Source organism: Actinospineispora eucalypti (assembly GCF_039543365.1).
Taxonomy (GTDB): domain Bacteria; phylum Actinomycetota; class Actinomycetes; order Mycobacteriales; family Pseudonocardiaceae; genus Pseudonocardia; species Pseudonocardia eucalypti.
Genome location: NZ_BAABJP010000029.1, coordinates 113,796 through 171,466, shown reverse-complemented (window position 1 = coordinate 171,466; position 57,671 = coordinate 113,796). Strand labels below are relative to the sequence as shown.

Annotated in this window: 46 protein-coding genes and 3 pseudogenes (2 of these 49 cut by a window edge); 26 read left to right on the top strand and 23 right to left on the bottom strand. The window is 66.7% G+C overall.

Translation table 11 applies throughout. The annotated features are described in order from the left end of the window. The 5 genes and pseudogenes from ABEB12_RS24900 to ABEB12_RS42235 form a co-directional block, all read left to right on the top strand. Nucleotides 1-349, top strand: partial view of a BTAD domain-containing putative transcriptional regulator gene (locus ABEB12_RS24900; RefSeq protein WP_185060782.1) — the final stretch only. 2,816 nt of this gene lie to the left of the window's left edge; 349 of the gene's 3,165 nt are visible here — the last part of the coding sequence; its start codon lies beyond the left edge, outside the window; it ends in the stop codon at nucleotides 347-349. 22 nt (nucleotides 350-371) lie between these two features. After that, the gene (locus tag ABEB12_RS24895) at nucleotides 372-3,533 is read left to right on the top strand and encodes a BTAD domain-containing putative transcriptional regulator (RefSeq protein ID WP_185060783.1); all 3,162 of its coding nucleotides are present in this window, start codon (nucleotides 372-374) and stop codon (nucleotides 3,531-3,533) included. Between the two features lie 715 nt (nucleotides 3,534-4,248). Then, nucleotides 4,249-5,995 (top strand): annotated as a pseudogene (istA, locus tag ABEB12_RS24890) (IS21 family transposase). Further along, complete coding sequence (gene istB / locus ABEB12_RS24885) at nucleotides 5,992-6,762, top strand: IS21-like element helper ATPase IstB (protein ID WP_185060784.1); 771 nt, start codon at nucleotides 5,992-5,994, stop codon at nucleotides 6,760-6,762. The pseudogene istA and the gene istB overlap by 4 nt, the downstream one beginning before the upstream one ends. An 873-nt stretch (nucleotides 6,763-7,635) precedes the next feature. Beyond that, entirely contained in the window at nucleotides 7,636-8,445 is an 810-nt protein-coding gene (locus ABEB12_RS42235) for a response regulator transcription factor (protein WP_425572272.1), read from the top strand. 976 nt (nucleotides 8,446-9,421) lie between these two features. Here the strand turns inward: ABEB12_RS42235 and ABEB12_RS24880 are convergent. The 4 genes from ABEB12_RS24880 to ABEB12_RS24865 form a co-directional block, all read right to left on the bottom strand. Next, nucleotides 9,422-9,553: a hypothetical protein gene (locus tag ABEB12_RS24880; RefSeq protein ID WP_345703119.1), complete on the bottom strand. Its 132-nt coding sequence runs from the start codon at nucleotides 9,551-9,553 to the stop codon at nucleotides 9,422-9,424. Between the two features lie 35 nt (nucleotides 9,554-9,588). Then, the gene (locus ABEB12_RS24875) at nucleotides 9,589-10,251 is read right to left on the bottom strand and encodes a response regulator transcription factor (protein WP_221497689.1); all 663 of its coding nucleotides are present in this window, start codon (nucleotides 10,249-10,251) and stop codon (nucleotides 9,589-9,591) included. Nucleotides 10,252-10,608: 357 nt separating this feature from the next. Then, nucleotides 10,609-11,007 carry a transposase gene (locus tag ABEB12_RS24870; protein WP_345703118.1) on the bottom strand — a complete coding sequence of 133 codons (399 nt, stop codon included), beginning with the start codon at nucleotides 11,005-11,007 and terminating at the stop codon, nucleotides 10,609-10,611. An 801-nt stretch (nucleotides 11,008-11,808) separates the two neighbouring features. Beyond that, nucleotides 11,809-12,237 (bottom strand): hypothetical protein, encoded by a 429-nt coding sequence (locus ABEB12_RS24865; protein WP_185060788.1) that lies wholly within the window; start codon nucleotides 12,235-12,237, stop codon nucleotides 11,809-11,811. 430 nt (nucleotides 12,238-12,667) lie between these two features. On the opposite strand from ABEB12_RS24865, the gene ABEB12_RS24860 reads away from it, so the two are divergent. Together ABEB12_RS24860 and ABEB12_RS24855 are read left to right on the top strand one after the other, a co-directional pair. Next, nucleotides 12,668-13,204: a hypothetical protein gene (locus ABEB12_RS24860; RefSeq protein ID WP_185060789.1), complete on the top strand. Its 537-nt coding sequence runs from the start codon at nucleotides 12,668-12,670 to the stop codon at nucleotides 13,202-13,204. A 539-nt stretch (nucleotides 13,205-13,743) separates the two neighbouring features. Further along, nucleotides 13,744-14,223, top strand: a complete 480-nt coding sequence (locus ABEB12_RS24855; RefSeq protein WP_185060790.1) for a thioesterase, FlK family — start codon at nucleotides 13,744-13,746, stop codon at nucleotides 14,221-14,223. Here the strand turns inward: ABEB12_RS24855 and ABEB12_RS24850 are convergent. Together ABEB12_RS24850 and ABEB12_RS24845 are read right to left on the bottom strand one after the other, a co-directional pair. Beyond that, a complete protein-coding gene (locus ABEB12_RS24850) occupies nucleotides 14,181-14,867 on the bottom strand; it encodes a winged helix-turn-helix domain-containing protein (RefSeq protein ID WP_185060791.1) in 687 nt (228 codons plus the stop codon). The genes ABEB12_RS24855 and ABEB12_RS24850 overlap by 43 nt on opposite strands. A 1,146-nt stretch (nucleotides 14,868-16,013) precedes the next feature. After that, on the bottom strand, nucleotides 16,014-17,387 hold the full coding sequence (locus ABEB12_RS24845) for a BTAD domain-containing putative transcriptional regulator (RefSeq protein ID WP_185060792.1): 1,374 nt from the start codon (nucleotides 17,385-17,387) through the stop codon (nucleotides 16,014-16,016). A 459-nt stretch (nucleotides 17,388-17,846) separates the two neighbouring features. Here ABEB12_RS24845 and ABEB12_RS24840 point away from each other — a divergent pair, with 459 nt between their 5' ends. Further along, the gene (locus ABEB12_RS24840) at nucleotides 17,847-19,001 is read left to right on the top strand and encodes a serine hydrolase (protein ID WP_185060793.1); all 1,155 of its coding nucleotides are present in this window, start codon (nucleotides 17,847-17,849) and stop codon (nucleotides 18,999-19,001) included. Nucleotides 19,002-19,009: 8 nt separating this feature from the next. Here ABEB12_RS24840 and ABEB12_RS24835 read toward each other — a convergent pair whose 3' ends face one another. Both ABEB12_RS24835 and ABEB12_RS24830 read right to left on the bottom strand, forming a co-directional pair. Further along, on the bottom strand, nucleotides 19,010-19,330 hold the full coding sequence (locus ABEB12_RS24835; protein ID WP_345703117.1) for a GTP cyclohydrolase II: 321 nt from the start codon (nucleotides 19,328-19,330) through the stop codon (nucleotides 19,010-19,012). Between the two features lie 332 nt (nucleotides 19,331-19,662). Further along, entirely contained in the window at nucleotides 19,663-20,370 is a 708-nt protein-coding gene (locus ABEB12_RS24830) for an alpha/beta fold hydrolase (protein ID WP_185060795.1), read from the bottom strand. Between the two features lie 852 nt (nucleotides 20,371-21,222). On the opposite strand from ABEB12_RS24830, the gene ABEB12_RS42230 reads away from it, so the two are divergent. The 3 genes from ABEB12_RS42230 to ABEB12_RS24815 all read left to right on the top strand — a co-directional run bounded on the left by ABEB12_RS42230 (nucleotide 21,223) and on the right by ABEB12_RS24815 (nucleotide 23,023). Next, complete coding sequence (locus ABEB12_RS42230) at nucleotides 21,223-22,053, top strand: response regulator transcription factor (protein WP_425572270.1); 831 nt, start codon at nucleotides 21,223-21,225, stop codon at nucleotides 22,051-22,053. Further along, a complete protein-coding gene (locus ABEB12_RS24820) occupies nucleotides 22,050-22,394 on the top strand; it encodes a hypothetical protein (RefSeq protein ID WP_185060797.1) in 345 nt (114 codons plus the stop codon). The genes ABEB12_RS42230 and ABEB12_RS24820 overlap by 4 nt, the downstream gene beginning before the upstream one ends. An 86-nt stretch (nucleotides 22,395-22,480) precedes the next feature. Next, nucleotides 22,481-23,023: a TetR family transcriptional regulator gene (locus ABEB12_RS24815; RefSeq protein ID WP_221497690.1), complete on the top strand. Its 543-nt coding sequence runs from the start codon at nucleotides 22,481-22,483 to the stop codon at nucleotides 23,021-23,023. A 73-nt stretch (nucleotides 23,024-23,096) separates the two neighbouring features. Here ABEB12_RS24815 and ABEB12_RS24810 read toward each other — a convergent pair whose 3' ends face one another. After that, nucleotides 23,097-23,843, bottom strand: coding sequence for an SDR family oxidoreductase (locus ABEB12_RS24810; RefSeq protein WP_185060799.1), 747 nt, complete (start codon nucleotides 23,841-23,843; stop codon nucleotides 23,097-23,099). An 800-nt stretch (nucleotides 23,844-24,643) separates the two neighbouring features. Between ABEB12_RS24810 and ABEB12_RS42225 the strand changes: the two genes are divergently transcribed. After that, nucleotides 24,644-25,279: a cytochrome P450 family protein gene (locus tag ABEB12_RS42225; protein ID WP_185060800.1), complete on the top strand. Its 636-nt coding sequence runs from the start codon at nucleotides 24,644-24,646 to the stop codon at nucleotides 25,277-25,279. On the opposite strand, the gene ABEB12_RS24800 is transcribed toward ABEB12_RS42225, so the two are convergent. From ABEB12_RS24800 to ABEB12_RS24775, 6 genes are all read right to left on the bottom strand, one after another. Continuing rightward, entirely contained in the window at nucleotides 25,266-26,573 is a 1,308-nt protein-coding gene (locus ABEB12_RS24800; protein WP_185060801.1) for a cytochrome P450, read from the bottom strand. The genes ABEB12_RS42225 and ABEB12_RS24800 overlap by 14 nt on opposite strands. Nucleotides 26,574-26,692: 119 nt before the next feature. Continuing rightward, a complete protein-coding gene (locus tag ABEB12_RS24795; protein WP_185060802.1) occupies nucleotides 26,693-27,220 on the bottom strand; it encodes a MarR family transcriptional regulator in 528 nt (175 codons plus the stop codon). Continuing rightward, on the bottom strand, nucleotides 27,217-28,137 hold the full coding sequence (locus ABEB12_RS24790; RefSeq protein WP_185060803.1) for a DUF7064 domain-containing protein: 921 nt from the start codon (nucleotides 28,135-28,137) through the stop codon (nucleotides 27,217-27,219). Before ABEB12_RS24790 ends, ABEB12_RS24795 begins: the two co-directional genes overlap by 4 nt. After that, nucleotides 28,134-29,087, bottom strand: a complete 954-nt coding sequence (locus ABEB12_RS24785; RefSeq protein ID WP_185060804.1) for a metallophosphoesterase — start codon at nucleotides 29,085-29,087, stop codon at nucleotides 28,134-28,136. Before ABEB12_RS24785 ends, ABEB12_RS24790 begins: the two co-directional genes overlap by 4 nt. Before the next feature lie 69 nt (nucleotides 29,088-29,156). Further along, entirely contained in the window at nucleotides 29,157-31,982 is a 2,826-nt protein-coding gene (locus tag ABEB12_RS24780) for a PEP/pyruvate-binding domain-containing protein (protein ID WP_185060805.1), read from the bottom strand. A gap of 119 nt (nucleotides 31,983-32,101) precedes the next feature. Beyond that, nucleotides 32,102-32,557: a hypothetical protein gene (locus ABEB12_RS24775; protein WP_185060806.1), complete on the bottom strand. Its 456-nt coding sequence runs from the start codon at nucleotides 32,555-32,557 to the stop codon at nucleotides 32,102-32,104. Nucleotides 32,558-32,810: 253 nt separating this feature from the next. Between ABEB12_RS24775 and ABEB12_RS24770 the strand changes: the two genes are divergently transcribed. Next, nucleotides 32,811-33,422 (top strand): flavin reductase, encoded by a 612-nt coding sequence (locus ABEB12_RS24770; protein WP_185060807.1) that lies wholly within the window; start codon nucleotides 32,811-32,813, stop codon nucleotides 33,420-33,422. Nucleotides 33,423-33,441: 19 nt separating this feature from the next. Continuing rightward, nucleotides 33,442-36,219 carry a LuxR C-terminal-related transcriptional regulator gene (locus ABEB12_RS24765; protein WP_185060808.1) on the top strand — a complete coding sequence of 926 codons (2,778 nt, stop codon included), beginning with the start codon at nucleotides 33,442-33,444 and terminating at the stop codon, nucleotides 36,217-36,219. Nucleotides 36,220-36,299: 80 nt separating this feature from the next. On the opposite strand, the pseudogene ABEB12_RS24760 reads toward ABEB12_RS24765, so the two are convergent. Next, nucleotides 36,300-36,554: pseudogene (locus ABEB12_RS24760) on the bottom strand (glyoxalase/bleomycin resistance/dioxygenase family protein); the annotation flags it as partial. Further along, nucleotides 36,547-36,675: pseudogene (locus tag ABEB12_RS24755) on the bottom strand (transposase); the annotation flags it as partial. The pseudogenes ABEB12_RS24755 and ABEB12_RS24760, both read right to left, overlap by 8 nt. Before the next feature lie 528 nt (nucleotides 36,676-37,203). On the opposite strand from ABEB12_RS24755, the gene ABEB12_RS24750 reads away from it, so the two are divergent. The 10 genes from ABEB12_RS24750 (at nucleotide 37,204) to ABEB12_RS24705 (ending at nucleotide 50,164) form a co-directional block, all read left to right on the top strand. Next, nucleotides 37,204-38,082: an ABC transporter permease gene (locus tag ABEB12_RS24750; RefSeq protein ID WP_185060809.1), complete on the top strand. Its 879-nt coding sequence runs from the start codon at nucleotides 37,204-37,206 to the stop codon at nucleotides 38,080-38,082. 13 nt (nucleotides 38,083-38,095) lie between these two features. Further along, nucleotides 38,096-38,941 (top strand): ABC transporter permease, encoded by an 846-nt coding sequence (locus tag ABEB12_RS24745; RefSeq protein ID WP_185060810.1) that lies wholly within the window; start codon nucleotides 38,096-38,098, stop codon nucleotides 38,939-38,941. Between the two features lie 62 nt (nucleotides 38,942-39,003). Further along, nucleotides 39,004-39,810 (top strand): ABC transporter ATP-binding protein, encoded by an 807-nt coding sequence (locus ABEB12_RS24740; RefSeq protein ID WP_185060811.1) that lies wholly within the window; start codon nucleotides 39,004-39,006, stop codon nucleotides 39,808-39,810. A gap of 2 nt (nucleotides 39,811-39,812) precedes the next feature. Next, nucleotides 39,813-41,048, top strand: a complete 1,236-nt coding sequence (locus ABEB12_RS24735; RefSeq protein ID WP_221497691.1) for an MlaD family protein — start codon at nucleotides 39,813-39,815, stop codon at nucleotides 41,046-41,048. A 7-nt stretch (nucleotides 41,049-41,055) separates the two neighbouring features. After that, complete coding sequence (locus tag ABEB12_RS24730) at nucleotides 41,056-42,429, top strand: MlaD family protein (RefSeq protein WP_185060812.1); 1,374 nt, start codon at nucleotides 41,056-41,058, stop codon at nucleotides 42,427-42,429. A 2-nt stretch (nucleotides 42,430-42,431) separates the two neighbouring features. Next, nucleotides 42,432-43,697, top strand: coding sequence for an MlaD family protein (locus ABEB12_RS24725; protein ID WP_185060813.1), 1,266 nt, complete (start codon nucleotides 42,432-42,434; stop codon nucleotides 43,695-43,697). Further along, nucleotides 43,697-45,241 carry an MlaD family protein gene (locus tag ABEB12_RS24720; protein ID WP_185060814.1) on the top strand — a complete coding sequence of 515 codons (1,545 nt, stop codon included), beginning with the start codon at nucleotides 43,697-43,699 and terminating at the stop codon, nucleotides 45,239-45,241. The genes ABEB12_RS24725 and ABEB12_RS24720 overlap by 1 nt, the downstream gene beginning before the upstream one ends. Further along, nucleotides 45,241-46,530, top strand: coding sequence for an MlaD family protein (locus ABEB12_RS24715; RefSeq protein WP_185060815.1), 1,290 nt, complete (start codon nucleotides 45,241-45,243; stop codon nucleotides 46,528-46,530). Before ABEB12_RS24720 ends, ABEB12_RS24715 begins: the two co-directional genes overlap by 1 nt. An 11-nt stretch (nucleotides 46,531-46,541) precedes the next feature. Further along, the gene (locus ABEB12_RS24710; RefSeq protein WP_185060816.1) at nucleotides 46,542-47,822 is read left to right on the top strand and encodes an MlaD family protein; all 1,281 of its coding nucleotides are present in this window, start codon (nucleotides 46,542-46,544) and stop codon (nucleotides 47,820-47,822) included. A 50-nt stretch (nucleotides 47,823-47,872) separates the two neighbouring features. Beyond that, nucleotides 47,873-50,164 carry an RND transporter family protein gene (locus ABEB12_RS24705; RefSeq protein ID WP_185060817.1) on the top strand — a complete coding sequence of 764 codons (2,292 nt, stop codon included), beginning with the start codon at nucleotides 47,873-47,875 and terminating at the stop codon, nucleotides 50,162-50,164. A 774-nt stretch (nucleotides 50,165-50,938) separates the two neighbouring features. Here the strand turns inward: ABEB12_RS24705 and ABEB12_RS24700 are convergent. From ABEB12_RS24700 to ABEB12_RS24675, 6 genes are all read right to left on the bottom strand, one after another. After that, nucleotides 50,939-51,259 carry a hypothetical protein gene (locus ABEB12_RS24700; RefSeq protein ID WP_221497692.1) on the bottom strand — a complete coding sequence of 107 codons (321 nt, stop codon included), beginning with the start codon at nucleotides 51,257-51,259 and terminating at the stop codon, nucleotides 50,939-50,941. Then, on the bottom strand, nucleotides 51,256-51,393 hold the full coding sequence (locus tag ABEB12_RS24695; RefSeq protein WP_185060819.1) for a hypothetical protein: 138 nt from the start codon (nucleotides 51,391-51,393) through the stop codon (nucleotides 51,256-51,258). The genes ABEB12_RS24700 and ABEB12_RS24695 overlap by 4 nt, the downstream gene beginning before the upstream one ends. A gap of 170 nt (nucleotides 51,394-51,563) precedes the next feature. Next, nucleotides 51,564-52,991 (bottom strand): aldehyde dehydrogenase family protein, encoded by a 1,428-nt coding sequence (locus tag ABEB12_RS24690; RefSeq protein ID WP_185060820.1) that lies wholly within the window; start codon nucleotides 52,989-52,991, stop codon nucleotides 51,564-51,566. Between the two features lie 82 nt (nucleotides 52,992-53,073). Further along, the gene (locus tag ABEB12_RS24685; RefSeq protein WP_185060821.1) at nucleotides 53,074-53,703 is read right to left on the bottom strand and encodes an isochorismatase family protein; all 630 of its coding nucleotides are present in this window, start codon (nucleotides 53,701-53,703) and stop codon (nucleotides 53,074-53,076) included. Next, nucleotides 53,700-54,866, bottom strand: coding sequence for an iron-containing alcohol dehydrogenase (locus ABEB12_RS24680; protein ID WP_185060822.1), 1,167 nt, complete (start codon nucleotides 54,864-54,866; stop codon nucleotides 53,700-53,702). Before ABEB12_RS24680 ends, ABEB12_RS24685 begins: the two co-directional genes overlap by 4 nt. Nucleotides 54,867-54,886: 20 nt before the next feature. After that, a complete protein-coding gene (locus ABEB12_RS24675; RefSeq protein ID WP_185060823.1) occupies nucleotides 54,887-56,248 on the bottom strand; it encodes an SLC13 family permease in 1,362 nt (453 codons plus the stop codon). Between the two features lie 200 nt (nucleotides 56,249-56,448). Between ABEB12_RS24675 and ABEB12_RS24670 the strand changes: the two genes are divergently transcribed. Beyond that, on the top strand, nucleotides 56,449-57,591 hold the full coding sequence (locus ABEB12_RS24670) for a thiolase C-terminal domain-containing protein (RefSeq protein WP_185060824.1): 1,143 nt from the start codon (nucleotides 56,449-56,451) through the stop codon (nucleotides 57,589-57,591). A gap of 1 nt (nucleotide 57,592) precedes the next feature. Continuing rightward, nucleotides 57,593-57,671, top strand: the start of a protein-coding gene (locus ABEB12_RS24665; protein WP_185060825.1) for an OB-fold domain-containing protein. Its footprint extends 335 nt past the window's final position; 79 of the gene's 414 nt are visible here — the first part of the coding sequence; the start codon lies at nucleotides 57,593-57,595; its stop codon lies off the right edge, out of view.

Here is a 57,671-nt window from a genome sequence, read left to right as displayed (position 1 = left end):
GCATCAGTCCGCCGAGGCTCATCTGAGGCTCGTGGATGAGGTACTCGGCCAGAACAGCTTCACGTATCACCGTAGCCACCTTTCCGCTATCGCTGCCCGGCTCGATACTTATTTCGGTAGATACCCAGAAGCTGTTGGTCATGCGAGTCACGCCTGGTCCTTGGCACGTCGATGCGGCTATCGCTCCGTCGAGATCGCCGCGCTCTATGCCCTGACCGAAGCCTATCTTCGTTGGGGGAATTCTCGATTGTCCGCGATCCATGGTCAGGAAGCGGTGGAGTTGTGCCGAGAATCCGGTAATGTTCTTGAGGAGCGGCGGTTGCTCCGGCTTATCGGCAGTTCACAATGACTTCTCGTCTGGGGGAGTCGGCATGAGCTTCGATGAGGACAAGCTGAGCGGGATACGTTTTCGCCTTCTTGGCCCGGTAACCGCGTCCACGGCAACAGGGCGAAGACTGCCGATTAACGCCCCGAAACAGTTAGCTGTATTGGCCGTTCTCTTGCTGCACACGAACCAGGTAGTTCCGGAGGACCAACTGTGTGAGTGGGTGTGGGGCCAGCAGCCTTCGCGTAGCGTGAGTGGTCGGCTTCACGTGATTATCACCGAGCTGCGTTCGGCGCTCGGGCAAAAGGCCGTCGCCCGCGTCGGCGAAGGTTACCTGATGAGCGTCGGGCCAGGAGAGCTGGACGTTCAGGTGTTCTCCGAGGCCGTCGCCGAAGCGCGCGCCGAGCTAGCTGCTGGGCGAGGGGAGATAGCAGTCCGGCGACTACGGTCAGCGCTCGCGTTGTGGAGTGGCCCACCTCTCGGTGGTGTGAGCGATGCCCTACCCGAGCAACGCATGCGTTTGGAGGATCAGCGACTCAGCGCCTTGGAGGAGTTTTTCGAGGCGAACCTCGCCACCGGCCGCCACGCTGAGGCGGTCGACGAGCTACGTGAGGCAGTGGCCAGTCATCCGTTCCGGGAGCGACTGACAACCCAGTTGATGTTGGCCCTGGCCCGATCCGGGCGCCGCTCCGAGGCCCTGGGTGTGTATGCCGAGACCAGCGACAGACTCGTTGACGAGCTCGGTATCGAGCCAGGCAGGGGCTTGCGGGAGATGCGACTGCGCGTCCTCAACAACCAGGTGGACGCTCCAAATGCCCGAAACCCCGCGAGCGGTACCGGCACCGGGTGGGTTGCCCCCGCGGAACTGCCCCGTGACCTGCACGGTTTCGCGGGGAGGGAAGCGCCGCTTGCGGCGCTGGATGCTCTACTCGCCTCTCCCGAGGGGGGCGTATGCGTGATTTCGGGTGCTGCTGGCGTTGGCAAGACCGCGCTCGCGGTGCACTGGGCACACCGCGTGCGGGACCGCTTCCCGGATGGACAGCTCTATCTGAATATGCGCGGTTATGAGCCGGAAGAGGAGCCAACCGACGCCGCGGCGGCGTTGAGCCAGTTGCTGCGCTCATTGGGTATGGCATCTCGGCTTCCAACAAGTGTCGACGAGCTCGCCACCCTGTATCGCTCGGTGCTGGCGGATCGCCAAGTGCTTGTGCTGCTGGACAACGTCCGCGACGCCGGCCAGGTGCTGCCGCTACTGCCTCCCACCGGATCACTACTGGTAACCAGCCGGCACCGGCTCACCGACCTGATGGCCCGGGCAGGAGCGGCTGCCCTGCCCCTCGCCATGTTGACCGATGAGGAAGCTCAAGCGCTACTCGCGGCGGCGCTCGGGCCTGACCGGATCGCGGCCGAAGCAGACCCCACGACCGAGTTGATCCGACTGTGCGGAGGCTTGCCATTGGCACTCCGCATCGTTGCCGCGCAGATCACCACTCACACCCGGGCGTCAATCGCGGATGTGGTCGCCGAGCTGACCCAGGCGGACCGGCTGACCGCGCTGGCCCTCAACGACACCGAGCCGAGCGCCGTCACCAGGGCGTTCGATGCGACCTGCCGAACGCTACCCCCCGCTGCGCGGCGATTGTTCTGGTTGCTCGGACTCATACCGGGACCCAATTTCGACACGTCGACAGCGGCGGCGCTCGCCGCTGTCCCGATCCGAGACGCGGCGCGCCACTTGATCGCATTGACCGCCGCGCACGTGATCGAACAGCACGCGGCGGATCGCTACGGCCTCCACGACCTGGCCCGTCTCTATGCCAGCAACCAAGCTCGTACCGTTCCCGACCGGACAGTCGCCTGGGACAGGCTGATAGAGCACTATCTTGCCCTCGCCACCGCCGCCGGCGAGCGCGAACCAAACAGCGTGTTGCGGCTTCCCAGACACTCGCCTGGCTCGACCCTCACCACGGGGACGGCGGACACGTTCTCCACAGCGGCGTTACTCGATGAGGTCCCGAATCTTTCGGCGGCCGCGCCACACGCGGCCGCACGAGGGCCCTATCCGGCCGCGTGGCTGCTCACCGGCCGGCTCCGGACCTGTATGCACCGTCATGGGTATCGAACTGAGCTTCGGAGAATCGCTCCGGCCATACTCGACGCCGCGTGTCAACATAATGAGCTTGATGTCCAGGCTCTCCTTCACTACGACATCGGCTATTTGAGCTTTCGAACAGGACTGTGGGAAGAATGGCGCGACTCACGAACCCCACAAGCTCTCCATCACATGAACGAAGCGATCAGGGTCGCCAATGCGTGCGGATGGCGTGAATGCGAGGCGGTCACGCTCAATTCTCTCGGCTGGCTAATGGCATGGACTGGCCGTCCGAACGAAGCGATTGGCTACAGTGAAAGAGCTCTCGCGCTCTTCCGCGAGATCGGATACACCGATGGCGAGGGCATCACGCTACGCATACTCGGTGGCCAGCACCACCTCCTCGGCCAACCGATCCTTGCCGAACACCGCTACCTCGAGGCCCAGGCCCTGAGCGCTCGTTATCAGTCACCTCTCTCATTGGCCGCCGACCTGGTACATCTCGGATCGGCACGACTGTCCCTCGGCCGACTGCCTGAAGCCAAAAATGACCTGTCCCGTGCCCGCGACATGTTCCAAAACATCGAGTCGAGCGAGGGGCGCGCCCTGTCACAATCCTGGCTCGCCCGATTGCACTGGGAACTCGGAGACTACGAGCGTGCGCATCTCGAGGCGACCCATGGGCTAGAGCTCGCCGGGAAGACCAGCACGAAACTACTCGAGGCGACCTTGCTTCTCGTACTGGCCGATACTGAGGTTGACATGACGCGGTATGGCCCCGCCGAGCAACACGTCCGCCGAGTAGAGAGTCTGCTCGGCCAAAGCCGCTACACCTGGCACCTCGCCCTCGCCGGCTACGTCAGGACCCGAATTGAAAGCCGTCGCGGTAAGCACGAAGAGGCGGTTGCTCGTGCACATCGGGCACTCACCCTGGCCCGCAGGGACGGTTATCGATCGGCTGAACTGCTGGTATTACGAGCCTTGACCGAGGCGTACGTCGATTGGGAAAAGTCCGATCTCGCCATCGAAGCCGGGCACCAGGCGTTGGCGCTGAGCCAAGAATCTGGTGATCTCAATGAACAACGCCGCATACACTATTTACTCAACGGGCGATGAGGCAGCCTCTCCGAAGGCCCACTCAACGGTGACAGAGGCAGTCCGGCATCCCTCTCGTGACGAACGTGTTGACCACGGGCCTCCAACGCACCCTCGATCGGGTGCGGACTGCCCCGGTGGGATCCAGGCTGCAGGGGGCATTCGTCGACTGACCGCTCGGGGCCGGCGCGGTCTTTCCTGTGTCTGAAGTGCTCCGTTGTCCCCGCGTTAAGCGGTTTCCAACGCGCTCCAGGTAAACAATCTTCAAAACCGATTTGCCGCCCTGGGGAGCCTGGGCTCCCACACGGGTCTCGCTCGTACTCCTAGAGGCTCGACGCCGGTCGAATCGACGGCAACCTGCGTTGTGCACCTGAGAGAGTGAGGAGGACCCGCTCGATTTAGTGGGCCCGGCAACCAACCAACGCTCGATCGGTTTGTTAACAAGCCGCGAAGAGCTGGTCGGGCATGCTGCAGCTGACTGTGGGCGTCCGGACGGGACCGGACCCGGACCGCTGAGCGGAGACGAGAGAAGCGGGTCTCAAACCGTGCCTTGGACTCGCTGTCAGCGCTCATGAAAATCCCCAGGTCTGAGGGGTTGTCGCTCACGTAATTCCCCAGGTCGGCGCTCACGTATTTCCCCAGCGTGTTGGCGTCGGTGTGGGTCCTCGCAACCGGAAACCTGCTCCGGTCCTGATCGGTGGGCCGGGGAGTGAGTTTGGCGAGGAGAACGTTCGACGTGACGGATGTGACCGAGATCTTCATCCACTGGTATGCGGGTCGCTCGCAGAGCGAGATCGCGACCAGTCTGGGTGTGGATCGCAAGACGATCAGGAAGTACCTGGCCCCCGCGATCGGGGCGGGCATCGAGCCGGGTGGCCCGGCGAAGAGCACCGCGGAGTGGAACGAGTTGGTGTCCGGGTGGTTCCCGGCGCTGGCCGACACCCGGTTGCGGCAGATCACCTGGCCGGAGATCGAGCGGCACCGCGACTACATCGCCGACATGCTCAAGCTCGGCGTCACCCAGGCCACGATCCACCAGCGGTTGCGTGACGAGCAGGGACTCGAGGCGAGTCTGGCGTCGTTGAAGCGGTGGGTGCTGGCCAACCTGCCCGAAGAGGTGCGCCGGGACCGGGTCACCGTGCTGGGCGAGGACGCCGACCCGGGCGCGGAAGCGCAGATCGACTACGGGCATCTGGGCTCCTGGCTCGACCCTCGCAGCGGCAAGAAGCATCGGGTGTGGGCGTTTGTGATGGTGCTGGTGTGCTCGCGGCTGATGTTCGTGCGACCGGTGCTGCGGATGGACCAGCGCGCCTGGACCGAGGCCCATGTCGAAGCCTTCGCCTTCTTCGCCGGTGTGCCGGCCCGGCTGGTGCCGGACAACCTCAAGACCGGCGTGGACAAGCCGGACCTGTATGACCCGAAGCTCAACCGCTCCTATGCCGAGTTGGCCGAGCACTACGACACCCTGATCGACCCAGCCCGGGCAGCGAAACCCAAGGACAAGCCGCGTGTGGAACGGCCGATGCCGTATGTGCGGGACTCGTTCTGGCGAGGCCGCGAGTTCGGCTCGCTGGCGCAGATGCAGCAGCAGGCCCTGGCGTGGTGTCGAGACGTGGCCGGGCAACGGCACTGCCGCCCGCTGCGGGGGCGCGGCGCCGATGGCGGTGTTCCAGGCCGTCGAAGCGCGGGAGCTGCGGCCGTTGCCGCGCACGCCCTTCGTGCTGGCGACCTGGTCGACCGGCAAGATCGGCCCGGACATCCATGTCAAGGTCGGCAAGACGCTGTACTCGACCCCCTGGCAGCACATGGGCCGCCGGGTAGATGCCCGCGAGACCGGGTCGGTGGTGCAGATCTTCGATGCCGGGCAGCTGATCGCCACCCACGTGCGCAAGAGCGCCGGCAAGCAGACCGACTTCTCCCACTACCCGCCGGAGAAGATCGCGTTCAAGATGCGCACCCCGACCTGGTGTCGCACCCGCGCCACCGAGATCGGGCCGGGGTGTGTCGAGGTGATCGCCGAGCTGTTGGCGGTGAACGCGCTGTTTCGCCTGCGCGCCGCCCAAGGCGTGCTCGGCCTTGCCGGCAAGCACGGCGCCCAGCGGCTCGAGCGGGCATGCGCCCTGGCGATCGAGGTCGGTGACCCCAGCTACCGCACCATCAAGGGCATCCTGGCCGCCGGCGCCGAAGCCCTGCCCGCGCCCGAGCCGACCGGCGATGGTGGGGCCGCGGCACACCTGCACGGTCCTTCGCGGCTGTTCAGCAACGTCGTGGCCATGCCCAGAACGAGCGCATCGCCCGCGCCGGCCACCGCCACGACGAGCGGCGCTCACCCCACACCCGGCCAGCACGAGCCGGACGCTCCCCAAGACCAGGGCCAGCGCGAGCCCAACCAACCCGACCAACTCGCGCTCGACATGCGCGACACCACCACCGGCCAGCCCACCCAGAACATCGAGCCCACCGACAGCGAGGAAGCTTCGTGACCGTCGTCGACACCGCGCTACGCGACGCGCTACGCACCCTGAAGCTGTCCGGAATGCTGCAGACCCTCGACGCCCGACTGGCCCAGGCCCGCGCCGGGGAACTCGGCCACCTGGACTTCCTGCAGGTCCTCTGCCACGACGAGATCGGCCGCCGCGAGAGCCAAGCCGTGGCCCAGCGGCTGCGGCGCGCTCGGTTCGAACAACAAGCCACCCTGGAGGAGTTCGACTTCCACGCCAGCCCGAAACTCCCGGCCGCCCAGATCCGTGACCTGGCCGCGCTGCGCTGGCTGCACGCCGGCGAGTCAGTCGTGCTCTACGGCCCGGTCGGGGTCGGCAAGAGCCACGTCGCTCAAGCCCTCGGCGGGCTGGCCATCCGACACGGCGCCACCGTGCGCTTCGCCAAGACCAGCAGAATCCTCGCCGAGCTCGCCGGCGGCCACGCCGACGGCACCTGGGGCCGACGGCTCCGCGAACTCGCCAAACCCGCAGTGCTGATCCTGGACGACTTCGGCATGCGCGAGCTGACCGCACGCCAAGCCGACGACCTCTACGAACTGATCAGCGAACGAGCCGGCCGGTCGCTGATCCTGACCAGCAACCGGTCACCCGTCGACTGGTACCCGCTGTTCCCCAACCCCGTGGTCGCCGAGTCACTCCTCGACAGACTGATCAACACCAGCCACCAAGTCTTCATGAACGGCCCCAGCTACCGACCAAACAAGCGCCCCCGGAGTGTCACAGGAGACGGGAAGGAGAACACCAAGTAGAACATCACCAGGACCCACCACCTGCGGAATTCCGTGAGCGCAGGCCAGGGGAATTACGTGAGCGCCCACACTCGCCTTGATCCAGCCAATGAAGCCGAAAGGGGCGATACCGCTGAGCGTCTGCGAGCGAAGGCCGGAATGGTCGCGACGATGGCCTGATCTAGATGCAGGACTCACCGGGCCCCGCACTTTCGAAATTCAGATCGAAGTCACAACGAACCTGTTCGGAAGCGCGATCTGATTTCATTTCGCCATATTAGCCCTATCTACGGAACCTCGTCGGCAGGTTGGGCATCCAAGCGGTTGCATTGCTAGGCGATCGAGCGAGATGGGGGTGCCTAATTACGTGTATCCGCAAACGCGTGCGCATTGAGGGGGTAAGGGCCGTTGATCAAATTCGATGTGATCCACTGACGGTACTGATCGTGGCTTCAGTTCTAAGTTCGAGATGGCGGCGGTACTTGGCCAAGTGTGCGGTAGCACTGGCCAATAGCCTTATTTCCTGCCCTGGTAGGAGCAGCCGCTCGACGCCGGGCCCCTCTGGTGCAGTCGTTACAGTCCATCCGGCGTCTTTGTCTGGTAAAGCCACACTGGCCTCGTACGGCGGCGGGGTGAGTCGCGCCAACACAGCATGTTCGAGGCGCTCGCCACAGCAACATGCGCACCTGTGCGATTGCGGCCACCCGGTAGCTGTGCCGCGTCAAGCCACCACAGCAACCCGACCGAGTCCGAGAGTTCCATCAACGTGGACGACCGCAGCGGCCACGCAAGCTATCTCGGACACGGAAGTGTCGCCGGACGGCCAGCGTGTCGCGCGCAAATTGCCAGCGCGAATTTCTAAAGGCATGTACGTCCACGCGGGATGGCCGGTAGATGTCACTCAAGGAGGGGAAGCACATGATGTGCGCCTCGACGTGCGCAACCTTACCTCATGTAGTCCTACCAGAGGTAGCGCACACGACCGCGGTTGCCCGCAATACGGTTCAGCAAGCTACCCGACCTAACCCCGAAGAAATGCACGTCCTCCTGGTTGAACATAACGAGGCAACCGCTCAGGTTATTATGGCGACGCTTACTTCAGTCGGCTACTCAACGACTCGGTGTAGTACGTCGCAAATCGCTCTCGCTGAACTCGAGAAGCCCAATATCGTTCTGCTTAACCTAGACTTGCCCGACGAGACTGGCCTATGTGTACTCGCCGAATTGCGATTGGCAAGTTTTGTGCCAATCCTGGTTTACTCGGCCCCAACGGACGACGATTCTGTTGTCGAAGCTCTGCGGATTGGGGCAGACACCTATATGGCCGAACCCCTCCGGCCGGGCGAACTCCTCGCCCGCATGAGGGCGATCAGTCGCCGGGCGGGCACGTACAGACTCGCTGACGAAATCGTGTGCGTCGATGACATCGAGCTCGATTTTCGCGCGCGCCGGGTTACAGTTGAAGGCAAGCTCGTCCGAATGACGCCTAGGGAGTTCGAAGTGCTGTCCCTGCTCGTCCGCGGATCCGGCGCGCTAGTCAGCCGAGAAAAAATTATGCACGATGTTTGGGGTAGAACCAGTCCAGCTATTTCCAACAACTTGAACACACACATGGCGAAGCTACGCGCCAAGCTTAATCGTCCGAATCTCTTACATACGGTCCGTGGCGTCGGCTACCGCCTAGGGATAACGTCCGATGGGTAGTTACTAGTGAGGACCAAGATGACTCCCTTGACGAACGATCTTCACCCATTTTGCGACACAACCGAATTATTCATCTACTTTGTTACACTTTGGATTTCACACGGGTCGGCCCGTTCCGAATAAATGGCCGTCGCGCAGCGGACTACGCGCAGTTGGAGATTGCTCTCGGGCTGGACGACTGTGAAGCGACGATAGATTCCTACGTACACGGTGAACCGTCGATGGATTCGCCCTCTGGGCTCCCTTCTCTTCTTGGGCGTCGCAGCGTTGAGGCTTCACACGCCGTAGCTCGGTAGTCTCTCCAGCACCGACAGTCTTCGTGCGCTCTGTCCGTTTGGGCCGCATATCGAGCTTGGCACATTCGTCGAACAGTATGGCCCGCGACGCGCATGTAGACCCATCGTTTGATGGGCTACGATCGCATTCGATAAGGTCGACCGGCGACCCGGGATTATGGTGCGTACGGCAACGAGATGTTGCGCGGCACTGCGTCTCATGGCCACACCCAGGGCATGCTCGGTGTCTTGCTAACCCTGCCAACGTTGAGCTAACCTTGAAACAGTCATTAAGATCGCGAGAATCGGCAGGCTCCTCGTGACTGGAGGACACAACACAGGCGGATTCGCTCAGGCGCCAGCCGTTGCGGACGGGATCCTGGTGGTTCCCACTAACCGGCCGCACTCCATGCACACTCGTTACCACCGCAACGCCTGGGCCGCTTCCACATCACCTGAGCCGGGCTGACACCATCACGCCCGCCCCGCTCTCCAAAGCGTGCCGAGAATCGACTTTCCGCTGGGCGCAGACTGCCTGCGGCAGCAGCCGACCGGCATCAAAGAGGGTCTGCGAGATGGAGACCGGTGATTACAGACTGGTGATTTTGCGTGTGACCCCTCAGACCTGGGGATTTTCATGAGGGCTGACAAATTCGCGACTGCCGCAGCAGATGCTGCATTTTCGAAGAAGCTCGTGCGGCTCAGATGTTCTGATCGGCGTCGAGGCTCGTCGCGTCGACGTGGTCCCTGCCTCTTTGAACATTTTGTGTCAAGCGGGCGAGCTTGCTCATTTTACCAAGCTTGAAGAATTTCTTGTCAATCAGTTCGGCCATGGCTCAGGTGCCTGGCGCATGAGCGAGGGGTCGCCTCATGTGGCGGGGACTCGGAGGATGTAGCCGTTGCCTCGCAATGTTTCGATCAGAGGTGGCTCTGTCCGGTTCACCTTGCGTCGTATCCTGTACATGTAGGTTTCCACGACCTTTGGGTCACCGTCGTAGCCATAAGGCCACACGTGATCCAAAATTTGCGTCCTAGTCAACACTGTGTCGGGGTTGCGAATCAAGTAGCGTAACAGCGCGAACTCCCGCGGGGAAAGCTGGATCAACTGGCCGGCACGGCGCACCTCATGGGTATCTTCGTTCATCTCGAGGTCGGCGAAACTCAGTATGCCGTCGTTCGAGCGTTTTGACGCCGAGGAGTTGGCGCGCCGAAGCATGGTGCGAACTCGTGCGAGTAGTCCTTCCGGGCTGAACGGCTTGGTCAGATAATCGCCGCCCCCGACGGTGACGCCGAGTACGGCGCTTTGCAGCTCCTTGCCAGGAGTCAAGAAAATTGCCGGTACACTGTGGCGCTTCCCATGATGAAATTGTGTGATCTCGAACCCGTCTCGTATCACAAGATTGGGTTTCCATCGGTCGGCGACTGCGACTGCGTCGGCGCCAGAGGAGGCCGTTCGCACTTGATAGTCGACGAATCGCAGCGTGGTGCACAGCAGCTCTACGACACTGGAATCCTCACCTACGACCAGCACCCGCGCCGGCTTCGCCTCAGTTTTGGTAGCCGCAGGCACAGCCCGTGGGTCTGGCGTACTCGTTTCGTCTCGCACTAACACGAACCTGCTCATTTTAGGGTTGCCTCAAAGTCCACGTGAGCCGGGCAATGCATCCTCACCCTCGAAACGTCGCCCAGTAGGTGCCAGGTGGCAAGGTCGACGGTGGCACGGCTGCTGATCGAACCTGACAGGCGTCCACTGCCTCCTTACTTTGAGTTCGCCGGCTAGCCTCAATGCCACCAAGGATCGCGCACACAGCTTCCCATCGGGTTAGGTGGCGCTACCAAAGATCACTAGCTGGGTGCGCCGGGCCGAGGTCGCTCCCTAATGCTTTTGTCAAGCGGCGGGAACAGCCTCACGGGTGTAGTCGGGCTGGTAGGGCTGGCGGGCGCGCAGGAGGGCGTGGAGCACGTTGGATGCGGCGTCTGGCGAGTGCGAGAGGCCTTGGTGGTGTCGTTCGCCCTCGACTCGTTTGCGTGCGTAGAAGGCCTTGCTGACCGGGTCGAGCTGGATGGCGCAGAACGCGGACTGGTAGAAGACGAACTTCAACGTCTTGCTGCCGGTGCTGGCGCGCCGCAGGCAGCACACCTTGCCGGATTGCTGCAGTACGGGGGCCAGGCCCGCGGCGGAGGCCATTTGGTCACCGGTGGCGAAACGGGCCAGTCGCTGGCGGCCTGGATGCTCGGTACAGCGTTGAGGACCAGCAGCGTTGATCGGCTTGCAGCCACACAACACAACTGGCCCCTTTTCCCGCGCGGCTCTGGTAGGAAAATCCTTCCGCCCATGAGCGGAGTCGTGCTCGGTGATCGGGGGTGCCGAACGTGCGGCGGACCGAGGAAAGCTGCTCGCCGGTGGCCAGGCGCTGCTTGCGCAGCGCGGGAACCTTGCGCCCTCCGGCTACGCGCGTACCCGCCGCGTTCGGGGGCTGGAGACGACCACGCCGAGCGCCGCGCCGGCGGCGAGCGTGCTGCGCACGGTGCCTGGTCACCCAGGTCCTGTTCCGGGCGCGCTGTGCCCGCGCCGCGCCGATAGCACCGAGGCCATTGGACACGTTGGCAGCCGAGGCCACCGGAGCAAACTTTCGTACCGATGAAGTCATCATTAGTACGATCGACGCCGGACAACATTCGAAACCGCCTGGTCGAGCCCGGTGGCCAGTGGCCTACCCTCGGGGACTTGAGTCCGCCGTCCTGTGCTACGACGGCTGGCTCGACACGACCGGCTACTCGAGATGAACGGCGACCTACCGTTCGTCGAACTCGAGCAGGCCTGTTTGTCGTCACAACCTCGACCTCGCCGATGCCGGATAGTTCAAAATTACAGTCTCCGGACACGGCGGGGCGGGTCACTTCTTCGCCGACCCGCCCCGCGTATAGGACTAGACGGTTCGCTATTTCAGCGAGATAGTCACCTAACCGCCCTGATCGTGGCGCTGAAAGGCTCAGTGTACCTCGCGGTAGACCGGCCGATGAATCCCGTCACAGCTCAATTAGTTGCGCCATGGGGGCCAGGGCTCTTGCGTGCACATTTGCATCTTCATCGTTGGTGAGGGATGGGCAACGGGCCGGTCCCGCCAAGGATGTTGGGCAAACCAGTCACGCGGGTCTGTTTGAAGCTGTGCGCGACAAATCCGATGTCTGGGCTTTCCGTGTTGGAGGTAGCGGGATAGGACCTACCATCGCAATCGTCACCTTCAAACAGGTAGCCTTCGAACTCGGTGCCGTTGCGGTAGGATTGGTAGCCCTCATCCAAATGGTCCGCGCAGGTGCCGTCACCGAGGTCCCCGATAAGGGAAAGGTTGCCGTCGTAGCTCCGGCCGGTGAACAGGCAGATGTGGTCACTCGACTCGCCAATATTGTCACAGTGCAGCGCCCACGCCACGGATGGATGGGCGATCGCCATGCCTGCTGCCAGTAACACACCCGCAAGCAACGTCATAAGAATCCTGAGAACGTTTCCGTGCATCGGAGCCTCCCTTGTGTACTAACTACCACAAAGGCCAACGACGCGCCGCACCCACCGGATGCGGAGTAGGCTCAACATTTAAGACAGCAAATCCCAGAACCCAAAAGCAGTGCACGGCCTTAAGCGTCCTTGTTGCAAGCTGCCGTGGGGACCTTCCGCCGCCGGCGCTGCGTATCCGGGCTCGGCGGCCGCTGGATCGCTATGCAGATGATCAACAGAAGAGAGATGTGGCCATCACATTTCGGGGAGGAGTCTTGCCACTCTATTACACGCGACTTCCGCCCCGCTTCGCTTTCACTTCGCGCGGGTAGTTCGCGTGGGTCGGCGTTCTGTTGAAATCCAGCTCCCCCTATAGTGTCGGTCCGTAGATGCCTGACAAGCTGTTTCCGCAGTATGTCGGGCGCAACTGACAGCTAAAGAGGGGATATCTATGAAGAGAGTGATCAGGCGAAAAGATGGCTGGGCGGCCGGTTACGTGGCGGCGGTGGTAGTCGTGACAGCGGGATTGGCTCTGTCCAGTGGTACAGCCTACGCGGACAATCCGAGACCGGCGCTAAGAGTCGACTCGCTTAATGCGGATCCATGGATCGCGCCCGGCGGGACGGGCAAAGTTGCTTACCGCATCACCAACACCAGCGGCGCCGCTACTCAGGGCGTCCTGCTCAACATCTCGTTGCCTAAGGCCGTCAGCATTCCGCAGGATCCCCGCTGCCGAAACGTTGGCGCCAACGCGGAGGGCGGCGCGCTCATCAGTTGTAAGGTGACGGACCAAGCAGGAAAGATAGCAACAGGGGGAACCGTGGCCTCAGGCAATACGTTCACAGTAGCCAACAACGCACCGGCACACACCAAACTGGGTCGGATTGGCCTCTTGGTTGTCCCGTTGGACGGGAACGGAAATCCCACCGAGGACTACAACGACACGGTTGGTGCTAACGTTCGTTGGGCACAAGTCGGGACCCGCTGACCTACCCAGGTAGGCCCTGTCCAGGTAGGCGCGATCGGAGAACATAAGTATTGTCCGATCGCGCCTACCTGCCGTGCGGTGTCAGCGCTGATGAGAATCTTCAGCTCTGAGGGGGTTGGAGTGGATCCGGCGGATACGTCCCCATTGCAGCGTCGATGTGGGATCCGCCTCGTCACCCTATCGGGTATGAGTTCGATCGATTCTCACGCCTGACCATCCCTTGACCAGTAACGAAATCTAAACGTAACTGGGCGCCAGCGAGCAGCTTACCTTTTGCTTTAGATGCACTTCAAGTTGGGTCGCGCGAGCAGGCGAGTGGCTCGTAGAGTGTGAAGCACTTACTCGTGACCGTTGAAGCGACGAGGACGGCGGTGAAAAATGGAGTTCGCTGATAAAATAGATGTGCCAATGGAATTGGCTGACCAATACTGGACACGCTGTGGGGACCTGTTGGCGCCGATACCTGGCGAATCATGGCGGTGTGTATTACCAGAGAACCATAGTGCCGAAGGTCACATGGCAGAGGACGGGACCTCCTGGTGACCGAGTTTCCAAGGTTGACTGTTGGCGTCGAGCACACCGTGGTCTTTCATGTCGGTGAACAGCACATGGTACGCCGATTGCTGCCCGACGTCGAGGAGTTCGCTCGTAAGCCAGAAGTGATGGCCTCGGGTTGGTTGGTTGGCGTATGCGAATGGCCTGCGATGGAGGCTCTGCGCGCCTACATGGCTGATATCGAATGCTCGCTGGGTACGAAGGTCGCGATATCGCATGTGGCGCCGATCCTGGCCGGCGCCACCTTGTCAGTGACTGCACGCTGCAAATACGTGAAAGGACGATACTCTGAATGGGCCGTCCAGGCGTGCGACTCTCACGAGTTGGTGGCGGTTGGTACGGTCGGTTTTGTGGTAGTCGAGTTGGACGGCTTCGTACGTGACAAGTTAGTGCCTAAGCTTTCCGAGCTGAATGAAAGATCTCACCGTGGACTAGTGGTGTCGGCTGGGAAAATCAACCGATAGCCCTCGCCGCGCACGGTCTCGATCACCGGTCGCCCGAGTTTGCTGCGCAATGTGGCGATGTGCACGTATAAGGTGTCGCGGTTAATAGGACTGGAGTTGCCCCAAACTTGAGTGTAAAGTGTCTCCTTGGCGCACACGCCGCCGCATTCTGTCGCGAGCAGCTCAAGGATCTGGAACTCCTTTCTGCTCAACTTGATTGCGTTGCCCGCTACAGTGACGGATCTGTTGTGCAGGTTTACGACGACATCGTCGATCCGCAATGCTCCAGATGGTTCGAGCTGGCGAGTGCGTAGTCGGTGAATTGACTCAATTCGCGCGACTAATGTTCCCGCTCGATAGGGTCGACACACGTAATCGTCGACACCGGTCCGCAACCCCAGAATGCGCTCTCCAGTCTCTACGTCGACGGCAAGTGCGACGATCGGGACGTCGCTGCGAGCTCGGATTGCTCGGCAAATGGTAAAATCGTGTCTGTTGTCCGGTAAACTGGAAGAAGGGCCAAGTATAATCGCATCTATTTTCTCTAGTAGCAGGTACGCATGATCCCGATTTTCGGTTTGCAGTACTTGTACTCGAAAACGCGCCAGCTCGTTGGTCAGAGTCCTGATCTCGCGCTCGAGATAGCCGATCAGTAGCACTCGCATCCGTCAATCACCCTTTCCGGGGATGCGGTCACCGCACTGCGCGTTTAATGTCTTGAGCTACCGCTTGTGACGGAAGTCTCGTGTCGACCTGCGCTCAAGTGTTGCCCGGCGCAAATGAAAGCTGCAGAACCGAGGGCTAGCGCAGGAGACGGTTTTAAGATGCCACGTTAAGGTTAACCTATACGGGCACAAAAAGTTGCGCTGCCGACTTCTGTGCTGCTTCGTTTCTTCTTCCCGAGATCGATTGCTCAGTTTCTGCCGAGGGAGCGTTTGTCGGGTTGCGAGCCCAGCTGATCGTGTAAGTCTCCGGGCGTTGCTGGCGTGGCTGAGCACATGAAAGACGCCGTCGCCTCATTCCCTATGGGACCGGCCGAGGATCTCGTAGGGAGGTGTGCCACGCGATGGCTCTGGATCAGTTTGCCCTGCTCGGAAGTGTGAGGTATTGAAGGTCGCCGATGCTGGTGATCGTGTCGGCCTGGCCGTCGAAACGATCTATCAGGCGTTTGATTGAGGTCGGACTCACCGAGATGGTCGGCGCCGCGCTGCGTTAACGCACGGACACACGGGCCGCACAGCGCAACGGCCACCGGGCGCCGGGCACAGATGCAGACCACCACGGCCGGGGATTTGGAACGGCAGATCCCGAAGATGCGCACCGGGGTCGTTCTTCCCGTCGCTGTTGGAGCGGCGCGGTCTGGTGGACCAGGTGCTATTCGCGGTGGCGATGGAGGAGTTCCTGCATGGTGTGTCCATCCGCTAGGTTGGCGATTTGGTCAAAGCCCTCGGGGCGGACAGCGCCATCTCCAAATGTCAACGGATCCGTTGACACCAAATCGAGGTCACCCGGATCTATGCCGATCTTGATCAAGAAAGTCGGGCCGTTCGCGACCGGTCGCGGGTCGAGCAGCGCTCCGTATACGTGTTCTTGGACACGACCTATTGCACGGCGCGGATCAACGCGGTGTGGTCTTGCCGGAGGCGGTAATTGCCATCAGTGTGCGCGCCGACCGGCTGGCAAGAGGTGTTCGGGTCTGCCATGGGCAACGGCGACGGCAGTGCGTTCTGGGCCGCCTTCCCGCGCAGCCTCAAAGGCGTGCGGGCTCAGCGCCGTGCGGCTCGACATCTTTGTGCCGTCGGGCAGCACAGCTAGGCGCTCTGATCCAGAACCACACCGAGCGCTGTGCGCGCCTCAACACCGTCCCGCCCTTTAAGCAGCAGTGGCCGCGCGTCCCACCGAGCCACGAGTTCGGCGAGCCGGTGGCGGCTCGTCACCACGACCGACCCCGAGGCGGGCAGTAGCGGGTGCACCTGCGCGGCGTCCCGAGCGTTGTCCAAGAGCACGAGGACACGCCTGCCCGCCAACAACGACCGGTACAACGCGGCTCGTGCATCGATGGAATCCGGGACCTCGGTGGGCGGCACGCCTAACCGACGCAACAAGCGTCCCAGCGCCTCAGCGGAACTCATCGACTGGTTATCTGGTCCGAACCCACGCAGGTCCAGATACAACTGTCCGTCGCGGAAGCGCTCACGCATCCGATGCCCCCATTGCACCGCGAGGGCAGTCTTCCCTGTGCCTCCGTCACCACTGATCACCACGATGCCACTGTCACTGAGCAAGGACAAATCCAGCGCCGCCAACTCGTCGGCTCGTCCCGTGAACCCCGACATGATGCGCGGCAGGTCCGCTGGCACGACCTGGACCTGTTGCGTCGGCGACACACCGGACGCCTCCACCGCCTCCGCCTCAGCGCCCTGGTCGGTAAGGACACGCAACTGCGTCTCGCGCCAGCACAGTCCCGCCTCAGTGCCCAGTTCCGGCACCAGTCCAGCGCGCGCATTGCCATACCCCACGAGCGCTTCGGAGCGACCTTCCCCGCGGTTGAGGGCCCGCATCAGCTGAGCAGCCAGCCGCTCCCGGTGTGGCTGCGCGGCGACCACGTCGCGCAACTCGTCCACGACCAGGGCATGGTGCCCCGCCGCAAGTTCCGCTTCATAGAGCTCCTCGAGAGCATCTAGGCGCCGATCTACCAGAACTGGGCGTAGCCGGGCCGCCAACGTCCCACTAACCCCACTGAGCGGAATCCCAGCCCACAACCGCAACCCGTCGCGCAGCAGTCGGACGGCGGCCGGCGCATCCCCAGCCCGCAACTCGTCCCGGGCGCGGCCGACCGTGTCAACAAACACCTGAAAATCCAGCATGCCCGGTGTAACGCTGATCCGGTAGCCTTGGCCGTGGCGGCCGATCACGTCGCGGCCTAGCACAGAACGCAGCTCGGAAACGTACACCTGGAGCCGACCCCTTGCGCTGCGCGGTAGACGGTCTCCCCAAACCATGTTGATCAGCCGCTCATCGGACACCACTTTGTTGGCGTCCAACAGCAACACCGCGAGCACCGAGCGCTGCTTGGGTGAGCCGAGTTCCAGCGGGCCATGAGCGGCATGCACCTCCACCTCTCCCAGCACTCGGTAGCGCAGCTCCTCCCGGGACGATCGCAAGATGCTCAACTCCCTAAACATCGAGTCTCTTGTGGATTCGACGCCGGTCGACGCTGATCTGACGCCGCGGATCCCGAGAGCCGACGGGCCACGATGCCCCACACCGCGATACCGGTGTTTGAACCGAGCCCTAAATAGGATCCTCAATATTGCCTGACGCTACTCCCACGCTTGGGCGATCGCCAAGTACGGGACACAGAGGTGCGGCCTTCGACGGGGTCGAACCTGGGTAAACGTCCGTCCTCCTGAGCGGTGACTGAGAGCCGGGCAGGCACTTCGGTGACTAGGTGCTCGTCGCGTGCTCGGCTGAACTGCTCTGTGGCCGCCCCAGCGGCGGCTCGATCCGTCGCAGCATGGGGCACGCTCACCTGGCGGCCCTCGGATGAATGTCGCGCGGATTGCCGACGCTTGGCGGGTTCTCGTTACAAGCTGGCGGAATATCGCAAGCCGGCACGAGGCTGCAACATCCACACTGTGCCCGTGACGGCTTCACCTTCTCAGCTGGACCGGGCGCGGGTAGCTATCCAGCGGGAGCTCGATGATCTGGTCGATTCCGGGTTCGAGCTCGGCGCTCAGGTAGCCGCGTACATCGGGGACGAACTCGTGATCCACGCATGGGCTGGCGTGGCTGACCCGGCGACTGGTCGACTGGTCGACGAGAAGACGTTGTTCCCAGTTTTCTCGGTCAGCAAGGGGATCGTCGCCACCGCCGTGCACCGGTTGGTGGATCGGGGCGTGCTGCAGTACAGCACGCGGCTGGCGCAGTTGTGGCCGGAGTTCGGAACGCACGGCAAACAGAAGATCACGATCGAGCACGTGCTCGAGCACAGCGCGGGCGTGCCCTACTTCCCGCCCGGTCTGACCGCCGATGACCTGGCCGACGAGGCGCGGATCCTGTCGTTGATAGCTGACTGCGAGTTGGCGTGGGAGCCGGGCACCAAAACCGGCTATCACAGTCTGACCTTCGGATATCTCATCGCTGAAACCATCCGCCGGGCCACGGGCCGCTCCCTGGACGAGGTTGTGCGCACCGAGCTGGCCGAGCCGCTGGGCATCGAGGACGAAATGTTCATCGTGCCGCCGGCCGAGCAGCGGGACCGCTTGGCCGACGTTGACACAACCGGTTTCGTGGCACTCCAGAAGCGATTGCCCGGCGGGAATGCCTTCCAGAAGGTTGTCGGTGGGCTTCCCGCCGATTCCATCGTGCCGAGACGGTTCATTCCAGCCGGACGGGGCTGGGCGATGGACGCGGCGCTGCCGTTCAACGCGACGATGAGCGCACGCGCCGGCGCCACGCTGTACGCCGCATTGGCTAACGGCGGCCAGCTGAACGGCCGGACGCTGCTGCCCCCTCGGCGGGTCGCGTTTGCCACCCAGATTCGGCGCCGGGACATCGATCAGATCATCGGGGCGCCGGCGCTGAAGTCTTTGGGTTATCTGCACGCCGACCCGGTTTCTGGCGGGGTCGAGACGGCGTTCGGTTTCGGAGGCCTCGGCGGCGCGGAAGCCTATGCCGACCCGCGGCGGCGACTCGGGTTCGCCTTCACCCACAATCGCTTGACCCCGCCCAACGTCGAGGAAAGCGCCCCGAGGTTGGCGGATCTGGTCAGGAAGAACCTCGACCCCACCCACTAGCAGTGCCGTCACCTCGTGGCCACGCCAAGATCGGCGATCACCCGGTTCAGCGTGGCCCTCTCACCCGCCGGCTCGTCGTCGGCGAGTCGGCGGGTGCGGTGGGCCGGCAGGTAGGCGATCACGCCGGATTCCTCGTCTGAACTCGTCTTCAGGGCTTCGTTGAGTGCGGCCCGGGAGGCGCACGTCGCCGACTTCAGCACGTCTTGGGTGAGGCACGTGACATGGAGCGGACCGGCACGGTCTGGTGGCAGGCGTGACGCGCACCGTGTTGCCGACCGCGCTGGATACCAAGATGACCGGGCGCCTTGCCGGCCCCTTCGGCGATCCACGAGGCTGAATGGTTGGGTTTATTGGCTGGTCAGGAAGGTAGTCGCGGCTTGTTGCCGAGGGGGCCGTTGGCGGGGTCCTGGGTGATGTGCCCGGAGCCTGGGACGATCACCAGGTGGCCGGTCGGGGCAAGGGCGGCCTCGTGTTGTGTCCACTCGAGCGGGTGTCCAGGTCCTGGTCCCCGGCCAGCAAGAGCACCGGTATCCGGGGAGTGGGGTGTGGCGGGCGAAGGCCGCCACCGGAGTGGGCGGCCACAGTTGGCAGGTGAGTAGGGTGCCGTTGCTGGCTGCGGTGTCTCGGTCGAACGGGTAGAAGGTGCGGTCGGGTAGCGCGGTCACGGTGACGCCGGTGGCGGCGGTGCGCCCGGCCGTCGGGCTGCGGCGTCTCCCCACAGTGCGTGCATGTCCTGGCATTGGGTGCCTGCGTGCAGGCCTTGGCCGAGTTCCTTGGCGGTGGCTGCCGAATCGTGGTGGACCGAGGCGAGGACCGTGTCGAGCGCGGTGTAGTCCCCGGCCGCAGCGGTGTGCAGGGCAGGAAGCAGCGGACCCAGCTCCGGTTTGCCGGCGGTGAGCGCGGCGAGCGCGGCGAGCAGTACGGGGCCGTCATGTCGGTTGTGCACCACTCGCGACAGGTCCTGCACGGGTTCGCTTGCGCAGTGGTTGTCCGCGCAGGCCTTGGTAAGCACGGCGGCGGCGCGTGGGTAGGCGCCTAGCTCCAGTGGGTCTAGACCGTCGTGGGGGACGGCGGAGTCCAGGATCAGTCGGTTGACTCGGTCGGGGTGGGCGATGGCGTAGCGTGCGGCGAGCACGGTGCAGTAGGAAGCGCTGTCCAGCGTCAGTTTCTTCGCGCCGAGCGCCTGGCGCAGCCGCTCCAGGTCGCCCACCGTGTCGGCGGTGGCGTAGAACCGTCGGTTGTCGCCGATCGATCGGGCGCATTCGGTGACTGCGGATGACGGGGGTACCGCGAGGTCCGAGTCACCCACTGCCTGTTGCAACGCCGGGCAGCGCAGCGCGCCGGGGCCGGTACCGCGTCCGGAGAACATCACCAGCTGGTACTGGGCCAGTACCGCTGGGTCGAATTGCCTGGCGATTTTCGGCAGTCAATCTGACCCCGGGCTCGCCGGAACCAACCACTAGCCACATCAGCACGCCTTTCGGCGCCGTGGAGTTGCCGGCGACCGCGACCGGTAGCTCCAGCCGCCCCGGCTGGCGTTGCCCGCCCAACAACCCGTGATCCAGCGGCACGGAAAAAGTTGCGCACTGGAACGCCAGGTCGTCAGGCCTGGTGAACACATCGGTGGGCGCGCCCTCGTCGGAGAGAGAGGCGGCGGCTTCGGCGCGGGTGCACAGGTGACTGCCGCTGAATGCTTTGCCCAATGGTGGAGGAGAGGGGGCGCAAGCGGCCAAGAGCGCGACGCTCATGCCGACCAACGCATATCCGATGCGCAACGAAATCCTCGCAGTGAGTTGCCAGGGGAGTCCGGGTCGGAACAGTCCGGGGATCGTCACAGCGAAGTAGCCGCTCATGCAAGCAGATTGCTCAAATCTTCAGGATTGTGACAGACTCCGGCTGGCAGCCTTCGGACATATCAAATTCCTCTTCCTGTGGAAGTGTGAGCTAAGTGATACGGAAGCAGAGGGCGTAACGACTTGGATGTCGACCTCTATCGGACAGGTCCCGATAGGGCCGGACCCACGCCGAGAAGTTATCACCCGCAGCCCAACACCCGCCATCGCAACTGATTCTCTGCGCCCCGTACGGTGGACTCGGTCCCGTGGGACACAGACTCCCGCCCAACACCTGCTGCCGCATTTCTCGGCCGGCGGAAGACCGAGTGAAGTGACAGAGAAGAGCTTCGTGAGATAAATATTGAGTGGATGTACGGATAGATTCAATGCGAGCTCAGCGGGAGCTGAACCGGGCGCCTCAGACTGCCAGGTCCAGTGCACGCGATCCAGCCCCAGCAAGTCGGGAAGGATCTATAAGCGACACGCGGAGCGGCTCAGCGGTGCCCCAGGACGCGTCAGCGGCACGGGTTCTGATCGTGACGGATGAGATGAGGGTCCGGCAGTTCGCGCCAGCGTGCCTGCATTTCGCGGGTTACCTAACCGAGTTGGCGCGGAATTCAAGAGAGGCGCTGACCAGCGCGGAACGGTTGCGGCCTGATCTGTTGATCATCGATGCGTCCTGCCTTGACAAGAATGGTGCCGCGCTTGCCCGTGAGTTGCGACGACGATATGCCGCTGACGCCCCGATCCTGTTTCTTGCCGACGCTCACGAGGCCTCCAGCGCGACCATGGGGCTGACCGTTGGCGGAGACCGGTATTTGGCCAAACCCTTCTGCCTCGATGATCTCCTCACTCAGGTTCGGGCATTGTTGCGCCGAACGGCAAACCCGGGGCAGCGTCCCGACACCGTGCTGTGGTTCGCCGATATCGAGGTCGATGATGAATCGCTGGAGGTTCGGCGGAATGGCTGTGCCCTGGATCTGGCCCCTCGGGAACGCCGGATCTTGCGCTACCTCCTGGCCAATGCCGGCCGGACAGTGAGCCGCACGGAGATCGTCGAGCACGTGTGGCCTTATGATCACGGAGGCCACCGCCGGGTCCTCGACGTCCATATATGCAATCTCCGCCGCAAGATCGAAAAGGATGGCCCGCCGCTCATCCAAACCGTGCACGGCGTTGGGTACCGTCTACAAGATCCCACACACCAACCGGGATGAACGATGACGTGATCTCCGTCAGCGGAGCACAATCTGGCGAGACAGATGTCCGCTCAGACAGCGACCGGCGTCGCATCACTACCGAACAACAGCGTCGACAGATCCTGGCCCGTCGTCGGCGCTACGACCGGGAAATTGAGCAACTCGAGGAACGCACGATTGTTGAACTTCATTTCAACGCCCTCGGCATGTGTGCCAGCGCTCATGAATATCCCCAGATCACGTGTGAAGCGCCACTCAGCCAGACCCGCATCCCTCCACCGTCGGGCCGCTCACGCTATGGGGATGCGGCAAGTGGTCGTACGTTCGGCCGCGACGGAGATTCCGCTACGAGTTACTGAACTAGTCGCTTCCGTCGTGCCAGAATGCGTCGGTGTCAACGTCGTCCACAAGCCGGTCGTCCGGCCCATCCGCGAGGCGAGGGGAGTTGCTCGAGGCCTCCTACCGCTACGTGCTTGCGCATGGGCTGGGAGAGCTGTCGTTGCGGCCGCTGGCTAAGAAGATCGGGTCGAGTCCCCGAGTGCTGCTGTACCTATTCGGTAGCAAGGACGGGCTGGTGCGTGCGCTGCTGGCGCGGGCACGGGCGCGGGAGCTCGAGCTGCTGGCCGACCTGCGGGCCGGGAGTCCGGACTCAGGGGGAGACCGGTTGGCTCAGTTAGCGGGTCGCTTGTGGGAATGGCTGTCCGCGCCCGAGCACCGGTCACTGCTGGAGCTGTGGCTGGAGGGCTACGGTCGTTCGCTGGTCGAACCGGACGGAGCGTGGGCGGGATTCGCGCGAGCGACCGTGGTCGACTGGTTGGATGTGCTCGCCGAAGCGCAGCCCGTCGAGGTCCGCGACACCGATGAGGGCCGGGCGCAACGCACGCAGGTGCTGGCGCTGCTGCGGGGCGCATTGATCGACCTGCTGGCTACCGGCGAACTTGACCGCACCGGCGCCGCGATGCGGCGCCATCTCGAGGCCACGTTCTGAACGTGGGTACGGCCGGCTGCAGTCACACCGTGTTGGATTACCACGCGGCCTGAGAGCGTCCGCCGTGTTCTCACTAGAAGGTGACCGTCATCCCGCCGTCGACCGCGAGGGTCTGCCCGGTGATGAAGGAGGCGGCCTCGCTGGCGAGGAACACCACGGCGCCGCCGATCTCTGCGGGCCGGCCCCACCGTCCGAGGGCGGTGCGGCTGCCCAGCCAGGTGGTCCACCCTGGATCGGCCACCAGGGAGGCGTTCACGTCGGTGGCGAACGTGCCCGGCGCGATGGAGTTGACGGTGATGCCACGCGGGCCGAGGTCGGCGGCAAGTGCTCTGGTCATACCGTCGAGCCCGGCCTTGGCCACGGCGTAAGCAGCGTCGCCTGCACGTCCGAGTTGGCCGATCACCGACGAGACATTGATGATTCGGCCCGGGGCGGACCGATCTGACAGCCGCGCCGCGACGGCCTGGCTCAGCGCGTATGCGGACACGAGATGGACGTCGAGCATGCGGGTCAGGTCTGTGGGGGTGAGCTCCTCGAGGCTGCGGCGGTCGCGGTGGCCCACGTTGTTCACCAAAATGTCGACCACGTCGAGGTTGGTGATCGCGTGTGCGGCCGTCGCGTGGTCGGTGACGTCGAAGGCCGCAGCGGCCACGTCGAGACCTTCAGTCCGCAACTCCGCGGTCGCGACGGCGAGGGTGCTCGGATCGCGCCCGTTCAGCACCACCCTCGCACCGGCCCGGGCAAGGCTGCGCGCCATCTCCAGGCCAAGGCCGCGCACTGACCCGGTCACAAGGGCGGTTCGGCCGGAAAGAGAGAACATTTGCTCCCCAACTCCTCACTGACACAGTCGTTTCAGCAAGGTTACCGTCCAAGTTATGTTTCCCTGACCAGAGTGTGCCTTTTCAGGCAGGCGACACCGCCTACTGCAGGAGCGAGATCTCCCAGCGGGTCCGCCGAGTCGGTCAGGCCGAAGCGGTGCTGTGTGTGGTGATCAGTGGCCACAGACCGTTGCTTCGGAGCGCGGCGGCCCATCGGCTCGCTGAGCTGCCGGGGCGCCCGTCACATTAAGTAAACGGCTCGCCGGCGCAGGTGCGCCGAAGTGCTTGTGTCGCGCGTGTAGCGCCAAACCGATGATGAATCCGCGCGATGGCCCAGGGACGTCCCAGAACGTTGAAACAGGCCGCTGACCCGCGGTTCCCGCTGTATCCGGCCTACAGGCAGTCCCACGGGCGGCGTCGAGCCGCTTGCGGCACACGGCGAGTTCTAGAGGCCCCGGGTGTCAAGTCGTGGTTGCCGAACGCGGTCGAGTTCATCGACGAGGTGCCCAAGACCAGCGTCGACGAGTTCTCCAAGAAGACCCTCCGGGACAAGTTCGCCGGCTACAAGCTGCCCAGCAGCTAGAGGCAGAACAGTCCCTCTACCAGGGAAAATGCTGCCGATTGGCTCCAGTGCCCTCCGTGGACGTCCGGGGCCGATCGGCGTCTTCTGTGGCGATCCACGGAACAGCCACGGAACAAAGCTGGCCGGATGCCCTGGCCGACGAGATCGCCGGCCGTGGCCGACCTCTTCAGACCAGCCCGAACCCGCTGAATAAGAGTCGGCTAGATCAACTGTCGGACGGTGTCGATCTTCCCCAATGTGTGTCGTTCGGCTGGTCTGGCTGATGCGGCTGAACGCCGCTCGGGAGAGGCCGCTGTCACTGGCGACGTTGGTGCGCATCCGCGCCGCGTTGCACGCCGCATCCAGTACGTGATGGATCTGGCCGAGCAGCTGGGCAGCTGGAGCGACCCGGAGTGTGCGCACATCGGCTCGCCCTTGCAGGTGGTCGCGGATGCCTACGCGAAGTTCGGCTCACTCGCGCTGGAGATGGCTAAGGAGCGCAAGGCCCGGCCCACGGACGAGCTGATGAGCTGGGTGGCGGCCGCGAGTACGAGGGGCAGAAGCTCACCGTCGAGGAGGTCGGGGTGTTCTTCGCGCTGCTGGCCGGCGCGGCGAACGACACCACGCGGCACTCGATGGCCCACGTGCTGGCGCTGTTCTGTGACCGTTCCGCAAGGTGCCGCCGTCTCGGTTCCGGACACCGGCCGCGAGCGGCGGCTCTGCACGGCCAACAAGGAGGCCAACACCGCGCACGCCCGGCTGTGCGGCCGCGGAGAGCGAGCGAATGCGCGGCTGAGGAGCTGGATGATTCTCCGCAAGATCCTCCTTGTCGGCGCTGGGGGCTTCGGCGTAGACCGCTGGGTCAGGCGGGGGTGAGGCGGACGGGGAGGCTCTTCAGGCCGCCGACGAAGTTGGTCTGGGTGTACTTCGGGGTGCCGGCCAGCTCGATCGTGCGAACTCTCGGCAGCAGCTCCTCGAACAGGATGCGCAGCTCGAGGCGGGCGATCATCATGCCTTGGCACTGATGGGGGCCGAAGCCGAAGCCGGCGTGCTTGCCGCGGGGGACGGTGATGTCGAAGTCGTGTGAGTTGGGCCCGAATTTGGACTCGTCGCGGTTGGCCGAGGGGAAGTTGAGCATGAACCGGTCGCCGGCGCGGAACTGCCGCCCGGACACCTCGACGTCGCGGGAGGCACACCGCATGAAGTGCTTGACCGGGGAGACGTAGCGGATGCACTCCTCGACGGTCTGTTCGACCAGCTCTGGGTCGTTCCGCACCAGCGCGAGCTGGGCGGGGTGTTCGATGAAGGCGAGCATGGCGCCGTTGAGGGTGGCCGAGGTGGTGTCGTGGCCGGCGGTGGAGATGGCGATGTACTGGCCGTTGCAGTAGCTCTCGCCGATCAGTTCGCCGTCGATGCGGCTGTTGGCCACGATGGACAGCAGGTCTTCCGTCGGCCGGGCTCGCCTGTCCACGGTGTGCTGGTGGAAGTACTCGTTGAAGCTGGCGATCGCGGCGGCCCAGGCGCGCCCGGCGGCGTCCGGGGTCATCTGGATTTCTTCGCGCTGTTCTTCGGGGTCGTTGGTGCCGAAGAACTCCTGGGTGAGCTTCATGATGGTCGGCTCGTCCTCCGGCGGCAGGCCGAACAGCGTCATGATCACCCGCAGCGGGTAGAGCAGCCCGAAGTCGCGGGCGAAGTCGACCTCCTCACCGAGGGAGAACAGCCGGTCCACCTCGCGGCGGGCCAGCGCGCGCACCTGCTCTTCGAACCGCTTCACGTTGCTGGGCCGGAACCACGGGTTGATCAGGCGACGGATGGTGGTGTGCTCGGGCGGATCCATGAACGGGGTGACGTCGATGCTGCGGATGGAGCCGCCGGTCAGGGAGCGGATGAACGCGTCGGAGGCCTGGTCGTTGAGGATCGGGTTGGCCGGCAGGTTGGCGAAGATCTCGGGCTGGCGCTCGATATTGAGCAGGTCGTCGAACCGGGTGACCAGCACGATCGGGTCGAACCCGGGCAGCTCGGCGACGCCGAGCGGGTTGTTCTCGCGCAGCCACTTGAACGCCGGGTAGGTGATGTTGCGTTCGTCCTTGTAGGACTCCGGCAACACCGCGGCGCGCGCGATGTCCTCCGGGATACTGAACTCGGTGCCCGAGGTCGTAGAAGCAGTCATGCGGACTCCTGGTGGGTGTACGTACGATACCGGGATCGTCGAATCGGTTCTGGCTGAGCAGGTTCTGCCGGGCAGGGCCGAGGGCGCTGACGACGACGGCGCTGGCCGCCGGCGGACACTCATTTCGGCATCCGCGACGGGTGGCGGGTCATCGCGGCGTACACCTCGTCGACCAGGCCCTGCGGGTCGGAGAGCCAGTCCACCCCGTGCACGAGCCCGAGGACACCGTCGCTGAGCACCGCGACGAGCCGCTCGGGTAGGTGGGAGAGCACTTCGCGCTCGACCGCTGTCACGATTGGCCGCGCCCGTGCCAGGCAGCGTGTGCCGGCTTCCGTGATCGCGAAAGTGATGGGGCTCCACGGGTCGAGAAAGTGCCTCTCCAACAGGCCACGGTCGTGGAGACGCCGGGTCAGCCCGGCAGCGGCCTGCGGACTGGTGTGCAGAATGCGGGCCAGGCTGGCGCGGTGCAGACCCGAGTCTGCGGCGATGTGCTCGAGGGCGTCGAACTGGCGTGCGGTGATTCCCTCGGCGCTCAGCGCCTGGTCGATCCGAACCTGCAGGAGATGCCCCAACGCCGCGACTCGTTGGGTGAAGTACTCGGGAGCGTGGGCGCTGCTCGAATACGTGCGTAACAGCCGCGTGCTCACGGGCAGAGGCGCTCGACGTAGTCGGCCGGCCAGCCCAGCTCGACGTGCGCGACGGCCGGAACGCCGTCCAACGTGGCCGACATGGCGATCTCGTTGAGCACCAGGTGCTGGATCGGCATGCCCCAGCCCGCGGCGTACGTGCACTCCAGGTTCATCGTTCGCCCCGCCGAGTCCTCGAAGCGGCCCGAAACGGCACGGTGCACCAGGCGATCGTCCAGCTCCGCTTCGGCCCGCGCGTGGACGATGGGGCAGAGCCGCCCGTCGCTGTTGATGTACCCATTGATCAGCTGCTGGCCCTTGACCTCCATGATCATGGCGTGCAGCGAGCGTCCGTCCTCGGCGGTCGCGTTGATCCATTTCCAGTGCTGGAGCATGTTCCAGTTCCGGGCGCCCCAGGAGTGGTCCCGGTGACCGCCGCTGGCCTTGACGTCGATGGCTCGCCCGTGCAGCGACACCTGCCCGGAGACCAGACAGGACTGCTCGAACCGGTTGTCGGCCACCCAGTCGGGACATCCGTCGGCGTTGTCGTGCCAGCTGAACGGCTCGTGGATGCCCTCGAACCGCAGCGACAGGTCCAGCTCCTCGCCGGTGAAGCCGAGCTCGGCCACCCGCAGGGGCTCGGGTTGGCGCACATGTAGCCCACCGACCGTGCAGTCGTCGAGGTCATCGCCGCTGAACGCAGCGTCCTCTTCGAACGACAGAAACTCCGGTCTCGTCATGTCCGGTCCGCCGACGAACAGGAAACGACCCCAACGCCGCCCGGCCTCGCGCCAGGCGTAGACGAACACCAGGAGCTGCTCGGAAGGTAGCGGCGCGGTCCACAGCAGACTTTCCCGGGCGTGCGGCCCGGAGTTAGAGACGTCGTGCAACAGGTCGTCGCGGGCGGAGAACTGGTGGCGCGGCTGGGTGGAGGTCATGGGTGGCCTTTCGCCGAGGGAGGTGGGTACGTGCCGCCGGCGACGCCGAGAACGCCGTCCAGGACGAGGTTCGCGATGCGCGGCCCGGCCGGCGTCATGCGGACGAGGGTGACGTGGTCGAAGTTGCCCTCGTCACCGGTCCGCACCCATGCGCCGCCGCAGGGACCGAGGCGGATGTGGTTGCGGCCGTGGAGCACCTGTCGCCGGTAGTTGTGGATGTGCCCGGCGAACATGGTGTAGGGGCGCTCGCCGAGCGTCTTCCGGAGTCGCTCCAGGGCGGGATGCCCGTCGCCCTGCCAGGCCGGGATGTGCATGCAGACGAACGTCCAGCGGGCATCGGTATGGTCGGCGAGCACCCGCTCGAAGTAGTCGATCTGTTCGTCGGAGATGTCGGCGGGCATGGTCGAGTCCCAGTCCGCCAGGGCCTCGAACTCCCGACGTACCGCCTCGGGATCGGACTCGACCATCGCGTGCAGCTCGGCCAGCCGCTCCGGCGTCAGGTCGCCGGCCACGTCCTCCAACGCCTGCGGTGGATCAGAGGTGTCCAGGACCAGGAACAGCGTGTCGGCATATCGGAAGTGGTAGTGCAGCAGCCCGTGCCGGCGGACCCACTCGTCCCGCATCAGCTCGTTGCTGACGTCGTGGTTGCCGACGACGCGGAACAGGGGACGTTCGAGCGCATCGAGGATGTCGTCGAGCTCCTGCCACTGCGAGGCCAGAACCTCCCGGTCGGTCGTGTAGCCCTCGATCGCGTCGCCGATCTGGATGACGAAGTCCGGGTACAGCTGGTTCAGTACCTCGACGGCGCGTTCGAACACGCCCGGCCGGGCCAGGCCGGTGCGGTCCGACAGCAGGGCGAAGGTGAAGTCGTTCGTCGACGGGGCGAGCGTGTCCGCCCCGATCCACGGTCGGGCCGTGCCGACCGAGGGGAGCCACAGGCGTTCGGTCATGACGGTCTCCTTGTGCACGGATGACGGGCGCCGCGTGCGATGCGGTGCCCGTCACCCGCTGGGGCGGGGTCAGAAGACGGAGACCTTGAACTGCTGGTCGCGTTCCGCCTGCGCGGCCGCCGCCTGCGCCTCCAGCTCGGCGATCTCCTTCGCCACCACGTCCGGGTCGTCGGACTCGTGCACCTGGATCACCCCGGTGTCTCCGTTGAGGGTGATGAGCGCACCGTCCGGAATCAGCCGCCTGGCTCCTGGCAGCTGCGCGCCGGGGAGGCCGAACTCGCGGGCGATGATCGCGCCGTGGCTGATCAGGCCGCCGCTCTCCAGCACGATGCCGTGGATGCGGCTGAACACCGGCATCCAGCCCGGGTCGGTGGCGTGCACGATCAGGATGTCGCCCTTCTTGACGCGTCCGATCTGCCGGAGCTCGTGCACGACCCGGGCGGTCCCGGTGATCCGGCCCGCGCTCGTGCCCTTGCCCTGGAAGACCCCCTCACCTTCGAGCTCCGGCTCGTCGATCGGAGCCGGCCGCCCAGAGACGATGAACGGTGCCGGGTCGCGCTCGCCGGTGTTGATCTCATCGAAGTTCTTCCGGCGGGCGTCGATCTTGGCGCGGATGAGGCGCTTGTTCTCCCGGCCGGCGAGGACGTCGTAGAGCTCCTCCATGGTCAGGAAGTAGCACTCCTTAACCTCGCGCAGCCGCCCGCGCTCGACGCAGCGCCGGCCGACCTCCTCGAAGCAGAGCTTGATGTCGTAGGTGGACCAGTCCATGACCTCGCGCTCGTCGTCGCGGTGCTCCAGGGAGTAGTGCGCGAAGTCGATCAGTGTGTCGAAGAGCTGGGCCTTCCAGGCGCCACCCTCCTGCGCGGCGAGGTTGTCGTGGACCTCCTTGATGGTCGCCTCGAGGCGGGCGCGGGTCTCCAGTTCCTTCGGCCGGGGGTCCGGCTCGTCGAGCATGCCGATCCACGGAGCCAGGTCGACCATCACGTTGTCCGCGCGGCGGTCGAAGTAGATGTCCCGGTCCGGGTGGCCTCGGTGACCCCGCTTGGCCACGTAGGCGTCGTACATCTCACGGAACTTCGGCCCGTCGATGCACTGGTCGAGGAAGGTGAAGAACCGCTCGTCTGGGTAGATCTCCAGCAGCGACCGCAGCTCGGGCGAGCGGCCGATGAAGTTGGCCATCTCCCACGCGGCGTGTGCTTCCTCGCCGACGATGTTCGGCCGCCGGGTGCCGGTCACCAGGTCGACGAAGATCCCGAGGCCCTTTTCGCCGGTGTACCAGTTCGCGCAGATCCAACCCAGCCAGCCCAGCGCCTCGCCCATGTACCAGAGCAGGCCGTTCCACGGCGGGTCGTAGGAGGAGATCTCCTCGCGGATGGCGTCGGCGAGGTGCTGCTTGAGCTCCTCGTCGCTGAACGCCAGCCGCTCGGCCTCGGTGCGCGGCCGGGTCGCCTCGCGGTAGCGCTCGCTGTGGATGAAGTCGCGCTGCAGGTAGCGCCACCAGTTGAAGCCCATGTCCGGGCGTTCCATCTCGACCTTGTGGAACATGTTGAGGTAGCGGCCCCAGTCGAAGGGGGCGTTGAGCACCTCCTCGTGCCACATGGTCGGGATCTTGTGCAGCATCCCGGGGCGCAGCTGCGGCGGGATCGACTGCTTGATCCGGTGCCGGTCGGCCTCGACGTTGTAGTACGAGGCGCCCTTGTGGTACTTCCACAACCGCCGCGTGGTGTGGTCCTGCTCGGGGTAGCCGAACGCGTGCACACCGACGCTGTGGCACTGGTTGAGGCCCCAGCAACGCCAGGAGAACATCAGCGGGCTGATCGCGCCGGTCCACATCTCCTCGGGGAAGACCCGCGACCAGATGTTGTCGTACGGCACAGCCTCCGGGTCGTCGTTGCCCTGTACCGAGTACGTGACGTCCGCGTCCCAGGAGAACTCCACACCGGTGACCGGGCGGGCCTGCAGCACGTAGAACTCGCCGTCGGCGTAGCCCCACTCGATGTCCTGCGGGAAGCCCTCGTAGAGGTCCTGGACACCGGCGCCGATCTGGGCCAGCTCGACGGCCTGCTCGTCGGTGAGGGTGAACTCCTCGCGGCGCGGCGGGTCGACGTCGCGCTGGATGGTGCCGTGACCGGTATCCGGGTTGCGGACGATCTCCACTTCCTTGCTGCCCAGGGTCTTGTCGAGCAGCACGAAGCCCTTGTGCCGCACGATGTACTCGTCGGGGGTGGTGATGCCCTGGACGACCGCTTCGCCCAGTCCCCAGCTCGCGTTGAGCATGATCTCGTCGGTTGCGGCGTTCAGCGGGTTGCCGGTGAACATCACGCCGGACACCTGCGAGGAAACCATCGTCTGCACGACGACCGCGATCGACGGGAACTCGGTGAAGCCGCCGCTCTTGCGGTAGGCCACCGCGCGGCCGGTCCACAGGCTGGCCCAGTCCCGCTTCACCGCGTCGAGGACGTTGTCGGCGCCCTTGATGTCCAGGTAAGTGTCGTGGAGACCGGCGAACGAGGCCCCTTCCAGGTCCTCGGCGGTACCCGAGGACCGCACGGCCACGTAGACGTCGCCCAGCTGGGCGTACGCCGAGCTGATCTCGTTGGCGACGTGGGCGGGCATGTCGGCGTCGACGATCCAGTCGCGGATGCGCTCGACGGCGCGCTCCAGAGCTTCGGCGTCGTCGTAGCTGAGCTCGGCGAGTGCCTGGGAGATCTGGTCGCGCATCGTCTCGATGTGCGCGAGGTAGGCGCCGGTGTCGACCACGAAGCCGGGCGGGACCGGGAAGCCCGCGTTGGCCAGGCGACCGAGGTTCGCGCCCTTGCCGCCGACCAGTGAGTGATCGGTCCCGGCCGGGTCGGCGAACCAAATAGTGTGCGTCGAGCTGACGGTATCTGCCATGGAAGAAGTCCTCGCTGTACGGCCCTGTATCAGTCGATCCAGTCTCAGCGAGGTGTGACCTGCGACGCGGGAGTATTGACTACTCCCTTTCGCCGTGCCTCATCCGCGAAACCCCGATGTCAGGCCCGAGTAGAGCCACCGCGAACGCGGCGAAGTCCGTACACCACGGCGCCGTTGATGGGGCCGAATATCGCCTGGCCGGCCATGCTCATCACCGCGAAGTGCACGACGACAGTGTTGACGTTCTGACTGAGCCACGCAGGCACGAGGAGAACCGGGATGATCAGCCACCAGATCACCCCGTAGAGGACACCGGCGGTGACCAGGTCGTGCAGGTGGGTCGCGGAACCGAGGTAGCTGGCGAACATGGCGCCGAGGCCGGCGGCAACCAGGAGGTGCACCAGGCCGCCGGCGAGTGCACTGTGGCTGCCGACCAGGAGGGCAAGTGTCGGCAACATCTCCAGCCTGGCGAGCAGGACTCCGGATGCCGTACCCGCGACGAGCCCGGAGACCAGCCCGTTCGTCAGGTCGGCACGGCGGGCAAGGCGGTCCGCACAGGGGGTCGAAGGCGACATCCTGCTCCCTTCGCGGGTCGCGGCGAGCCTCGCGTCGAACTCGTCGGTGCTTGTGCGTGAGATCGACAGCGGCCGTGACGCTGTTACGCGGCGGCTCGCGTCTGCCAGATCGTCGCGGTGCTCCTGTTCACCTACGCGGTCGGCCGGGCTGTGGTTGGTGCTGGGTGGATCAGGGTAGCGATTACTCCTGACCACCGAGATGCCGCGTGATCGACTGTTCGATGGCCGTGGTGGCTCGGTGGGAGGTGCCGTAGTGGGGTACGACGTGGTCGGGATCGTCCTGACGGACAAGACCTCCACCACACCGCCGAGCGACGCGTCCGCCGGAGCCGATGAGCACGAGAACGTGGGGGAGAAGTGGGCCCGCAGGCCAACCGAGTTCTCCACCGTTCCGGCCGATCGGGAATCGCTCCGTCGGGCCTACTCGTGCCTGCCCAGCGGTGTGGTGGCGCTGGGTGCCGTCATCGACGGATCGCCGCTCGGCATGGTCGCGGGCTCGCCCGGCGCGGTTTCGGAAACGCCACCGTTCGCGTCGATCGTCGTGTCGACGAGGTCCAAGACCTGGACCCGGTTACGCGAACTCCCGCGACTGGGAATGAGTTTGCTGTCCTCTGGGCAGATCGATGTTCTGCAGCGGCTCGCGGGTAAGCAAGACCGGTTCTCAGGGGTGCAGTGGGCCGGCGGGCCCGGTGGATCGGTGTTCGTACACGACGCGGCGCTGTGGCTGGAGTGTTCGGTTCACGAGGAGGTGCCGGCCGGCGAGCACCTCGTTGTCCTGCTGAACGTGCACGCCTCGCGCGCCGATACCAATGCCGCGCCGATGCTGTACCGATGCTCCGGTTACCCTCGGCGCAGCGCGAGCTGAGTGTCCGGAACCTCGTGGCATGACAGTCAACGTGGACAGCGTCGTGCGGCCCGAAGTTGGTGGTCAGCAGCCCGGCGAGGGCAGTAGGGCGGCACGCCGGCAGCGATGGGACGTACTGATGGCAGGGCGGTACCGCGAGCAACGCAGTGCCTCACGCTCTGAGTGGCGGCTGGTCGGCCGCAAGGAGGAGCTACGGGCACTCCGGGCCTCAGTCGTGGAGGACGGCAACAGCGTCGTCCTGGCCGGCAGGACCGGTGTCGGCAAGAGCCGTCTCGGTCAGGAGGCGCTCGAAGTGTTCCGCGCGGCCGGGTTCCCGATCGCCCGCGTGACCGCCACGCGGGCCAGTGGCGGAATCCCTCTCGGGGCCTTCGCCCCAGTACTGCAGGTGCGCGACCCGGAGCCCGGCGCGGTCGACAACCGCGCAAACCTGCTGCGCCGCTGTGCTGACGCCCTGGTCGCTCGCGCCGGACAGAGACCGTTGGTGCTCGGCGTAGACGACGCACATCTGCTGGACGAGATGTCGGCGACCCTGGTCTTCCAACTGGCCGAGACGCGCTCGGTGATCATCCTGGCGACCGTTCGAAGCGGTGAGCCAGCTCCGGATCCCATCCTGGCCCTGTGGAAGAGCGGCATCGCCGAGCGCATCGAACTCGACGGGCTAGGTCAGCCTGAAGTGACCGAGGCCGTCACGGCCGCGTTGGGCGGGCAGGTCGACGAGGCGGCAATAACCGAGCTCATGACGCGGTCTCGCGGCAACATGCTGTTCCTTCGCGAGCTGGTGGCCGGCGCCCTCGCGGATGGCGTGCTTCGAGACGACGGCGGGATTTGGCGGCTGGTCGGGGAGCTACACCCGACCGACCGTCTGGTAGAGCTCGTCGAGGCCAGGCTGGAGGGGCTGACTCCGGAGGAACGGTCTCTCATGGAGATCGTCGCATTCGGTGAGCCGCTCGGGCCGGCCGAACTGGTGCGGATGAGCGATGAGGCGGTCGCGGAGAGCCTTGAGCGTAAAGCGCTGCTGCGGACCTCCATCGAGCGCTCCCGTCTGCTGATCCGTCTGGGCCATCCGCTCTACGGCGAAGTACTCCGCGAACGGATACCGGGACTGCGAGCCCGGGCCATCGCCCGGTCACTCGCCGAATCCATCGAGGCGACCGGTGCACGACGGAGAGAAGATCTTCTCCGTATCGCCACCTGGCGCCTGATCGGCGGCGGTGCCGAGCCCGACCTGATGTACCGCGCCGCGGTCGAGGCGCGCTGGCGCTACGACTTCGGGCTGGCCGAACAGCTGATCCGAGCGGCTCTGGAGGAGGGCGCGGGTTTCGAGGCAGCGTTGCTCGCGGCACAGCTGGCCAGCTTGCGCGGTCGCACCGTGGAAGCCGACGTCGAACTCGGCGAGCTCGCACGATCGGCAACGAACTCCGAGGAACTGGGCCACATCGCTCTGACCAGGCTGGACAACCGGGTCATCTACTCCGGCAAGATCGACGAGGGTCTACGCATCGCCAAGGAGTCGGAGGAGAACCTGCCCCCATCCGAGATGCGTGATGAGATCGCGGCGCGTCGGGTCGCCTTGCTGTTGGCCAAGGAAGGCCCCCGCAGTGCCGTCACCGCTGTCGAGCCGCTTCTCGGCCGGGCCACGGGACGGGCACTGGCTTGGGCCTGCATGCCAGGTGCGTTCAGCCTGGCCCGCATGGGCCGGATCGAGGAGGCACTCGACGCGGCGCGACGCGGGTACGAGGCGCAGGTCGAGCTCACCGTCCCCACCGACTGGTACCCGTGGATGCACGCGTTCTACCAGGCGGAGGCACTCAACCATGCCGGCCGTTTCCTTGAGGCCGAACAGCTTTCCACCGCCCGCTACCAAGAAGGCGTGGAGAACCGCTCCCTTGAGCAGCAGGCGATGTTCAGTTGGCAGCTGGCCAAGCCGGTCGCCGAGCGCGGGCACATCGGCGACGCGGTCCGCAACGCGCAGAAGGCGATCTCGATCTACCGGCAGCTCGGCAGACCGCAGTTCATCGACTTTTGCCTGATCTACCTGTCCCAGGCGTTGGCGTTGGCCGGTCAGGAGGCCGAGGCACGGGAGGCGCTCGACGACCTGGATCGGCTCGGTATGGGTCCGTCCTACTTCATGGGCGTCGATTTCCTGCTGAGTCAGGGCTGGGCGGAGGCCGCCGGCGGCAACCTCCGTCAGGCCCGGGAGAAGTTCGGTGAGGCCGCCGACAAGGGCGAACGAATCGGCGACCACGTCGGTGCCCTAGCTGCCCTGCATGCCTGGGCACGTGTCGGCTACGCCAAAGAGACGACTCGCAGGATCACCGAGCTTGGCAGCGCTGTCGAAGGCGACCTGGCAGCCACCCGGGTCGCGCACGTCCGGGCGTTGGCCGACGCGGACCCGGAGGGCCTCGAAGCGGTGTCAGGTGCTTTCGAGGAAATGGGTGCCCTGCTGCTTGCCGCCGAGGCGGCGGCGGACAGCTCGGTCCACTGGGCGCGCGCTGGAAACAGCCGCGCAAAGGTGTCCGCGGAGCGCCGCGCGTCATGGCTGTCGTCCCGGTGCCGCGGTGCGAACACGCCGGCGCTACGGGCTGTCGAGACACGGGCGCGGCTAACGCCGGCGGAGTGGGAGGCAGCGCAACTCGCCGCGGCGGGTTGGTCGAACAAAGATATCGCCACTGAGTTGGTCGTCTCTGTACGTACCGTCGAGAACCGGCTGCAGCACGTGTACGGAAAGCTCGGGGTCAAGAGCCGCCGTGAACTGGCGGATGCGCTCGCCACGGTGGACAACCGAACGCCTAGTTGAGGTGCCGGCCGGCGCGCCGCCCTGCCATGCGCAGCCGGCCACCCCGACGTTGAGGCTCCAAAGCACGAGTCCGCCGACGGGTGGATGCTGGTCGCTTCCGGGGCGTCCGCCTTGACGGTGTAGACCTCCCACGGCTCCTTGCCGGTGCCGTGGACCCAGACCTTGTCCGGGCAGGCATAACAGCAGGTGGTGTCGTTCTCCACCAGCGTGAACAGGCCCAGTTTGGACAGGCGGTCGGTGGCCGCGCCGACCTCGTCGGTGGTCTCGACCTCGACCCCGAGGTGGTCGAGCACGGTGGGCTGATCGGCCGGTCCCTCGATGAGCGCCAGACTCAATTGCGTTCGTTGAGCACAACACGGTTCGGATCTCGGTGTCGTAGTCGAGAAACGGTACGAACTCGGTCCATGCGTTCCGCCATAGCCGGACCATTGCTCGGTATTTCTTACCCCACGTTTCCTCATGAGTTCGCCGACGCGGTCCGCGAAGTTGCTGCCGGCCTGGCGGGGAACCCGGCCACGGACTGGTGGCTGCCCAGCGGGAGCGCCAAGATCGGCAGCATGCCGAGCAACGTCGCGAGCGCGCCGGTGGGTTAGGCCCGCCAGGACGCCGGCCACCACGCCGTTGATCGCATCCGCGAATCTAACCATACGAGTGTCGGCGGACGTGCGCGCGGACATCGGCCCTCCCCTCGCGGCGCCATAGGGAGTACCCTGATGGCCCCTGCGGCAGCCGACAGCCTGACGATTGATTGTTCCGCCACAGGTGTTGCCGGGTGGACATCTGCCGGTAGCTGAGCCACCGCAAGCTTGTGACCTGCGTCATCAGCGGACTGGTGGAAAGAATCACACATCACAGTAGTCACTACTCCTGACACTCAGTAGCCGCTCTGCTTCGGTGAGTCACCTCAGGTCAAAGGTGCCCCGAAGGAGACGACATGCCCCACGCCCCTGACCCACGCCGGGCCTCGGCTGGCGAGGCCTGCCGATGAGCGCACCGACCACCACTCCAGGCGGTGGTCGCCCTGGCGGGCATCAGAACCCCGGCGCCACCGAGCTCGGCCGGCCGCCCCTGCTCTCACGGCTGGCCGGCACGGCGGAGAACGTGCTGTTCCAGGTCGGCCACATGGGCGTGGTGGGCGCCCAGGTGGCGCGGGCGGCCTGCACAGACCCTCGGACCTACTGGGCCGACACCCGCGACGACATGTACTACGTCCTGAGGCGGATCAGCGTGCCCGCGTTCTTCGCGCTGATTGGCTACGGGCTGCTGGCCGCCACGTTCGCTGTGGCGATCCTGATCTTCCTCGGCGCCGCCAACCGGCTCGGTACGGTCTACCTGACCTTCATCATCCGCGAGATCTCACCGCTGCTCACCAGCGCTGTGGTCGCAGGGGCGATCGGCGCCGCGACCACCTCCGAGCTGGGCTCCCGGAAGATCCGCGAGGAGCTGGACGCGCTGCGGGTTCTCGGGCAGGACCCGATCCGGTTGCTCGTGCTGCCCCGGGTGATCTCGCTGATCGCCATCACGCTGGCCTACAACATCCTCGGGATCCTCATGACGGTCACCGAGGGGCTGATCGTGGTGTCCACGCTCGGTGACGTCGAGCCGAACTCGTTCCTCACCACGTTCATGGAGAACATCACGGTCCCCGAGATCATCGGGAACCTGATCAAGATGACCCTGATCGGCCTGTTGATCGGGGTGATCTCCGCGAGCAAGGGCATGACCTGCGGGTACGGCGCCGAGGGCGTCGGCCGGGCGGTGAACCAGTCGGTAGTCATCTGCCTGACGGCGGCCTACGCCATGGACGTTCTGTTCAACATGATCCTGCTGGCCACCAACCCCAGCGTCACGGTGCTTCGATGAAGGAGCTGGAGCGTTGACCACCGCAATCGAGAAGGCGCCGCCGCCACCCGAGCCCGCTCCCCGGCTCGAGCGGCCCACCTTCGTCGACCCGCTGTTCACCGAGGTCCGCGCGATCCTGCGGTTCATCGGGCAGACGATCGTCGAGCTACCGAAGTCGCTGCGCTACCCGGACGAGGTGCTGCGCCAGGCCGCCCGGCTGATCATGGGCTCCGCCCTGGTCGTCTGGACGCTGCTGATCGTCGACGGCGTGCTCGTCGGCCAGATCGGCCACTACCTGCTCCAGCAGATCGGTGCGCAGAGCTACGTCGGCCTCTTCGCCGCCGCCGGCACGCTCAAGGGCAGCGCCCCGATCTTCTTCGGGTTCATCGTGGCCGCGAAGGTCGGCTGCGGATTCGCCGCGGAGCTAGGCGCGATGCGGATCAACGAGGAGATCGACGCCCTCGAGGTGATGGGCATCTCGCCCCAGGCCTACCTGGTTGGCACCCGCGTGCTCGCCTACATCGTGGTCGCGCCGGCGCTCTGGCTCATCGGCATCGGGCTGTGCTTCTACGCGAACTACCTGACCAACGTCCCGATCCTCGGCAGTGTCTCCACCGGCGGCTACTTCAGCGTCTTCTGGGCCTTCACGACACCGACGGACTTCGCGCTGCTGGCCTTGGTCTGGGCGATCCTCCCCACCATCCTGGTCATCGTCATCGGCTGCTACTTCGGGATGACCGCGAAGGGCGGCCCCGCCGGTGTCGGTGAGAACACCGCGATCTCGATGGCCGTCAACGTCAGCCTGATCACGATTCTGGGCGCCGGAATCATGTTCCAGGCCTTCTACGGCACCGGGGTAGTCGTCCCCATTGCGAACTGACCAGATGGCGCACAACGACCAGCCGAGCGGACCGACCTGGCCCGCCAACTCAAGGAGAACCGATGTCGGTGCATGAGGGCCGGCCAGCCGAGGGTGGCCACGCCATGCTCGAGTCCGATTCGAAAGTCAAGATCCGTGACCTGCACAAGAAGTTCGGCCGCGCCCGGGTACTGCGCGGGGTACACCTGGACTTCGTCGACGACGCGATCACCACGGTGCTGGGTCCGTCCGGTACCGGCAAGAGCGTGCTGCTCAAGCACATCGTCGGGCTGCTCGCGCCGGACCGCGGCGAGGTCGTGGTGTTCAACCAGAACATCTGGGGGATGTCCGAGGCGCAGCGCAACGAACTGCGGAAGCGGTTCGGCGTGCTGTTCCAAGACGGGGCACTGTTCGGCTCGATGAACGTCTACAACAACGTCGCCTTCCCGCTGCGCAAGAACACCGACATGGACGAGGACCAGATCCGGGAGATCGTCACGCAGCGGTTGGAGGAGGTCGGTCTCACCGCGGCGATGAACCGGTTCCCGGCCGAGCTGTCCGGCGGCATGAAGAAGCGCGCCGGGTTCGCCCGTGCACTGGCGACGAACCCCGAGGTCGTCATGTTCGACGAGCCGGACTCCGGCCTGGACCCGGTGCGCACCACGCTGCTGTGCAAGCTCATCCGTGAGGTGCACGCCGAGCACGGCGGCACGTATATCGTCGTCAGCCACGACACCAACACCATCCGCACCGTCAGCGACTACGTCGCGGTGCTGTGGCACGGCCAGATCGTGCACAACGGCACGCGCGACGACGCCTTCAACACGACGGATCCCTTCGTCAAGCAGTTCCTCTCCGGCGGGGCCGAGGGCCCATTGGGGATGGAATGAGTATGGGCATCTCCGGAAAGCTGATCGCCACCCTCGGCCTCGCGGCCGCGGTTGTCGTCGGCGCGATCGTGTGGCTGAGCAGCGGTTACGACTACCACGCGCGGCTGGTGCTGCCTTCCGCCGCGCAGCTGGTCGCGCACGCCCAGGTGCAGGTCGACGGCCGCCAGGTCGGGTCCGTGGAGGACATCCAGGCCCGCGACGGCAAGGCCATCGTGACCATCGGGCTGGACGAGCCGATCGCCCCGCTGCACGACGGCACCACCACCCGCATCGAGTGGAAGTCGGTGCTCGGTGAGCGGATCATCCAGCTCACTCCCGGCCCCCAGGGCAACCCCGCGCTGCCCGACGGCGCGATGATCGACGCGGCCTCGTCCCAGATCGAGGTCGACCAGGTGCTGGCGATGTTCGACGCCCCGACCCGGGCCAAGTTCAACTCGCTGCTCGGCCAGCTCAACGGCACGGCCACCGGCCGCGAGGAGCAGCTCAAGCAGACACTGGCCAGCGCCGGCCCGGCGGTCCACGCCTTGGGTGGGCTGCTCGAGGCCGTCGGGCGTGACGGGCCGGCGATCAAGGAGCTGCTCACCGAGCTGCACCAGGTCACCGGACCGGCCGCGCGACGCGGCGCCGAGCTCCGCACCGCCGTCGACCGGCTCACCTCCTTCACCGGCCAGCTCGCCCCCACCCAGGAGGCGCTGCGCCAGGGCCTCAAGGAGACGCCGCCGACACTGGACGCGGCCAAGGCGACGCTGGACATGGTGCCCGCCGCCAGCGACGCCACCGTGCCGCTGCTCAACGACCTGCGGCCGGCCATGGACCGGTTGCCGGGGATCGCGCACAAGCTGAACCCGCTGTTCGACGACCTGCGGCCCACGCTGAAGGACCTGCGGCCCACGCTGAAGGGCACCAGCGACCTGCTGGACGAGACGCCGGCGTTCTTCGACGCCGCCCACTCGTTCCTGCCGCGGGTCACCGACACGCTCAAGGGCTACACGGGGCCGGTCGGCTTCCTCCGCCCCTACACCCCGGAGCTGGCCGGCTTCCTGACCAACTGGGGCGACGCCTTCAGCGGTTACGACTCGCAGGGCCACGTCTGGTCGGGCGCTCCGGCAGCGCTGGGTGGGAGCGAGGTCGACGACAGCCCGGTCGGTGGCCTGCCCTCCGGCATCAAGGACAGGCCGGCCCCGGGTGCCCTGGTCGGGCAGCCGTGGACCGACGCCAATGGAAACGGGATGCGGTGAGCGCGGCATGAGAACACTGGTGAGGATGAGCGTGGCGATGGTCGTCGCGCTGACCGTGACGGCGGTGTCCTTCGCGATCACCGCCGCCACGCCCAAGGACGAGCGCTTCCTGCTGACCGCGGAGTTCGCCGACGCCAGCCCGCTGGACGTCGGGAACGACGTCAAGGCGTCCGGCGTGACCATCGGCTCGATCGTGGGCTTCACGATCCGGGGCGGGCACGCCTTCGTGCAGATGATCGTCGACGGCTCGGCGCTGCCGCTGCACGACGACGCCAAGGTCACGATCACGGCGAAGGACCTGCTCGGTGAGCGATTCGTGAAGCTGGAGCGGGGCACCCCCTCGGCGCCGCCGCTCTCGGCGCCCTACACGATCTCCGCCGCGCACACCTCCACCGAGACCACGGTGGAGGACGTGGTCAACTCGCTGGACGACCCGACCAGCGCCGGGCTCTCGGCGATGTTGACCACCCTGGGTGAGGGGCTGCACGCGAACGGCCCGCAGGCGGCCGCCGCGATCACCGCGCTGGCCCCGGCGATGAAGCAGGCCGACGAGCTGGCCCGGCTGCTCAGCGAGCAGAACCAGGTACTTACCAGCCTCGTTGACAGCACCACGCCGGTGGCTGCCGAGGTGGCCGCCGGCCGGGGCCAGAACCTGGACCGGATGGTGGGCGCCACCGAGCGCACCCTGTCGGCCGTCGCGGCGAACCGGCAGGCGACCGCGGACTCGCTGCAGCGGCTGCCCGGGACCCTGGCCAGCGCCCAGAACACCCTGGCGCAGACGGCCGCCACCGCGGAGTCGGCGACCCCGAGCCTGCGGGACGCCCGGCCGTTCACCGACCAGCTGGTGGACATCAACCGGGAGCTCAGGGAGTTCGCCGAGTCGGCCGACCCGGCCCTCGACTCGCTGACCCCGGTGCTGGAGCGGGCGCGGAAGCTCGTCGACGAGGCCAGGCCGGTGGTCGAGGACCTCCGGCCGACCGCCCGTGCCCTGCGCACCACCGCGTCGTCCGCGCGCCGGATCTGCGAGATCGGTGTGCTGTGCAAGCGGTTCACCAACCTGATGGAGTTCGCTAAGTTCTGGTCGCTGTCCACCACGGGCTACGACGGGCTCAGCCACTACTTCCGGGCGGCCGTCAAGTACAGCCCCGTCCCCGGGGCACGCACCGTGGTCGGCCCCATCCCCGGCGCGCCGGAGAGCCCGGCGCCCGCGCTGCCGATGCCCGTACCCGGGCGGGTCCCGCTGCCCGGCACCTGTGACGGGAAGGACAGCCACCCGTGTGAGAACGAGACCGGGCCGGACAAGATCGGTGGCCGCAGCGCCACCGGCCTCACCCCAAAGCAGGAGCACGACGTGCTCGGCCAGATGCTGGGAGGCCACTGACCATGGCACGCAACCCGAATAGCAAGACCGGCACGTACGTCATCGGGGTCATCGGGATCCTGGTGGTCGTCGGCATCGGGCTCCTGGCCGCGACGGCGCACAAGGGCCTGCCCTTCGTGCCCCGCACCGAGGTGAGAGCGGCGTTCACCAACGTCGACTCGCTCAAGCCCGGTGACGAGGTACGGGAGTTCAGCTCCCGGATCGGCCAAGTCGAGAAGATCGACTACGTCGACGGAAAGGCGGTCGTGACGATGGCGCTGGACGGTGACCGCGAGGCCTACGCGGACGCGTCGGCGCAGGTCTGGGACTTCTCTGCCCTGGCACAGAAGTTCGTGGAGCTCAACCTGGGCACCCCCACCGCCGGACCGCTCGGGGACCGGGTCATCGCCTCCGAGCGGAACACCGACTCCGACAGCATCAACGAGCTGCTCAACGTGTTCGACCCGAAGACCCGGGCAGCGACCTCGACCTTCCTGGCCGACTTCGGCGGCGGGATGACCGGGCACGGCCAGGGGTTCCAGGGCCTGGTGCACAACTCGCCGGCGCTGGTCAAGGACATCGGGTCGGTGTCCTCGGCCCTGGCCGACCCGGATGCCGAGCTGCCCGAGACGCTGCGCAGCATCGACCGTCTGGCCGGCCGGTTCGCCGACCGGCGGGGGGACATCGAGGCCACGGTGCGCGACTTCGGCACCACCATGGAGGCCATTTCGGTGGACGACGCCAAGCCGCTGAGCGCGTCGTTGCAGAAGCTGCCGAGCACGCTGGACACCGCCAAGACCGCCCTGGACGCTCTCAACACGCCGCTGAGCGACACGGCGTCGGCCTTCGAGACCGGCCGGCCCGGTTTCAAGGGCCTGGGCGACGCGACCCCGGACACCCGCGCATTCCTGCGGGACAGCCGGACGCCGCTGGACAAGGTGCCCGACGTCTCGGACGACGCGAAGCCCGCCGTCAGAGAGCTGAGCGACACCTTCGCCGACGTCAGTCCACTCGCCCCGAAGGTGCGCACGACCTTCGAGAACGCGGCCGAGCCACTGGACGTGCTGAAGGGCTACGCCCGGGAGACCGGCTGGTGGGCCGTCCGGCTGCACAGCTTCGTGTCCGAGAGCGTGGCGCCCGGGATCCACTACGCCAACGCGAACGCCAACGTCGGCGCCGCGACCGTCACCGGGTCGGTCATCCGCGACCGGTTCACCGTCCCCCGCAACCCGTACCCGAAGCCGGGCGCGGCCTCGTTCGACCGCGCTGGCGCGCCGGGAGGTAAGTGATGAGCAGCTCGGATGCCGACGAGGTCGAGGAGCTGACCCCGGAAGAGGTCGCCTCGGCCCGGAAGACCCGGCGGATCAACCGGTACGTGGGCGTGGGCATGATCCTCGCCACCGTGCTCGCCCTCTGGGGCGTGTACCACAAGGAGCAGATCGCCACCACGCTCAGCTTCGGCGACACCATCACCGCGCGGTTCGACCGGCCCTACAAGCTCCGCCCGTACCGCAACGACGTCAAGGTGGCCGGCGTACAGGTCGGAACGGTAAAGAGCGAGGAGTACGACGAGCAGTCCGGCACATCCGTGGTCACCATGAAGGTGGGCAGCGGCGTGCTGGACAAGCTCGGGCGGGCGCCGTCGGCACACATCCGGCCGACCTTGATCCTCGGCGGTAACTACTACGTCGACCTGGTGCCCGGTGGCGGGCCGGGCCGCTTCGACGGCGAGGAGATCCCGCTGGAGCGCACGAGCATCCCGGTCGAACTGGACCGGGTGCTCTCCAGCCTGAACCAGTCCGCCCGCGACGGGTTCCAGGGGATGACGGCAAAGTTCGAGGAGACGCTCCGGACGGGCAGCCGGGAGGCCCTGCGCACCCTGCTGCAGGACGCCCCGGGGACGCTGCGCCCGGCGGGGAACGTCTTCGAGGGCCTGCAGGGCACCCAGCCGGACAAGGACTTCACCAACATCGTGTCGGGTTTCGACAACGCGGCCCGCGCGTTCAGCCGCACCGACGGTCAGGTCGACCGCATCCTCACCTCGCTCAACCGGACCTCCGGGGCGCTGGCCGGGGGCGGGCCGGAGCTGGCCCAGGCCGCCCGAATCAGCGCGGACATGCTGCGCACCACCCGGGCCGGCCTGATCGACCTGCAGCCGACGCTGACCAAGCTCACCGACACCGCGCCAGCCTTCCGGGACAGCGCGAAGGCGCTCGGCCCGGCGTTCGAGACGCTGGACCCGGTGCTCGGCGACACCCGGGACATGGTGGCCGACCTGCGGCCACTGATGTCCGACCTGCGGCCCGCGGTCGACGACCTGGTCCCGACCACCGACCGGCTGACCGGCTCGTTCGACGACCTCAGCGGCGACGCCCTGAACCGGGTCAACGGCCCGCTGCTCGACGCGCTGACCTCGCAGTGGCACGGCACGAAGCCGTACCCGAACGGAGGGGCAAACAACAACGAGTGGTACAAGGAGCTGGGGTACCTGTTCTCGCACCTGAACAACACCTTCTCCACCTTCGACCGCAACGGCGCCTTCGCCCGGCTCACCGCGGGCATCCCGTCGAGCAACACCCTCGGCGGCAGCACCGAGCTGGTGCCGGGTGTCGAGCAGGGTGCCGAGATGTTCGGGCTGCAGCAGCCGCCCGGTCCGCAGGGTGGGAAGCCGGCCCAGGTGCCGGACCCGCCCATCCCCAACCCGCTGTACGCCCCCGGCAAGGGTCAGCCCGCCATCCCGCCGGCCGACAAGCTGCCGAGCGCCCCGCACAAGTCCGACTCGGACAGCAAGCCGAGCATCCCCCTCCTCGGCCACCTCGGAGGTGACAACTGATGGCCGCCACCTTCAGCCGGATCCGATCGACCCCCGGGCTGCTCGGGTACGTGGTGACCCTGGTGCTGTTCCTGGCCCTCGGGCTCGCCGCGACGCTCATCATGGTCAGCCAGTCCGCCTCGGCGCTGCCCTGGCAGAAGACGATGACGATCAAGGCCGAGTTCGCCGAGGTGCCGGCAGTCACCACCAAGAGCTCGCAGCAGGTGCGAATCGCCGGTGTCGAGGTCGGCAAGATCACCGACTCGGAGGTCACCGACCGGGGCACCGCGCTGCTCACCCTGACCATCAAGGGTGATCAGGAGATCTACAGCAATGCCGTCGCGGTGCTGCGGGCGGTCAACCCGCTGAACCAGATGTACGTCAACATCGAGCCGGGCGGGCACCCGGGCAACCGACTCGGGGACGGGGCCACCATCCCGCTCCAGCAGACCCGCAAGCCGGTCCAGACCGACCAGATCCTGGACAAGTTCGATCCCAAGGCCCAGGCGGCGATCACCGACCTGCTCTCGCAGTCCGACGTCGCGCTGGCCTCGGCGCCCCGCGACCTGGCGCCCGGCTTGAACGGCGTGGACAAGACGCTGCTCGACCTCAAGCCGGTCACGACGGCGCTGGAGACGCGGCGGGAGAAGCTGAAGCAACTGATCACCTCGGTCGGCCAGATCGCCCAGGCGGTCGGCGGGAACCAGGAGCGGGCCGTGCGGCTGGCCGACTCCACCGAGCAGACCCTCGGGGTGCTGGCCGAGCACGACCGCGACCTGCAGGCGACGCTGCGGCACCTGCCCGGCCTCTACGGCCAGCTGACCCGGACCTTCCACGCCACTCAGGACCTGACCAACCAGCTGGACCCGACGCTGGACAACCTCAAGGCGGTCTCCGGGGAGCTCCCCGACACCCTGGACAAGTTCACCGACACCGTCGACACCCTGGGCGACACGGTGAAGGCGGCGAAGCCGGTGGTCCGCGATGGGCGGGGCCTGGTGGCCGACCTGCGACCGATGGCGGGCAACCTCAACCACGCCACCGAGGATCTGCGCCCGGTCACGCGTGAGTTCCCCCGAATCACCGGCCTGGCCGTCGACTACCTCGACGAGCTGCGGGCCTTCACCTACAACACCTCGTCGGTGTTCGGGGTGCAGGACGCCCGTAGCGGAATCATCCGCGGCCACGTGATCGCCCCTCTGCCGGACACCATCGGTATCCCTGCCGGCAACGGAGGCCCGACCCGATACGTGCCGACCCCCGAAGAGAGCGGCATCCCGTACGTCACCAAGCCGAAGGGCGGCCGCTGATGGAGACCGACATGGCCCAGGCCCGTAAGGCGGCGATCATCCTCGGGGTGTTCTTCGCCATCTGCCTCGGGATCCTGGTCTACCTGTTCACCGGCACGCCGCTGCGGGTGCCGCTGCTCGAGGCCAGCCGGGCCTACGAGGTGACGGTGACCGTCAAGGACATCGACAACCTCGTCCCGGCCGGGCAGGTCCGCATCGCGGGCGTCCAGGTCGGCGAGATCAAGGGCGTCCGGCGGACGGACAACGGCATAGACGTCACCATGGCCCTGGACGAGTCGGCCGCGCCACTGCACCAGGGCGCCAAGGTCCGCGTCGGGGCCCGGTCGGTGGTCGAGGAGACGTACCTGGAGGTCACCGACGGTTCCGGGGCGGTGCTGCCCTCGAGGGCGCACCTGACCGACGACGCGGTGCGCCAGAGCGTGCAGCTGCGCGACCTGTTGCACGACCTGGACCCGAAGGCCCGCGAGGACCTGGGTGGCGCCCTGCGGGCGCTGGGAACCGGCACCGCCGGGACAACAAAGCAGGTGGACGCGCTGTTCGACGGCTTCGGCAAGCTCGGCGGCGACGGCTTCACAGCCCTGGACGCGATCGCCGCGCAGTCTGAGGCGCTCAAGCAGGTCACCCACGAGACCGGGGTGCTGATGGACAACCTGGACACCAGCGAAGGCGCTATCGCCGACCTGGTGTCCAACAGCGAGCGCATCACCGCCGCGACCGCGGGGGAGAAGGAGTCCTTCGAGGAGCTGATGCGTAAGCTGCCCCCGGTGCTGGACAGTGCCAAGGTGGCCACCGGCTCGCTGACGGAGCTGGCCGGCGCGCTGCGGCCGGTGGCGGCCGACCTGAGGGCGGCCGGTCCCGACCTGGGTGACGGCCTGCGCAAGCTGCCGCCGATCAGCCACGAGCTGCGGGAGCTGACCCCGGCGCTGGACGACACCCTGGATCGGGCGCCGAAGACGCTGCGGGAGGTGCCCCGCTTCCACGACGACGTGAGCCCGGTGGTCGACCCGGCGCGCGACATGCTCGCCGAGCTGAACCCGGCGCTGAGGTACATCAGGCCGTACGGCAAGGAGATCGGCGGGTTCTTCGCCAACTTCGCCGCGATGATCGGCTACCGCGCGGAGGACAACGTGCACTACTTCCGGCTGCTGGCGCTGGGCAACGAGACGTTCGTCCAGAACCCGACCACCCAGGGTTTGGCCACGTACCGGAACCCGTATCCGAAGCCCGGGGCGGGCACCAACCCGGGACCGTTCAAGGGTGACTACCCCCGCGTGGAGCGTGCGCCTCGATGAGGGCAGGGGTCCAGGCTGGCCTCGGACGGGTATGGCGTCGGGTTCGTCGCATGGCGACGGGCCTGGCGCCCCGCCCGTCGGGGCGCCAGGCGCTCGTCGCGGTCGTCGTGCTGGGCGTGGCGGGTTTGACCTTCGCGGGCCTGGCCGCCCTGCGCGTCGACACCCAGCCCCGGGCGTTCCTGCCGGCCGGTGACGTGTCGCTGCGAGACACCGAGGCGGCCGATCGCGCCTTCGGCGCCGACCCGATCGTGGTCCTCGCCGAGGGGGCCGAGCCCGGTCAATTGCTCGGCCCCGAGCAGCTCCCGCTGGTGTTCCGGCTGGAGGGCCAGCTGTCCCGGCTCCCGGACGTGTCCGTGGTGTACGGGCCGGCCACCGTGCTCAACGAGATCGCCATCGCCAGCAACAAGGTGATTGCCCAGGTGATGGGCAGCCGGGACGCCGCCCGCGCGGCCGCGGAGCAGCAGGCCCGGAACGCCGGGGCACCCCCGGCGGCGGTCACCGCGGCCGGCGACACCGCCACCGCCACCTTCGACGAGCGCTACGCCCCGCTTCTGGTCCAGGGGATGCCGCTCGGCCTGCCGACGCTGCACAACCCGGGGTTCGTGCGCAACCTCGTGTACGAGACCGGCCCGGACGGGCAGCCCTCGCCCCGGTCCCAATGGCGGTTCGTGGTGCCCTCGTCCCACGCCATCTCCATCCTGGTGCGGCCCAGGGAGAACCTCGACCAGGAGTCCACCGACCGGCTGGTGGCGGCGGTCCGCGCGACCGCGCAGGGCGCCGGGCTGCGCACCACCGCCCTCACCGTCACCGGGGCCCCCGCCGTGGCGGCGTCGCTCGCCGACCAGGTCCGAGGGGAGATCCCCCTGCTCGGGGGCTGCGCGGTCGGGCTGATCGCGCTCTGCTATGTCGCGCTGCCTTGGCTGGGGCGGCGCCGCGACCGGCTGCTGCCCATCGTCGCCACCCTCTGCGGTACCGCCCTCACCCTGGCCGTCTTCGGCTGGCTGGGCCGGCCGCTCTCGCTGGGGGCGATGGCGTTCCTGCCGATCCTGATCGGCATCGGCAGCGACTTCCCCGCCTACCTGGTCCGCTCGGGGCAGCAACGCCGGGTACTGGTGGCCGCGCTGGCCAGCACGGCCGGATTCGCCGCCCTCGCGCTCTCCCCGCTGCCGTTCGTGCGCGACCTCGGTCTCGCCCTGGCCCTCGGCGTCCTGCTGGCGGTCGCCCTGGCCCTGGTACTGCGGCGCTGGCTGCTGCGCGGCGACACCGCCGAGCAGGCCGAACCCGCCTGGCGCGCCCCGGCCCTCGGGTCACGGGCCCGCCGGGCCGGCGTCGCGTTCGTGGCACTCGCGGCCGCCGCGGTCGGCTGGGTGGCACTGCCGCACCTGGGCCTGGAGGCCCGCCCGGACCGGCTGGCCGCCGGGATGCCCGCGGTCGCCGACGCGCAGCACGCCGAGGAGGTGCTGGGCTCGTCCGGTGAGGTCCGCATGGTGCTGCGCGGGCCCGACGTGCTCTCGCCGCAGGCCCTGGACTGGATGCGCCGGGCCGGTGAGCAGATTGTGCTCGCCCACGGCGACCAGTTCCGGCCGATCCTGAGCCCGGCCGCGCTGCTCCGGTTCCTCGGCGACGCGCCGACCCCCGAGCAGGTCGCGGCGGCCACCACGTTGCTGCCCCGGTACCTGCTGGGCGCGGTGACCACGCCGGACGCGAAGCAGGCGGTGCTGAGCTATGGCATCGCCCTGCAGGATCTTGGTGATCAGCACCGGTTGCTGGACTCAGTACGGGCCGGCCTGCCCCCGCTGCCTGCCGGCTACGACGTAACCCTCACCGGGCTGCCGGTGGTCGCCGCCCACGGCTACGAGCTGGTCTCCGGGGATCGGTACCTGACCAACATCGCCGGCATCGCGGCGGCGGGCCTGGTGCTGCTGATCGGGCTGCGCCGGCGCGCGGACGCCGGCCGAGCAGTCATGGCGGCCGCCCTGGCCACCGGCTGGGGCCTGGCCGTCGTCATCGCGCTGGGCTTCCAACTGAGCCCGCTGACCGTAGCGCTCGGGTCGCTCACCACCGCGACGGCCTGTGAGTTCACCGTGCTCCTGGCCGACGCGGTGCGCCACGCACACCGCGCGCAGTGGCGCACGGTGTGCGTGGCGGCCCTGGCCGCCGCGGTCGGCTACGCGACGCTGGCGCTGTCCCGGCTGGACGTGATCCAGGAGTTCGGCCTGCTGCTCAGCCTGACGGTGCTGCTGTCCCTGGTCGCAGCCCACGTAGTAGTGCTGGTCTCCCCGGGACGAGCCGAGCGCGCGCCCGGGGTCGAGGCCCGGCCGCGCGACCCGGTCGCGGTGTGAGGAAGTGACGGTGGCTTACGAGATCACGGTCGCGCTGCTGGCGGGGGGCTTGTTCGCTCTCGCCCACTGGGGGCGCCGGCACATCGAGGAGTTGGTGCCAACGACGCTTACCCCGTCCGGCCGCACGCGGATGATCGGCGCGGCGCACTCACCTGCCAGCTGGTGGCGGTCGTCTTGCTCGTGTACGACCTTGGCCGGATTTGGGCACTGGCCTGACTGCTTGATGTGGCCGTACCGGCCGGAATCCCGGTAGCGGTTACTCCTGTACCGCATCATCGGTACGCGGAGCGGGCCGAGTCTAGCGCGGGGTCCCTGACCCCGGGCCCGCTCCGCGTACCTATTCGGCGAGCACCGGGGCGATACCAGCCGTGTCGCGGGAGTACGGGACGAACTCCACCACGCCGAGCCGATGTGCCAGGTTCGCGGAGGTCTGTGCACATCTGTGTGAGTTCGGGGGCTCCGCGCGGAACCTGGGCGGAACGCGCACGCCGATTACGTTTACTGGAGTCGGTATATCTGCTGGTGGAAGCCATGTGCAGCGACTCGAACGGGATGCCCGAAAAAACGCTCCGAGACAAGTTCGCCGGCTACAAGCTCCTCGGCAGCTAGCGCCTGGACAGCACTTCTACCTGGGGAAACGCTGCAAACCGGCCCTGGTGCTCTCTGTGGGCGCCCGGGGCCGACTGGCGTCCTCTGTGGCGATCCACGGAACAGTCACGGAACAAAATCTTCCTGGCTGTGCCCGCTGTCTGCGCGGGCGAGCTGTCGTCTAGATCAGCTGCCGTCCAGCAGCGCGGCGACCGTGGAATCCACGCCGGCCAGGCCTGCGGCCCGTTCGGCCACGGCCCGCAGCGCGGCGACGTCCTCGTCGGAGGCCCGCTCGACCGCCTGCTCGACGGCGAACGCGTAGAGCGCGCCCAGCAGCCCGAACACGTCGCCGGCGGGCATCTTCTCGAACTGGACGACCGAGGCGATGGACAGCGCCAGCAGCGTGTCCCCGCGCGCTGTCACCGTTGTCCGAGTGCCGTTGCGCGTGCTGAGCAGGCCCATCGCGGACAGCACACGGACGGCCTCGCGGACCGTCGGGGCGCTCACCCCGTAGCGCGCCGCCAACTCGCGCTCGGCCGCTCACCGTCCGGCAGCTCCCCGCTGAGGATCTGGGCGCGCAGATCCGCCACGATCTGATCGGTCACGCCGCCCCGGAACAACCTCGCCGCCGGCACAGTCATCACCGCCCACCTCCGCAACGGCTACCCGCAGTCGGCCTGCGCGGGACGAGGAACAGCCGCCACGGGGACGATACCTAGCTGGCAGCCAGGTCGACCCAGCCCAGGGTCTGCGGCGCGCTGCGGATGCACTCCGCGTCTGGCGACGAGGCGTGGCGATCTCCGGTCAAGGGTCACCAGACCTTGTTCACGTTCACCACGTGGACGTCGGTGAAGGCGTGGATGCCGTCCAGGCCGAACTCGCTGCCCAGCCCGGACTGCTTGCGGCCCCCGAACGGGACATCCGGTGACAGCGCGAAGTGCTGGTTCACCCAGGTCGTACCGGTCTCGAGGCGGCGGGCGATGTCCGTGGCCGCCGCCGCGGATCCCCAGACGGAGGCGCCGAGGCCGTAGGGCGTGGCGTTCGCGCGTTCGATCACGTCATCGATGTCGTCGTAGGAGAACACCGAGCGGATCGGACCGAACGTCTCCTCCGCCGTCAGGCTGCTGTCCTCGCTGATGTCGCGGACCACCGTGGGCCGGACGAAGTAGCCGTCCCCCTCCACCACGGTCCCGCCGGCGATAACGGTGCCGGTGTCGTGGGCCAGCTCGAGCGCATCGCGGACGAGCTCGAACTGGCGGGCGTTCTGGATCGGACCCATTCGGGCACCCTCGCCGAGCCCTGGGCCTATGACCACGGCGTCGGCCAGCCGCGCGAGCTCGGCGCAGAACTCCTCGTAGATGGAGGAGTGCACGAAGATGCGCTTGATGTTGATGCACACCTGGCCGGAGTTGGCGAAGGCCCAGGTGAATACCCCCTCGGCGGTCTTCGCCACGTCGGCGTCGGCCAGGACGATGCCGGGGTCGTTGCCGCCCAGCTCCAGCGTGATCCGCTTCAGGGTGCCCGCGGCCGACGCCATGACCCGCCGACCGGTCGCCGTCGATCCGGTGAAGGACACCTTCGCGACATCGGGGTGGGCGGTCAGCAGCGGCCCCACGGCGCCGGCGTCACCGACGACGTTGACGACGCCGGCGGGCACGACGTCGGCCAGCAGCTGGCCGAGGAGCAGGGCGTTGAGGGGTGTCGTCGGCGCGGGCTTGACCACGACGGTGTTGCCGGTGATCAGGGCGGGCCCGAGCTTGTACATCATCTGGAAGAACGGGAAGTTCCACGGGATGATCGCCGCCACCACGCCGAGGGGCCTGCGCAGAATCTCGACAAAGGCCTCATCATCGTCCCGCACGACCTCGGGATCGGGGCGCCAGTCGGCGAAGTACCGCGTGTAGCTGATCGCCGCGCCGACGTCGCCGAGGGAGTCGGCGAGGGACTTGCCCTGTTCGCGGGTGACGGTGCGGGCGATGAGCTCGGCGTTCTCCTCGACCAGGTCGGCGATGCGGGTGAGGATCGCGCCCCGTTCGTCGTACGACTTGGCGGACCAGCCGGGGAACGCCTGCCGGGCGGCGGCGACCCCGCGGTCGACCTGGTCGGCGTCGGCCACCGGTGCGGTGGCGAAGGCTCGTCCCGTCGCGGGATCGATCACGTCCTGGCTGTCGGCGCCCGGTTCGAGGCTGCCGCCGATCAGCTGTCGGTACTGCTCGGCGGCGGTTGTCGAGTGGTTCATCAGGTACTGGGGAACCGGCCTGGGCAACGGTGCCTCCGATCATCGGTCTCGTGGGTACGGGACGTGCCTGTCGGGCGCGGGGTCAACGGGACGCGTGGGCAGGTCGAACACGGTTCCCGCTGGCCGCCGCTTCGATCAGGTGGCTGGTGACCTCGTCGAGTTCGACCACGTCCCCATACTTCGTGTCGATGTCGACCAGGTTGGCCAGGTGCGCGACGGGTGACCGGTCGGTGACGCATTCCAGCGGGACGATGACGTGATATCCGAGTGACGCCGCGTCGATCACGGTCGCGAGGATGCATCCGCTGGTCACGCTGCCGGTCACGATCAGTGTGTCGATGCCCAGGGCGCGCAGGTGCGGTTGCAGCGGGGTGCCGAAGAACGCCGAGGGGGCCCGTTTGATCCATACCGGGGCATCAGGGCAGAGCGGGAGCCGGGCGTCCAACTGGCACCAGCGGCCGCCCTCGCGCAGTGCGTGCAGTCCCGGCATCTTGCGCAGCCACTTCGATTGATCGAAGGGTTGGAAGGCGACCGCGGTGAACATCACGGGCACGTCGAACCGGGTGCACAGCTCGATCAGCTCGGCGGTCGCGGCCAGCTCCTTGGGCATCTCCGCGCCGACCCCGGACGCCGGGTCGGTGAACCCGGTCTGGAAGTCCACGACGAGCAGCGCCGGTCGCCGACCCCACCCGGTCCGTTCGCTGATGTTCACCGGGCCAGCCACAGAATCCGCCGCAGCTCTTGCTCGGAGTCGATGGGGCGCAGGTTGTTTTCGACGACCATCTTGTGCCTCATCCCCAGGGGGACCGCCTCGTCGAGATGGGCGTCGGTGATGCCGAGGTCGGTCAGGCTGGTTGGCATGCCGAGCAGTTCGAGCAGCTCGAGCACGACCTCGTGGAACTTGTCGCCCTCGCGCCCGAGGAGCCGGAGCAGCCGGTGGTACTCAGCGTCCGCGGCGCCCTCCAGCCAGCGGGCCTGCGCCAACATGAGGACGCAGGCGAGCGCGCTGTGCGGCACCCCGGCGATCGGCGCCAGGACGTGCACCATGTAGTGGCTGAACCCATGCGGCGCGGACAGCTGCCCGAGCCCGGTGTAGTAGCTCGCGCGTTGGCAGGCCGCCCGGGCGTCGTTCCCGGTCTCGAGCCGAGGCAGGTTCTCCACGAACAGCCGGATGGCCTGCTCGGCGAGCAGGCTGGCGAGCGGTTCGGGTCGGACCGCGCACAGCGTGTTCACCGCGTGATCCAGCCCGCGCAGCGCGGTGCTCAACAGCAACGCGCGCGGTGTGTGGGCAAGGATGTCCGGGTCGTAGACGAGTACCTGAGGCGCACCCGACCGCACGAAGTACAGCGTCTTCGTGCGAGTGGCGGTGTCGATGGGGGATGTGCCCGGCGTGACCTCCGCCGTGGAGAGGGTGGTGGGCACGCAGAACTGCCGGATGGCGGGCGCCCGCTGTCGCGCCGGGATCAGCTCGCCGTCGAGCACTGAGGCACGCAGCGGCTCGAGCCCCGTGGCCGCGGTGACATCCTCGGAAATGCAGAGCTGGACCATCTTGCACAGGTCGATCACCGAGCCGCCGCCCACCGCGACGAGCACGTCGGCGCCGATCTCCCGGGCGAGCGCGGCCACCCGCAGTACGTCGTCCACCGGGGCGTGCTCGTGGACGTCGTCGGTGAGCCCCCCGAAGGTGTCCCGGAGACCGTCGACGATCTTCGCGACCGCGTCGGACTTCCGGTTCAACGACCGGGACGCCACGACGAGGGCACGCCGGTAGCCGTAGCGGCCCAACAGGCCGTGCAGCGCGGTGGATGTCCCCGCGCCGCTGACGACTCGCTCCGGACCGGGGTGGATGTAGGTGGTGTGGCTCTGGGCGGGCAACGGGAACCTTTCGGGGAGGGTCAGCCGAGGGTGGACGGCAGGATCAGCAGTGCCCAGGTGACCAGCGGCGCCAACACCGCGAGGTAGCCGGTGTAGATCAGCAGCTTCCGCTGGAAGACCGCTTTGTCGACGCCTTCGGTGTTCGCCAGGACCAACGCGCCGAAGGTGGAGAACGGGCTCACGTCGACGACGGTGGCGCACAGCCCCACGGCAACGACGACCATCAGCGGGTTGACGCCGGCGGCCACGGCGAGCGGGAGCGACAGCGGCACCACGATGCCGATGATCCCCAGCGACGAAGCCATCGCGGAGACCACCGCGGCGATCAGGCACGCCAGCAGGAGGGCGAGCACCGGGCTGCCGAGAGCGGTGATGGCCCGCGTGGTGTAGGCGATGGCCCCTACCTTGTCGAGCAGCGTGACGTAGGTCAGGACGCCGCAGACCAACAGCACCGTGGACCAGGAGATCCGGGTGATGGACTCGACCCGGACCGTCTTGGGGGACAGCAGCACCAGTACGACGGCCACCAGGAACGCGGTGAAGCCCGTGTCCAGCTTCCAGACGCTGATCGCCAGCAGGAACCCGATGATCGCGCCGAAGGTCAGCAGATTCGCCGGGGCGGGGCGCAGGCTGACCGGCGCAGCATCCCGGTCGTCGACCGCCACGGCCGTCGCGACGGGCGACGTCGCCACCCCGCCGGAGCTCTCCGCCCCGGCCACGCCGCCAGCCTGCGCACCGTCGGGGACCGGGGGCGCGCCGCCGTCCTTATCGGGGCCGGGGCGTTCGCCGACGAGCCTGCGCCCGCCGAACACGAAGAACCCGACCACGGTGAGGATCGCGTTGCCGGCGATGACCAGCCCGTAGAGCGCCCAGGGCTCGGGGGCGAAGCCGCTGCGCTCGAGGATCTTGTTGACCAGCAGGCCGTAGGGCGCGATCGGGGAGAAGCAGCCGGCCTGTGCGCCGTGGACGATCATCAGACCGATCAGCACCGGATGGATCCGGTAGCGCCGGATGAACCCGGCCCCGATGCCCGCGAGGACGGGGACGGAGCCCGGTCCGAGCGTGGCCAGTGCGGTGCTGACCAGGAACAGCAGCCACGGCAGCATCCAGTGCTTGCCCCGGACCAGGTGCACCATCGTGTCGGCCAGCCACTGGATGGTCCCGTTGACCTGAGCGACCCCCAGTAGGTAGGTGGTGCCGGCGATCAGGACGAAGAGGTCCACCGGGAAGAAGCCGAGCAGGTCTTTGGTGCCGAGGGCGGCGATGGTCGTGCCGACCAGGAACGCCGACACCAGCGCGACGGCACCGAGGTTGACGCTGAACACCGTCCCGACGGCGAACATGACGATCAGGCCGATGATCGACCACAGCTCTGTGCTCATCGGTGGTTCCCCTGCTCGACGGTCATCTAACGAACGGTCAGAACTACGTTCGGGATACTAGGTCTCCCAACTCTGTCATACAAGACTTCAGTTTAATTGAATATTTATGCAGTTCACAGAGCTTCGCTGTATGCGCACTGTCTGGTTGACGGTTTTGAATACGTCGCGTATGTATGACGTATGACGGGAGCGAGGGCGGCATGACGAACGGACTGCGCGAGGTGGCGATCGTCGGAGTGGGGCAGACCGATCACGGTGCGCTGCACGCCGTGCGGGACGCCGAACGAGACGATCACGCGCTGGCCGCGCGGGCGCTGGCCGCCGCGGTCGAGGACGCCGGACTGGACAAGAACGAGATCGAGGGCCTCATCTGCGCCCGGGTCGGCTACCACCGGATGGCCGACATCACCGGCCTGCACTCGGCCCGCGCGGTCTTCGACCTGGAGGGGTCCGGGCGGATGAGCGGCGTGGCGGTGAACCAGGCCGTCGCCCTCATCCGGTCGGGCGTCGTGGACACGGTCGCGCTGGTCTACGGCAACAACGGGCGCTCGGTGAAGATGAAGTACGGCGGCGAGGGCGGCGGCCCGACCGTGAGCTACGACGAGATGTACGGGATGACCTCACCCGGCGCGTACGTGGCGATGATGTACCAGCGCTACGCCCAGCTCTACGGAGCTCCGGAGGACGCGCTCGCGCCGATCGCGATCAACAACCGCCGGCACGCCGAGCTGAACCCGATCGCGGTCATGCGCAAGCAGATCAGCCGCGACGACTACCTGGCGTCGCGCATGATCGCCGAGCCACTGCGGCTCTACGACTACTGCATCATCAACGACGGCGGCGTCGCCCTGATCCTGACGACCATGGAGCGTGCCAAAGACCTGCGGCACAGGCCCGTCCGCGTCGCCGCGACCGCGGCCACCGCCAACCTGACCAACTTCTACACCAGTACCGACCTCTTCGGCGCCGCCTGCGCGGACGTCGCCGACCGGGTCTACACGGAGTCCGGGTTCCAGCCCTCGGACATGAACTGCCTGCAGATCTACGACAACTTCACCCCGACGGTGCTGTTCACCCTCGAGGGTTTCGGCCACGCCGAGCGCGGCACGGCGTGGCAGTGGGTCCGCGACAAGGGCATCGGGCTCGACGGCGGTCGCCCGATCAACACCGCCGGCGGGCACACCGCCGAGAGCTACATGCAGGGCTGGGCGCACCACGTCGAGGCCGTCGTGCAGCTGCGCGGAGACGCGGGCCCGCGCCAGGTCGAGGACTGCCGGGTCGCCCAGTACATGTGCGCCTCGCCGATCGTGACCTCGCACGTGCTGGTGGGAGAGGACAACTGAGATGGTCAACCCCGATCAGATCCAGGCGATGTTGCCGGCCGTCACGACGACGAACGCACCCTTCTGGGAGGGATGCAAAC

Bases quoted from the DNA above. Each gene is read 5' to 3' on its own strand.
- ABEB12_RS24830 (WP_185060795.1), bottom strand. From the start codon at position 20,370: ATGTTCTCCGGACGCGGTACCGGCCCCGGCGCGCTGCGCTGCCCGGCG.
- ABEB12_RS24775 (WP_185060806.1), bottom strand. From the start codon at position 32,557: ATGTCGCCTTCGACCCCCTGTGCGGACCGCCTTGCCCGCCGTGCCGAC.
- ABEB12_RS24730 (WP_185060812.1), top strand. From the start codon at position 41,056: ATGAGAACACTGGTGAGGATGAGCGTGGCGATGGTCGTCGCGCTGACC.
- ABEB12_RS24765 (WP_185060808.1), top strand. From the start codon at position 33,442: ATGACAGTCAACGTGGACAGCGTCGTGCGGCCCGAAGTTGGTGGTCAG.
- ABEB12_RS24880 (WP_345703119.1), bottom strand. From the start codon at position 9,553: ATGGCCGAACTGATTGACAAGAAATTCTTCAAGCTTGGTAAAATGAGC.
- ABEB12_RS24740 (WP_185060811.1), top strand. From the start codon at position 39,004: ATGTCGGTGCATGAGGGCCGGCCAGCCGAGGGTGGCCACGCCATGCTC.
- ABEB12_RS24750 (WP_185060809.1), top strand. From the start codon at position 37,204: ATGAGCGCACCGACCACCACTCCAGGCGGTGGTCGCCCTGGCGGGCAT.
- ABEB12_RS24675 (WP_185060823.1), bottom strand. From the start codon at position 56,248: ATGAGCACAGAGCTGTGGTCGATCATCGGCCTGATCGTCATGTTCGCC.
- ABEB12_RS24845 (WP_185060792.1), bottom strand. From the start codon at position 17,387: ATGTTTAGGGAGTTGAGCATCTTGCGATCGTCCCGGGAGGAGCTGCGC.
- ABEB12_RS24895 (WP_185060783.1), top strand. From the start codon at position 372: ATGAGCTTCGATGAGGACAAGCTGAGCGGGATACGTTTTCGCCTTCTT.
- ABEB12_RS24735 (WP_221497691.1), top strand. From the start codon at position 39,813: ATGGGCATCTCCGGAAAGCTGATCGCCACCCTCGGCCTCGCGGCCGCG.
- ABEB12_RS24695 (WP_185060819.1), bottom strand. From the start codon at position 51,393: ATGACTGTGCCGGCGGCGAGGTTGTTCCGGGGCGGCGTGACCGATCAG.
- ABEB12_RS24860 (WP_185060789.1), top strand. From the start codon at position 12,668: ATGAAGAGAGTGATCAGGCGAAAAGATGGCTGGGCGGCCGGTTACGTG.
- ABEB12_RS24725 (WP_185060813.1), top strand. From the start codon at position 42,432: ATGGCACGCAACCCGAATAGCAAGACCGGCACGTACGTCATCGGGGTC.
- ABEB12_RS24720 (WP_185060814.1), top strand. From the start codon at position 43,697: ATGAGCAGCTCGGATGCCGACGAGGTCGAGGAGCTGACCCCGGAAGAG.
- ABEB12_RS42235 (WP_425572272.1), top strand. From the start codon at position 7,636: ATGTCACTCAAGGAGGGGAAGCACATGATGTGCGCCTCGACGTGCGCA.
- ABEB12_RS24705 (WP_185060817.1), top strand. From the start codon at position 47,873: ATGGCGACGGGCCTGGCGCCCCGCCCGTCGGGGCGCCAGGCGCTCGTC.
- ABEB12_RS42230 (WP_425572270.1), top strand. From the start codon at position 21,223: ATGCGAGCTCAGCGGGAGCTGAACCGGGCGCCTCAGACTGCCAGGTCC.
- ABEB12_RS24780 (WP_185060805.1), bottom strand. From the start codon at position 31,982: ATGGCAGATACCGTCAGCTCGACGCACACTATTTGGTTCGCCGACCCG.
- ABEB12_RS24820 (WP_185060797.1), top strand. From the start codon at position 22,050: ATGAACGATGACGTGATCTCCGTCAGCGGAGCACAATCTGGCGAGACA.
- ABEB12_RS24800 (WP_185060801.1), bottom strand. From the start codon at position 26,573: ATGACTGCTTCTACGACCTCGGGCACCGAGTTCAGTATCCCGGAGGAC.
- ABEB12_RS24670 (WP_185060824.1), top strand. From the start codon at position 56,449: ATGACGAACGGACTGCGCGAGGTGGCGATCGTCGGAGTGGGGCAGACC.
- ABEB12_RS24715 (WP_185060815.1), top strand. From the start codon at position 45,241: ATGGCCGCCACCTTCAGCCGGATCCGATCGACCCCCGGGCTGCTCGGG.
- ABEB12_RS24790 (WP_185060803.1), bottom strand. From the start codon at position 28,137: ATGACCTCCACCCAGCCGCGCCACCAGTTCTCCGCCCGCGACGACCTG.
- ABEB12_RS24710 (WP_185060816.1), top strand. From the start codon at position 46,542: ATGGCCCAGGCCCGTAAGGCGGCGATCATCCTCGGGGTGTTCTTCGCC.
- ABEB12_RS24850 (WP_185060791.1), bottom strand. From the start codon at position 14,867: ATGCGAGTGCTACTGATCGGCTATCTCGAGCGCGAGATCAGGACTCTG.
- ABEB12_RS24865 (WP_185060788.1), bottom strand. From the start codon at position 12,237: ATGCACGGAAACGTTCTCAGGATTCTTATGACGTTGCTTGCGGGTGTG.
- ABEB12_RS24810 (WP_185060799.1), bottom strand. From the start codon at position 23,843: ATGTTCTCTCTTTCCGGCCGAACCGCCCTTGTGACCGGGTCAGTGCGC.
- ABEB12_RS24785 (WP_185060804.1), bottom strand. From the start codon at position 29,087: ATGACCGAACGCCTGTGGCTCCCCTCGGTCGGCACGGCCCGACCGTGG.
- ABEB12_RS24690 (WP_185060820.1), bottom strand. From the start codon at position 52,991: ATGAACCACTCGACAACCGCCGCCGAGCAGTACCGACAGCTGATCGGC.